A 56,407-nucleotide genomic window follows, 5' to 3' on the forward strand; every position below is an offset into this window, starting at 1 on the left:
GACTGACGCGGGGTTGCGCGCAGGAGACCGAACCGGATTAGGGGATTGTCAGTCGAAGTAAGGACCCAGAAGACAGAGAGATACGGGGAGCCCATGCCAGACCATGTCTCCTTGCCAATCGGGACTGTTAGACCCAAAGCCCAGCACACCGCTAGCGGCCTAAGTGGCTATCACCAGCTCTCACCCCTGCCCGCGCCTGCCGAGAAATCCAGGGCCCTACCGCGATGGGTTATCGATACCGGGAAATCCAGGACACGGACCGCACCAACGGCTGCTTTCGATCTCGACGTACTGTCGCTCAGCGAGCTGAAGAAAATGCAGAATGACGTCGCCAAAGCGATTGCCACATTCGAGGATCGGCACAAGGTGGAAGCCCGCGCCAAGGTGGAAGCTTTCGCCCGGGAACTCGGCTACTCCCTAGCCTACGGCGACCCCGAACAGCGCACCGACTCCAGCGGTCGCCGCCATGGCGAGTGCACCCCAGAGCGTGACCCTTGCAGCACCTCGAATAACACCAGCACCGCCAGCAGAAGCGCCTAATCCACCAAGAACCGCGAGGCCGAGGATCGTCGACACGGCGACCAAGAAAACGATCCGTGCATCCGGGACGACCAGTGCGACGATCAAGGGCAGCACCGCACCCACGGCGAAGGTCAGCGCCGACACCAAGGCGGCCTGGATCGGGCGGGCTGTCACGGTCTCGGAGATGCCAAGCTCGTCGCGGGCATGCGATCCGAGCGCGTCACGTTCGGTCAGTTGCACGGCCACCTTTTCGGCAAGGTCTCGGTCCAGCCCTCGCTCGACATAGATTTGGGTAAGTTCTTCGAGTTCGGCCTCGGGTGTTTCCGCCAGTTCGAGGGTCTCGCGCGCAAGGTCAGCGTTTTCCGCGTCAGTCTGGGAACTGACCGAGACGTATTCGCCTGCCGCCATGGACATCGCGCCGGCCACGAGGCCAGCCAGCCCCGCTATCAGGACCTCCGGCTTTCCCGATCCTGCTGCGGCGACGCCGACCACGAGGCTTGCCGTCGACACCAGCCCGTCGTTCGCGCCGAGAACGGCGGCCCGCAGCCAGCCGATGCGATGCACCATGTGGATTTCGGAATGCGAGAGGCGGCTCATGGCGTGGCTCCTTGCGCGATGTCATCCTGCCCGGAGGAGACAGCCTTTGGTTTCGGAATAGTGGGTTCATGGGGCGCGATGCGCAGCGCGCGGAGGGCGTTCAGGATCACTGCAACGTCGATGACCTCCTGCAGGAGCGCCCCCTGCACCGGAGTGAGATAGCCGAAAGCCGCCGCGATCATGCCCATGACCGAAAGGCCGATCCCGGCGACAACGCTTTCGACAGCGATGCGGCGCGCGCCGCGCGCGATCTCGATCCCTAGCCCGAGCCGGTCGATACGGTCGACAAGCAGCACGACATCCGCCGCCTCCGCCGATGCTGCGGCCCCGCGTGCGCCCATCGCGACACCCACATCGGCCGCCGCAAGCGCGGGCGCGTCGTTCACGCCGTCGCCCACCATCATGACGGGCCCGTGCTTGCGCTCGCTGAGGACGAGCAGGACCTTCTGGTCCGGCGTCAGCCCGGCCCTCAGACCGTCGAGCCCAAGCCCCTCGGTGACACGCTCGGCCACGTCGGCGCGGTCTCCGGTCGCGAGCAGGATCCGCGCGATCCCCTCGCGGCGCAGGCCTTCCAGCATGGCGCCCGCGCCGTCGCGCAACGGGTCGGACATCACCAGATACCCCGCCAGGTGACCGTCCACTGCCACAGCGACCAGGACCGATCCTGCGCCTTTGGCGGGGTGATCGTCTCCCATTCGCCCAACGCGGGACACAACGAAACCGTCGCCGCCGACGATCACGCTGTGGCCCTCGACATGACCCGCGACCCCTTCACCCGGAAACTCGGCAACCTCGGATGGCACGGGCAACGAGAAGCCCCGCGCCTTCGCGGCCGCAACGATGGCCTGCGCGACAGGGTGCTTGGAGGCCTGATCGAGCGCGGCAGCGAAGCGCAGGATGTCGCCCTCGGCCATGCCGTCATGGCTGTCGATCGAGACGATTTGCGGCCGGCCGTCCGTCAGCGTGCCGGTCTTGTCGAGGATCAGCGTGCGGATGCGCGCCATCGTCTCGAGCGGTCCCGCGCCTTTGATCAGCACCCCGAAATGCGCCGCGCGCGACAGGCCTGCGACCAGCGCGACCGGCACGGCCAGGATCAGGGGACATGGCGTTGCGACGACGAGCACGGCGACGGCCCGGATCGGATCGCCCGTGAACCACCAGGCAGCGAAGGCAATGCTGACCGTGACCGCCAGAAACCCCAGCGACCAACGGTCGGCCAGCCGCGACATCGGCGCCTTGGAGGCCTGCGCCTCTTCCACCAGCCGGACGATCCCGGCATAGGTGCTGTCCTTGGCCTCGTGAGTTGCGATCAGGTCGAAGGCTTCGCCCGCATTGGTCGATCCGCTCATGGCCTCGGCGCCGTAACGGAGCCGGACGGGCAGGGATTCCCCCGTCAGCGCCGAGGTGTCGACGAAGGCCGTCTCTGAGCTCAAGGTGCCATCCACCGGCACCACGTCGCCCTGCCGGATCAGAAGGCGGTCGCCGGGCGCAATTTCGTTCAGCGGCACTTCCTCCAGCCCGCCATTCCGGTGTCTTGTCGCGGTCCGGGGCACACGGGACAGCAGGTCGTGCATTTCACGGCGGGCACGCCCTTCCGCGAAAGCTTCGAGGAAGGTGCCGCCGGAATACATTACGGCGACCACCGCCGCGGCGAGGGTCTCGCCGAAGACGAGCGCCGCCGACATGGAGAGCGCGGCGACAATATCGAGGCCCACTTCGCCGGAACGCAGGCTGCGCAGGATCTCGACCACGAGCGCGGCGAGCGCGGGAACGACGCCCGCGATCCAGACCGCGTTCGCGACGTCGGGTTCGCCGGAAAAGTAGAAGGCAAGTCCCGCAATCAGGCCGGTCGCGGCAATGAGCAGGATAGCGGTCTTGAAGCGGTCGGTCCGTGTCGTTTCCATGCGGCTCATCTCCCCTCGGCTGAGGCGATTGCCGCTGGCTCTTCGGAAAATAGTCGTCCGACTCCCACGCCCCTTACGTTGACAACATCATCGCGCAAGAGGAACAGGGCGTCGAGGCCGCTTTGTTTTGCGAGCGTCGCGCCTTTGACCGGCCCAAGCACCATGAGGGCCGTCGCCCAGGCATCTGCCTCTGCACAGCTGCGGGCCACGACCGTGATGGAGGCCGGCGACGCGATCAGCGGCGCTCCCCGCCTCGGGTCCATCGTGTGCGACAGGCGGCGCCCCTGCACCTCGACCCAGTGACGGTAGTCGCCCGAGGTCGCGACGGCGGCATCCTGAAGCGCGAGGATCGAATGCGGCGTCCGGCGCTCGGCGTCCGGCGCCTCGACCGCGATGGTCCAGGCTTCACCGTCCGGCCTGAGGCCCATTGCACGCATCTCGCCATCGATCCCGACGAGTCCGTCGGATATGCCTTGATTGCGGAGGATTTCGGCCAGTCGATCCACGCCGTAGCCCTTGGCGATGCCATTCAGGTCCAGCGCGATGGGTGCGGCCTTGCGCACGTGTTCGCCGTTGATCTCGAGCACGTCATGCGCCGGGCGGCGCGAGGCGGCCATCGCGGTGCGGATGCCATCCGGCGCGGCGGCCTCCGGTCCGAAGCCCCAGGCCATCACCGCGTCGCCCATGCCGATGTCGAAGGCTCCGCCAGAGGCGCGGCCAATTTCCAGGCCGAGGCGTAGCACCTCGAGCAATCGTGCAGGAACAGCGATCCATTCACCGATCGGTGCCGCGTTGAGCCGCATAAGGTCGCTGTCCGGCTTCCAGGTCGACATCTGTCCGTCCACCTCATCCACGGCCGCCTGCAATGCCGAGCGGACCGGCCCCGGGTCGAAACCGGGGTCCGCGAATAACAGCGCCGACCACCTCGTGCCCATCGTCGGCCCGTTCAGCGCGATGCGCGCCCGCTCAGTAGACATCTTCGACATACCGCCCCTCCGCCTTCAGGACTGCTGGTGTCAGCCCGGCCGGCGCGAGGATCTCGGCCAGCGCCTCGGCCACGCCGGCGGCCATGTCTCGTCCGCCGCAGACCATCACGCGCGCCCCATTGCGGATGAGCTCCGCGACCTGAGTGGCCTCGCTGCGCAGCGCGTCCTGGACGTAATGGGGACGCGCCCCGCGCGAGACGGCCGTGACCAGCCGGCTTACACGCCCTTCGTCCTGCCATCCGGGGAACTCCTCGCCGTAGAAGAAATCGCTGTCGGGATGGCGCATGCCGAAGAACAGGTGGATCGGCCTGCGGCGCGTATTGCCGCGCACAAAGCCCGCTAGCGGCCCGATGCCGGTCCCCGCGCCGATCAGGATCAGGGGCGCCCGGCTTCGGCCCGGACGGAAGCCGGGGTTGGGGCGCAGGAAGGCGCTCACCGTGTCGCCAGGTTCCAGCGCTGTGAGCTGACCCGAGCAGAGCCCGCCGGGATGCTTCTTGACCACGATCTCGATGAAGCCGTCGCGGCGCCCAGAGGCGAGCGAATAGAGCCGCGGGACGGTCCCGCCTTCGGGCAGAATGCCGATCAGGTCACCCGTCTGGAACCGTGCGAACCCGCCCCCGAGCAGCCGTTGCCCGAGCGAGACGCGGGGAAACGCGAAGCGGAGGATGGCGGTCGGGGCCTGCACCTCGGCGCCGTAGTCGCGGCGCGAGACGAGGGTCAGCGTGGTCGTTTGCGGCTGGACCGGCTGGTGCGTCAGTTCGAGTTCGATCCCGAGAGCGTCTCCGAGCGCCCCGCCCCAGCGCGCGAAATCCTGCGGCGATTGCCGGTCGATTGTGTCGAGCGGCAGAAGCTCGGGCCAGCCCTTCGCCTCTGCCGCAGTCGCGACGGACTTGGCGAAGGCGCAATAGGCCGGAAAGCTGCGGTCGCCGAAGCCGAGCACTGCCAGAGGAATGTCCGGCGCGCGGTCGGTCGCGTTCAGCCGGTCGAGAAAGCCCTTCGCCGAGGCCGGCGCCGCGCCGTCGCCATAGGTCGCGGCCAGCAGGATGATCCGCCGGGCGTTGGTGTAGCGCTCAGGGCCGAAGCCCGACATCGGGCCGACATGGACGCTCTGCCCGGCTTTCGTCAGCGCGGCGTGCAGCGTCGCGGCAAAGCCCCAGGTGCTGCCGCCCTCGCTGCCGACAAGCAAGATCGTCTCGGCGCGTCCGGCGGGCTGGTTGCCCCGGATGCGTGGTCGCCCGGGCCGCCCGGCGAGCCAGACCAGCACGCCGGTCGCGCCCATGGCCGGCACGCCGAGCGCCATGAGCCCCAGCACGAGCCCCAGCGTCGCCGCACCCTGTCCGGTGTGCAGCATGTAGATGGTCTCCGAGACGCGCTCCCACCCGGTCAGGTCGGCCCAGGCCAGCAGCGCCCCGTCGCCCTGATCGAGATATCCGGTGCCCCGGTCGGTCTTGAGCGTGAATACGTCTGTTGCGTCGCCGGGATAGGGAAAGCTCAGCTCGCGCAACTCGGCGACCGGCGTTCGCCGAAGCGTGGGCATCCGGCCCGGAGCGAAGCCGGTCTCCCCACTGACCTCGGCAGGGGCGACCGGCAGGACGCCTCCGTCCGGCAGGAGATCGAAGGTAGACGCCGTCATCCAAAGCGCGGTCGTGGAGGACAGGACGAGGCCGACAACGGCGATGCGTGCGATCTCGGCGTGCAGCCGCCCGGCAAGCGGTCCGCGCAAGGGTGAAAACCAGCGTCGCCAGCCGCCCACCCGCCGCGCGACCAGCGTCGCGCCGGAGAGCGAGAGGATCAGCATCGCGGCCGCCCCTGCGGCCATGGCGATGCGGCCGCCGTCCCCGAGGAACAGCGAGCGGTGCAGGTTGGTGAGCCAGCGTTCGGCCTGGTTCGGGTCGGCCGAGGCTACGCCCTCACCCGTCGCCGGGTTGATTACGGCGGCACCCGGCGCGCCCTGATCGAACCAGTAGGCAGTGATCCGACCGGAGGGCGACCGGCGGATCTGCTCGACGCCCGGATAGACGGCCTGGATGCGGTCCGCGAGAGCGGCTACGGTCAGTCCGGCTTCCGCCTGCGGCGCGGCGATGCGCTCGGCCGCAGGGAAGACCGACAGTGCCGCGCCGCTCAGGCCCAGGATGGTGACGAGCGCAAGGGCCAGAAGACCCGGCCAGCGATGGAGTGCACGGATCATGGCCCCACCCTTCACATGTCGTAGGCGAAGCTGGCGATGTACCGGCGCCCGCGCACCGGCGTGCCCGCGCCGTCGGTCGTGAGCGGTACGGCCACCTCGTTCGGACTGTCGCGCATGTCCTCGACGGCCGCGTCGATGTGGAGCGTGTAGCCCGCATCAAAGAGCGCGTCGGCGAGGTCGAGCGTGATCTCGAGCGTGCGGCCCGCGCCGACGCTGGCGCCGGTGATTCCGTTCACCTGCGCGGTGTCGCCGCCGGTGGCGCGGTACCAATCGCTGAGGTGCTCGTAGTACTTGGACTTGCCGCCAGCCATCCAGAGACTGCCGACATAGGCGCCCGAGGTGTCGGTGACGTAGAGCGCGAGATAGGCCCCGTCGCCGCCGTAATTGTTGAGGGTCGTGGTGAGCGTCACCGGCCGCGCCATGGCGAGGCCGGGGAGCGTCAGCGCGGTGGTGAGCGCGAGCGTTGCGAGAAGCGATTTCATCGGGTTGATCCTTGTTCGGAGAGGAGCTTGAGAGCGGTTCAGTTCACCTGAACCTGCGGCGGGGTGCCGTTCCCGAAGAGGCCGTTCTGCGGAGGGGCGACCGTGCCGGCGGGCGCGGGATTGCGGGCGCCGCCACGGTCGTCGTCCTCATCCTCGTAATCCATCTCGACGATCTGCAACGTCGCCGGATCGAGCTTCACCTCGATCTCCCGGCCATCCTGATCTCGGCCCTCGATCTCGTAGCAGCCATCGTCGATCTCGAAGTCGCGCACGGTCCAGCCGTTTTGCTCAGCCAGCTGCATCACGGCCTCGCGCGGCTGCCACTGGTCACGGGGCACGCGGCACTCGTCGTCGTCGGCCAGGGCGGCGCCAGCGGGCAACAGGGCGATCAGGGCGAAGGCGGTCAGGGTCTTCTTCATGGCAGGGTCTCCTTGTCATCTGCTGAGGACAATCTGGAGACAGGACCTGAGGCCTTCCTGACGCGTCGGCGATTCCCGCTTCAGCTTGCCGTCAGGAAAATGGCCCCGCCGATGAGGGCGGGGCCAAAAAGGTGCGAGCGCAGGCCACAGGGCTGACATGGCGATGCGCCCTGCCCCGCGGTTAAGCGAATTCGAACTGCTCGAAACGGACACGGCGAGGCGTTTGGCCTTGCGCCTTCAAGCCCTTCAGGACCCCGTCCTTCAGGCCGGTTGGGCCACAGAACCACAGATCGGCTTGCCGGACTGCGAAAGGGGTGGCGCTGATCAGCCGCTCAGCCGTGAGCCTGCCATCGCGCGCCGTGACGAACACCTCGAAACTGAACCTCGGGTTGCGGGCAACCGCAGCGCGCAGCGTCTCTACGCCAATCGCTTCATCTTGTGTCGGAACGCAGTAGATGAGGTGAATGTCGCGACTCTCCGCCTCTGTCAGGCTTTCCGCCCAGGCGAGGAACGGCGTGATACCGATGCCGCCGGCAAGCCATATTTGGCGCGCACCGCCCTTGCGGAAATTGAACCGTCCATATGGCCCTTCGACCTGCACACGCGTTCCGGTCCGCAAGATGGCGGGCAGGCTTCGTGTCCAGCCACCCAAGCCCCGGATGGAGAACGTCAGGGTGCCGTCAGGGCGCGGGGCGCTGGCGATCGTGAAGGGGTGCGGCTCGGACAGTCCCGCCTCTGGCGCGCGGAAGAAGGCGAATTGCCCCGGCCGCCACCGCATGGCCCGCCCCTCGGGGCGGAGGGTCAAGGTGGTCGTGTCACCGGTCTGCCTGATCTGGCTGACGGTGAAGTCTCTACGCCGTAGGTGCGGAGCGAGCAACTCGGTGAAGATCCAGGCGACCACTCCGGCGATGCCGAAAGCATTCAGCACCAACATGAATGTCGGGTCTACCCCAGCAGGCATGTCGACAAAAAACTGGTGAAACACCACGATTGCAAAAAGGGCTCCCATGAAACGATGGCTGAACCGCCAGAGCTGATAGGGAATCTCGAGCCCGATGAAGGGCAATCTCCGGAACCAGCTGACAGCGACTAGGGCGAGAAGTGCGTTGAAGGCAAGTTCGCCCGCCTCTTCACCTAGGTCCCCAAGGGAGGTTTCACGCACCAAACGCTCGAAATCCGGCTCTATCTGCTGGTGCAGTATCATCAGGACCATCGCGGAAATGCCGAGCCATTTGTGGACCCGGTACATTCGATCGAGACCGCCGAACAATGGTTCCACCAGTGGCGGCCGTGCGGCGAGGATCAAGGTCTGTGCCATCGCGACAACTGCCGCGGCCCCGACGGCAATACCAAATGCTGCATCCGCACCATAAGGCGCATAGGTGTTCATCCCGAACAGAGCCGCCAGCAGGCATGGCAGCGCCACCAGCACCGGGCCCGTCAGGGCCAGAGGAGAGTTGAGGGAAAGCCGAGGGAGTGTGGGAAGGCCCGGCGCAGAGACATTACCATCACGATGCGCCGTATCAGTCATCGTCGCGTCTCTCGTGATCGCGGTCGCGACGATCATCATCGTCGTCCTCAAACTCGAACTCGATTACTTCCAACGTCGCCGGGTGGACCGTCACCTCGATCGCACGCCCTTGGGCATCCCGGCCGTCAATTTCGTAGCAGCCATCGTCGATCTTGATGCGGCGCACCGCCCAGCCATTTTCCTCGGCAAGACGGGCAACCGCGTCGCGCGGCTGCCAATCAGCCATCGGAACGAAGCAGTCGTCGTCAGCCAGCGCCGCGCCGGCCGGGAAGACCGCGAGAAAGCCGATAATTGTCAATGTCTTCTTCATGGGGCACACTCCTAGTGGCTCGCCTCTTGATGCACTTCATGCGCTGCGAAACTGACGACAGCCTGAACGGGCGCGACCCACAGGCTTCAGCTTCGTGTCAGCCAGACGGATCATGCAGGGACATCAGACAAGAACGGGTACGACCATGCGCATATTGCTGATCGAAGACGACACGACCCTCGGCGCTGCCGTGCGCGACCAGATCGCAGCCGATGGCCAGTCAGTGGATTGGGTTACGCGGTTGGATGCGGCAAGCGATGCCATGGCTGCTACGTCCTACGACTTAATCCTGCTCGACCTGATGCTGCCGGACGGGCGTGGCATCGGGTTCCTCAAGGTTTTGCGCACGCGGGGCGACGTGACGCCGGTCATCATTCTTACCGCACTCGACCAAGTGTCGGACCGCATCGAAGGCCTCAACGCGGGCGCAGACGACTACCTTGTGAAGCCTTTCGACCTGTCGGAACTGTCGGCGCGGATCGGATCGGTCGCGCGGCGCTACAGCGGCAACCCCAACCCGATCCTGACCCACGGACCGCTCGACATCGACCTTGCTGCGCGCAGCGTCCATCGGGATGGCAGACATGTGCCGCTGACGGCGCGGGAATGGGCGCTCTTCGAAGCCTTCCTCGCGCGCCCCGGGCAGCTCCTGTCCAAGGCGCAGTTGGAGGAGAAGCTCTACGCCTTCGACGCCGAGGTCGAGAGCAACACCATCGAGGTCCATGTCAGCCGCCTGCGGAAGAAACTGGGGAGCGCAATCATCGAAACCGAGCGCGGCATGGGCTACCGCCTGGGCAGGCCATGAGGTGGCCCGCAAGCCTTCAGGCGCGGCTCGGCCTATCCGTGGGGCTGGTGCTGACGGTGCTGTGGCTGCTGGCTGCGACGGTGACGGCCGTGATCGTCCGGGCCGAAATGGACGAGGTCTTCGACAGCGCGCTCCGTGAGACAGCGGAGCGGATCCTGCCGCTGGCAGTAACCGACATCGTCGGGCGGGAAGATCAGGGTGTGACCCAGCGGCTCGCCCCGATCCGTGCGCACGACGAGTTCTTCACCTATCTCGTGCGCGATGCCGAAGGCCGCATCCTGCTGCAATCGCATGCGGCGGACCCCACCGTGTTCCCCTCCTATGACGGGCCCGGGTTTCGCCAGACCGCGACGCACCGTCTCTACAGCGACGCGGCGCTTCAGGACACGATCCGCATCACAGTGGCCGAGCCGCTGGCCCACCGCATGTCGGTGGCTCGCGAAATCCAGATGGGTCTCGGCCTGCCCTTGCTGATCGTGCTTCCAGTGGCCTTGATCGCGATCATCCTGGCAGTTCGCTTCAGCCTTGATCCTCTGCGCCGGTTCCGCGCGCGGCTGGAAGCACGTGGCGCTCGCGACCTTTCGCAGGTTCCTCACGAGGGGCTTCCAACTGAAATCGGCCCGTTGGCTGATACGCTGAACAGCCTGCTGGCCAGATTACGTGAGGCGTTCGAGGCCGAGCGAAGCTTCGCCGCGAACGCCGCTCACGAGTTGCGCACACCACTCGCGGGAGCGATCGCGCAGGCGCAGAGGCTCAGGTCGGAAACCAAGGACCGAGCGGCTGCACAACGTGCGACCGACATCGAGGAGACGCTGAAAAGGCTGACGCGACGCACAGAACGCATGATGCAACTCGCGCGGGCAGAAGGCGGGCGATTGAGGATGGACAAAAGCTCGGATCTGAGGGGCGTTGCGAGAATTGTGGTGGACGATATTGGCCGCACGGGCACGCCAGATCGTATCAGGCTAAATCTTCCCGACATGGCTGTCATGTCAGATCTTGATCCCGACGCCTTCGCCATTCTGTGCCGGAACCTCGTGGAAAACGCTCTTCGTCATGGGGGACAGACTACCCCGGTCGACGTCACGCTGACCGCATCTGGCCAGTTCACCGTGGCAAATGACGGCCCTGTCGTGCCAGGCGAAACACTCGACCGGCTGACAGCGCGTTTCGAGCGGGCCTCTGCCACCTCCGACGGCAGCGGCCTGGGTCTTGCCATCGTCGCCGCAATCGCAGAGCGGATCAGCAGCCGCCTTGTCCTTCAATCGCCGCGGCCGGGCCGGACCACAGGTTTTCAAGTATCGCTCAGGTTGCCGATAGACGACAGCGAGTGACAGCGACATCCACTTTGGTTCCCAAAGGGTCAAATGCAGCCTTGGGATCAAGATCATCAGGGCCTGGCCTGGCGCGTCGGTTACCGTGCTATGCAGCGTCACGCTCGGAAAGGCAGCGCACAGCGCCAGCAGCCTGTTCGGAATGGACCCCGCGCTGATGAACGTCATGTAACCAGCGCTCACCATGAGGGTGACCGCTGTTTCCAGCATATAGGGATGGTCGACGAAAAGGCTTCCCGAACATGGTAGAAGCAGACTGTCGGAAGCGATTGTTAGCCGACTGACTATCCCCGGTCACGGGGGCATTACTAGGCCCAGGTGCACACCTGTGCCACGCCTGGGCCCTCGGGAAGTGAGGCCGAAGCTTCACCCGAACGGGTCGTATTCCGAGACGATCACGACCTCGTCGCCGTCGATTTCATCGGCGGGGACGGCACCATAGGTTCCATCACCTGCCTGGAAGACGACGATCGAGACCATGAGCGTGGCGGCGAGGGAAGCGGCGAAGGCGTGAGCATCTTTGCGGGACATCTGTTTGGCTCCTGTCTTGGAGGCGGAGGACCATCCCCCGCGCGACAGGACCCCGCAGGCCCGAAGACTGGCTGACATCACCGGGTGCGTTCGGCTCGTCCGAATCCACCCGGCGGCACGGGTTCGCCCGTAGTCCGACCCCTCGCGGGTTGATCTCGAAGACAGGATTCGGGGCAAGGAAGGGAATGGCGAGCGGGGGATGGTGCGACCGCTGACTGGAGCCGTATGTTCCACTGGTGCTTTCGCTGCCAGCCTCCCGGGCAGGCTCTTGGATGACGATCCCTTTCCGTATTGGAATGGATCCTATGGTGCCCCGCGATCTCGCGGGACAGGGGCGTCATGGATGAGAGGCCCGCTCTTGGGCGGGCCCCTTGGGTTCTACATAGGCTCAGGCGGCAAGCTCCGCGTCCCCTGCCCTACCGGCGTCTTCTTCGCCGACAATCTCCAGCCGCGCGTTGCGATAGCCTTCTCTGGCGATCCAGAGTTCGGCAGCCGTGACGGACTCGGCCAGGTGGAGCAGCTCCGTGCAGCCGCCGAAATCCAGCACGACGCGCACCTGTCCGGGCTTCGGCTCCTCAGCCACTTCGAATGTCAACGCACTGTCAGCCGAATGAGTCCGCATGATGGTGACAAGAATGACCCCGTCCGAAGAGAAGTTCCCCTCGTGCAGCGTGAACGACGCCGGCGCCGTCCAGGTCGGATAGGGTCGCGGCGGCTCCTTCTTGACGAGACGGCCGACGCCGTTCGAGCGCTCCCAGGCCGCGAGCTTCTTTGTGAACCGGGCGGGCGGTTTCGTTGTGCTATCGGTGTAGCGAATGAGCGCGCCCAGGGGCGCGGTTTCGAGAATGGTGGTTGGAGACATGATTCCTCATCCTGAATGCGTCATTTTGCATTCATCTTATTGATATTGTTGTATTTTATGTGATTGAGCGCGGGTTTCCCCGCCCTCGGATGGAGCGGATCACTCCGCGGCCATCATCGACGCATCATCACCCGGCAGGTCAGCGGTGAGGAAGGCGGGCAGATCGACATCCTCGGACAACTCGGTGTCGGGAACGTCACCAGACGCCCCCTGCCCTTCTTCACCTTCGAGTGCCGCCAGATCGTGACGGCGAAGCACCTCCGGCAACCAGCCGCTGCCCTTCAGAAGGCGCTCGGCCTCGGTCGCCATCTCGGCCTTCTTCAGGTGATCGAGGAGCTGCGCCGTCCCCTCCCCTTTTGCCTCGCGCACGGCTTCAAGGATCCGGGCCTTGGGCACGCGGTTCAGGTAGGTATCGGCCGTCGGCTCCCAGCCAGCCTCGACCATATCGAGATCGACTGCCTGTGCAAGCAAGTCGGCCTGCGCCATCCGTCGGGTCAGACCACTGGCGGAGATACCGGCACCGTAGGGGTTCACCTTCTCGTGGAGCGCGTTGATCCCGAAGCTAAGGCAATGCGCGAGCAAGGACAGCCGGCTCACCTGATCGAGGGAGGTCAGGTATTCCCAGAGAGCGGCATCGTCGCCAAGCGGAAGGTCGGCCTCCCACTCCGCGTGGCGATCGTCCACCAGCTTGGCAACCACGCTGTCCTTCAGATCGCTGGCCTGCGCCGACATGTAGACGTGACGCACCGATGCCTCGCAGCACCCGCCTGAAGCGCTCGACATCCGGAAAGTGTCGTTGACGAGCTTCAGGAGCAGCAGCGTCAGCGCGATGTCGGGAGAACGCCCGACAGCTTCGCGCAATGCCAAGGTGCGGTACGCCGTCAGCTCCATGACCAGCCGCTCGGGCAAGGGCTTCAAGGCACCATCGTCTTCTTCGTCCGACAGACCCGCCCCGAGCGCTTGACCAGCAGAGGTGATCACCGTGCCATGGCCGATACCATCCACGTTGCTCGTCGCCGAAAGCTCAGCGCCCTGCCTGTCTGCCGCCTGTTCACCGCTGTGGACGTCGGCCTCTGTCCGAGGTTCATCCTCCGGCCGCACAAAGCCCCGATAGACGGAAAGCTCGCCAGAGCGATCAAGCGTCACAAAGGCCCCTGCCCGCGCGATCTCCTCCGCGTCGAAGATCAGCGGCCGCGTCTCGAGCTTCTCCATCGCGACTTCGAGTTCGCCAAGGCGGGCGTCGGTCTCTTCAGGGAATTCGTCCTGGCCCTCGTACTCCTCTTCGAACGCCCGGTATTCGGCGAGCAGCTTGGCATGGGCCGCGCCTTCGTCATCCGACATCGGCGCCGGATTACCGTTGAGCCGTCGCAGGCCGTGGCTGTAGCCATAGGGCAGGTCGAGCGAGACCTCGATCCATTTCCAACCTTCGGTCGCGATGGCTTCGGCTTCAGCCTGAAGCTTCTCGCTGACCAGGCGATCGAGCAGGGCAGGGTCTTCCAGCCATCCGCCGTCGTCGCCCTGGAAGAGGTCGTGCAACATGGTGCCGCCCGCCGCCTCGTAGGCCTCGACGCCGACAAAGACGGCGCGCCGGTCAGAGGCCCGCACGGAGGTTTCCGTCAGCATGCGCCGGATCTGATAGGGCTCCTTGTTCCAGGACGACTTGATCGCCTCCCAGACCTGAATCTGACGCTCGTGGTCCGGATTGACCGTGAAGGCCATCAGCTGCTCCAGCGTCATTTCATCCTCGGCATAGAGCTCGAGCAGGGCAGGGGCCACGGCGGCGAGTTTCAGGCGCTGTTTCACCACCTGCGGCGTGACGAAGAAGGCGGCTGCGATCTCTTCATCGCCTTGACCCTTCTCCCGAAGCGCCACGAAGGCGCGGAACTGGTCGAGCGGATGCAGGGCTGCGCGCTGCATGTTCTCAGCGAGCGAGTCGTCTTCGGCGAGGATCGCGGAAGTGGCATCCCGCACGATGCAGGGAATGGGCGTGGTCTTGGCCAAGCGTTTCTGCTTCACCAGGAGAGACAGGGCCTGGAAGCGCCGACCGCCAGCGGGGATTTCGAACTTGCCGGTCTCGGAACCATCATCCGCCAGAACGGGTCGAACGCTCAGGCTCTGCAGCAACCCGCGGCGGGCGATGTCTTCGGCCAGTTCCTCGATGGAGATGCCGGCCTTGATGCGCCGGACGTTGGACTGGCTCAGCACGAGTTTGTCGAAGGGAATGTCCCGGGACGGGGACAGGGTGACTTTCTGGGCAGATTTCGCCATCAGATCTTCTCCGCGACGGGCGCCGGAAGCCACTCTCCCGATCTCACTTCCCGTCACCCCTTTCACAGCCCATCTCTACCTCTCGACATGTCCACCGCGGTGGACATCACGCAGTTGCTGCCCCAGAACGAGAAAGCCTTTCCAACAACAGTGATGGGTTGAAGTCAGTTTCTCTGCGACCGAGCGTGATGCTGTGGAAATACGCTCCAAAGTCTCGGATGCGATTGCTCATCTGGAGAATTATGAAGATGGCGCATGATGCTTTTTGAGAGCCTATCTTCTTAGCAGCCTTTTCGAAGGTGCTTTCGTGGATTCCCATCATTGGAGCGAGCGTTCTCGCGTGGCTTTCGACATCGTGCCAGTTCCTAAGTGAGTTCGTTGCGAACGATGTAGCCTGGTCACAAACGGTTGTGAGCGTTTGCAGGGGAGGTGTTTGGCTGTTGGTCCCGCTTTCTAAATCTTTTTGTTCTTTTTTAGACTTAGAATGGTGGCGGACAGTTTGCCCGTCATTGGCGGGCAGTTTCATTGTTTCTGGTGCGTCCACCGCGGTGGACATCTGTTTGCATTGAGCCTCCAGTTCGCCGAGCAAAGTACGATACTCCGCGATCGAGAGCTTCCTCCGAAGAACTCGGCGTACCTGATGAGTGAGTTCGTTCTCGGGGTCAGCTTCGTCGATCTGAGCAAGTTTGGTTAGGATTTGCTTTCGCAAAAACACGCGATCCCGACGAGCGTTTTCCATCGCTTGGGCTGTCGCAAGTAGTTCGCCGGCACGCGCGAGCAACGGAGCCAGCGACAAGCCATAGCTAATGGACTGACCTTCGGAGGACTTCACTCGGTATCTCTTGCGATTTGGGCTGTCGTGGCGCTTCATGAAACCGAGTTCAACAAAGCGATCGATGTGCCTACGGAGGGTTCGTTCATCGATCCCGCCGACTCGACGGCAGATCTCGTCGTTGGAAGCGAAGACTGTGTCTCCATGCCCAGGCTTGAGAAAGCTCAGCATCGCTTGGAGCGTTTGAACATGTCCTGGACGGAGACCGAACAGGCTGCGAGTATCTCTGAGCGCGCGGAAGACTGCCCAGATGTCGGTTTCAGGTGTTGACGTGGCGGGGGTGCCCTTGCCGACGCCAAAGGTCTGAACGGAAAGCTTTGTGAATGCCATGTTTGTTGAACGACGACCGTTGCGGCCCACAGCTTCCCCGGCTCTTCCCGCTGTTATTGGCGAGAAAAGGCAACAAAAAGACGTCCACCGAATCGGTGACTCTTGACCGGTATGTCGGAGATTGCTACATCACAGGTGCTAATCAGATGATGAGGGCTCTCCGGGGGAAACCTTGGGGGGCTCTTTTCTTTTTGGTCTTCGCCTTTCTCCTCTGCTCGTGTTTTTGGTTATGACCGGGGATCAGCTCCCCGAGCCTCTCTCATTCTGCCATTGTTCAAAAAGCTGTCGCAGCGTGGTTTCCGCGCGCTCTTCGAGCCATTGGCCGAATTCCGGGTTGTCCTTGCGGGTGATCTTGATAGCGATCGACTTGCCATCGACTGAAAGTGTGCCGACAGGGCTACCACTATTGTCCTTTACCACGGTCGTTTGGCCACGGGCGCTTTGGTCGGCTGCGCCACGCGCCTTGCTGGAGCAAGCAACATAGACGGCTTGAAACTTGTCCGAGCTTGGAGTGGTGTCAGGCAGAGAGGCAAGTGTCTCACGCGCAATGTCGACAAGCGGAACCTTCTCTGAAAGTGCAGCAAGATCACCCCATTGGCGTCGACCTACGCCATGAGCCGGGCCGATAAGCCGGACAAGTTCGTCAGGCAGCTGCTCGATGACTACACGATGGTTCGACACACCTTGCCGGGTGAGGCCTAGGGCGTCCTGAATGACGCCAGGCTTGTAACCGGCCTCCTGCATCTCTTTGATAAAAAGAGATTTTTCAATGAAGGACGGATCCAGCCGCAGGTTGTTTTCCTGACCTTGCGCGATCAGAGAAGCATCATCATCGAGCGTTCGAACGATCGCTTTGACGGTTCCACCAACTCTTCGAATGGCTGCAAGTCTGCGACGCCCGTAGATGATGCGGTATCGATCCGGTTGGTCAGAGGGGCGAACCATGATCGGCACTTGCTGACCATGCTTGCGAATGCTTTCGGCGAGATCTTCAATGCTACTATCTTCCAGGATCAGGCGATCCCGGAGGCCATCCATATCGATCCGGTCGGGTTCGATATCTCGGATTGAGTTGGCAGTGATTTCCCGGAGAGAGTCCCGCAATCCGCCAACCGAGCCAGGTAGCTTCGAGGATTTGACCGGGGCAGGGGAGGGGGCTGCCGACTCTTTCTCGTCTTTCGGTGGCTGGTTGAAGATATTTCGAGCCATCAGCGACGCCCCCATGCCATTTGGATTGTCTGCTCCAGCTCATCGGCAACGCTGTTCACGCTGGTCAAAGCCCGATCAATGGTCTTCCGAATGAGCTGGCTCGGGTCTACCTCATAGATGGTTTGCTGAGTCATGCCGGCGTCAGAAATGGCTGTCGACTTCAGCATCGGTTCAGTCATGACTTGGCCCGCAAGGATTGAACGTAGGTACCCGGCCATTTGCGTTTGTGGTCCGTCCGACGGCTCGTAGCGTGTGATCAGGAACTTTACGAAGTCCCAAGTGACATGTCGTCCAATCGCCTCTTCGACGGCTTTGACCGTTTCCGAAGCGAGTTTGAGGAACTGGCTCATCGAAGCGATGTCGAGCATGCCGGGGACGACCGTCACAAGTAAGCCCGTGGACGCTGCCAATGCTGTCAATGTCAGGAAGCCCAACTGCGGAGGGCAATCGATCAGCACGATGTCATAGTCTGAGTCGACTTCCTCTAGCGCCAGAGCAAGACGCTCTGCAAAAATCGGCTGAACCCTGCGCGCAAGGGCATTCGCTGTCTCGGTTTCGTACTCGGACAACATCAAGCCAGCCGGGACCATGTCGAGCTTGTGGAAGTATGTTTTCTGGATGACCTCCGAGAGCGGAACCTGATCATCGTATCTCAATGCGTCGTAGATTGTGCCGCCTTCGGCGAATTCGAGCTCAGGCCGGAAGCCGAAAAATGTCGTCAAACTGGCCTGCGGGTCGAGGTCCAGAACAAGCACGCGGTAGCCACGCAGGGCATACCTGTGTGCCAAATGGATTGTCGCTGTTGTCTTCGAGCTGCCGCCTTTGAAATTCACGACCGAAATGACCTGAAGACGGTCACCGTCTCGGCGGCCAGGTCTGTACGCGTCAGCATTTTTGCCTGTCCGCGCCAAAATGTTGCGGAGGTCGTCAACTTCTTCGGCCGTGTAGAACCTATGACCGCGACCGTCAGTGTGAACTTCTGGGAAGCTGCCATCTTTGTGGCGGTTGCGCAGGTTCGACGTACTAACGCGCAGCAACTCGGCGACCTCGGTCGAGCTGAAGCGGCGCAAGGACTTGCGTTCTTCTGGCTCGAACGCAACTTTCATCTGCCGGTCAAGCGACTCAGCAAGACTGTCTGCGAATGCTCCGATGTCAGAAGAGCCTATGCCTTGCGCGTAGCCCGTATTTCGATCATCCATGTTCTGCCGCCTCTCATGGCCTTTGCTAAGGCTCTTTGTCGTTCTGACGGTTAAAGCCACGTCTGACGCGTTTTGCCGTCAGAATGGAAATGCCACGAACATCTGAGTCCGGCAAGAAGAATCTAGATGTAGTGCAAAAGTTATCCACAGCACCAATTTGGCCGCGCGGGGCCCGCGCTATATAACGCATTGATTCCTAACGATAAAGGCCGCGTCTGGCGAAGCCGATACCCTTCGAGATATTTTCTGCTCGCGCGAACTAACCCCAAGGCTTTGTTGGATATTTACGTGGTTTTCGTCCAGTTGAGGCGATGATTCTGTAAGATTTTGGCCGAGTGACAGGAGTAGTTTGCCGACCATCGCCGCCTACAAAAGGCCGAGACGCTCTGCCCGCTCCAGCAGCATTCTGACTGAGGAAGGCTGCCAGCTGGTGCGACCGCGTGGGGTGCGCTCACGCATGGATTCCAGTCGGTCGCAGATTGCCTGCAAGGTGATCTCGGGGTCAGCACCTTTGATTGCGGCGACAATCGCAGGCAGGCGATCGTCGGTTTCGCGACGACCGGCGCGCCCAAGCACTTCAGCCGGCAGGAATCCGTCCGCCACGTATGCCTTCACGGCGCGGAGCAGGCGGCTTTGCGTCCAGCGCCGATCATGGGGCAGGGGGCCATTGATGATCCGCAGCACGTCTTCCCAAGCCATATCGGGGCGCAGGCGGCGCACATGGGGCACCCAATCCTGCGCGGTCTCGTTGAGGCGCTCCATGTAGCCATCCTGCCGCGCCAGCCGTACCTTGCGCAGCGCTTCAGGGTCCTTGGCGCGAAGACCTGGGTTGCCGCCGACGCGGCCCTTTGAGCGTGCCGAGGCAAGTCCGGCTTTGGTACGCTCGCGGATCAGAGCGCGTTCGAACTCAGCCGCAGCGCCCAGAACCTGCAACGTGAACTTGCCCTGGGGCGAGGCAGTGTCGATCGGGTCCTGGAGCGAGCGGAAGAACGCCCCCTTGCCCTCCAGTCTTTCGATCACCTCAAGCAAGTGCGACAGAGACCGCGCAAGCCGGTCGATCCGCACGACGACCAGCGTGTCGCCCTTGCCAATCCGCTCCAGCACACGTGCAAGCACCGGCCGCGCCCGATTGCCACCTGAGGCGTGCTCTTCAAAGATCTCTGCGCAACCCGCAGATTGAAGGGCCTCGGACTGGGGCAGGGGGGTTTGATCCTCTGTGGATACGCGCGCATAGCCTATCAGGGGCATGGAAAAGAGCCGTTTGCAATTTAAGATATCGCTAATAAACGACCGTTTGTAAACGAATGCAAGTAGGTGCTCTCTCGTCGCGCTCGTCCAAAAACCCTTGGTTTCCTTGCGCTGAACGCGATCTGAGAGGTTTCACCGGCAGTCGCGCGCGCATACTATATAAAGAGCGAAGGCAACCGCCACAAAATCACTTGGGTAATGTGCAAAAGAACAGTATTTTGCACATATGAAGACCCAAGCATCCGCCTTGACTGATGATTTCAATGACCCCCTCATCCCCATCGAGGAGGATGAAGAGGCTCACGAAGAGGATCTCTGGTTTCTGCCGGGACCATTCGAAGAAGAACCAGATGATTTGCCTCCCGGGCCGCGTGCAGAACCGCCGGACTCTGCCGTCATCGAAGACTGGGCAAAGGCAGAAGGCGTTCACGCTGCGCGACTGGCAAGAGTGGCTGGACGCCTGGGTGCTCTGGATGACAGGCTGCTGCGTGGCCCGGAAGGCTGGCGGCATCGCCTCGCTCTTATCGAGGCAGCGGACCTTAGCTGGTTCGCAGGGGATCGGGTGAGTTCTGATCGTCTGGCGCTTTGGATATCGATGCGGCTGTCAGGTGCACAGGATGACCCAAATGCACTGGCAAGAGTTGGATGGGCTGTTCGGCGTCTGACAGGCGGTCCCGGACCGAAGGCTGACTTGGCCGCCTTCCTGGATCGCCGCGATCCCGAGAACATTGAAGGCAGCGCTGAGCGTTTCGAAGATCGCGCGGGCGGATGGTTGGACGTAATGGCTGCAGCAGCCGAGCTCCACCCAATCACGCGGGCTTGCATGGGCTTTCATCTCTGGAACCTGGCCGGCCTCGGACAGCACGGCGGCCAGATGGAAGCCGCCGTCACCTCGTCCCGGATCGCGGCCAGCGATGGAAGTGGCGCCATCTTCGCACCGCTCGCCATGGGCGGGGCAGGGGGGCTGCGTGGTTCGGGCTTGCCGCCCGAACGTTTGGCCCGCTGGCTGGATGGGATGAACAGCGCAATTCTAACGGCGATGCGCCATCTAGATGGTACCCAAACATGGAGTTTTCGGGCGGAAGGAGCCATGTCTCAGCTTTCGGGCAGAACTCCGGCCGCTCTTCGGTCTGTGTTGACAGATTGGACTTTGGTGTCGGCCCCGATGGCGGAGGCCCTAACAGGCGCAAGTCGCGCGGCTGTTCAAAGGAACCTCGCATGGATGGAAGAGCGAGGCCTGATCCGAGAAGTGACGCAACAAGGGCGATTCAGAATGTGGCGGATCAAGGACTAGACCTTTGTGATCAGATCCAGCGACAGGGACCTTCTCGGTTCATTGAGGGAGGAGCGCTTGACGCCAATACTTACGTTCATCGATGCGGCCAAAGGGTCGTGGTTTGAACATCGACCTAAGTGTTTTGGTCAGAATCGCACTGTGTGATCCGGCAACGAGCTAAGGCAGGCTTTCGAAAAGATCCGGTGTGTCCTCGTCGCGCCGCCTGCTCAGACCCTCGCCAAGATGCAGGCAAGGGTGCTTAATTCGTGTCAGGCCTTTGCCACCCTCAAAATGGACCCACCCTCCTCTGGGCATGCCAACGCTTACGATCAGCGCCCCGCATATTGGACAAGTCCGCCTGAACGATGCGCCCCTCTTGCTTTCACGATCGCCCCGAACTGCCCAACCGCCGCGGACGGATACCGTGCGCCCTGACGACAGACGGCGGGTGTGAACGAGTGAACCGAGATGTCCATCGCTGCGCCAAAGCCTTCCCGCGAACAATCGACAACATTGCCGTGCAGGTCTTCCTTCGGACAATAGGCGACCGAGTGCAGGACGAAATCAAGCTGCCCCCAAGAGGAGGCAATGGCCTCGAACAGCGCATCCATGTCCGCGTCGGCTGTGACATCCAGCGGCATGAAGATTTCAGCGTCCAGCGCCTCGGCGACCGGTTGCACAAAGGGTCGCGCCCTTTCATTGAGGTAGGTAACTGCAAGTTCGGCCCCCTCCCGATGGAAAGCGCGCGCGCAGCCGCTGGCGATCGAATGTTCGTTTGCGATCCCGACCACGAGACCGCGTTTTCCGTCAAGCAAGCCCATCTCTGTTCTTCTCTTTGTTGTGCGGCAGGTGTCTATTTCTGATGAACGTAGGTTCCCGGCGCGTCGGCCAGGGCATTGCCCATGGCGGGCGGGGGGACAGGCTTGCCTGACCGTTCTTCAAGCCAGGACACCCATTCCAGCCACCACGAGCCATCCTTCTTCGGTGTTTGTGCGGCCCAGCTTTCGGGATCGACATAGCGGTCATCATGGCGTGTCGTGGCAATCTGATAGCTGCGGTTCTTGTGGCCGGGCTCCGAAACAATGCCGGCATTGTGCCCACCGCTGGTCAGCACGAAAGTCAGATCGGTATCGAGATAGAGATGCATCTTGTAGACCGATGGCCAGGGCGCCACGTGGTCCTTGACCGTGCCGACGGAAAACACCGGAACCCGGATGTCGGTCACCGAAATCGGACGTCCCTCGACGACGAAGCGCCCTTCGGTCAACTCGTTGTTCAGATAGAGCGACCGGAGGTATTCCGAATGCATCCGGAACGGCATCCGCGTGCCGTCCGCGTTCCAAGCCAGAAGGTCGAACATCGCCGGTTCGTCGCCCATCAGGTAGCTGTGAAGGATCCGCGACCAGACCAGATCCACGGAATTGATCATCTGGAAGGCCCCGGACATCTGCGTGGTGTCGAGATATCCCTGATCCCACATCATGTCTTCGAGGAAGGTCAATTGGCTTTCGTTGATGAACAGCTGCAACTCGCCCGGCTCGGTAAAGTCGATCTGCGAGGCGAAATAGCTCAGCGATGCGAACGGATCGCCGCCGTCGCGGCCGATGGCGGCGGCGGCGATGGACAGCAGCGTGCCGCCGAGGCAGTAGCCGACGCCGTGGATTTTCTGATCCGGCACAATGCCCTGCACCGCGCCGATTGCATCCATGACGCCCATCTTGCGGTAGTCGTCGAGCCCCAGATCGCGATCCTCGGCACCCGGATTGCGCCATGAGATCATGAAGACCGTATAGCCCTGGTCGACCAGGAACTTCACCATCGAGTTTTCGGGCGAGAGGTCGAGGATGTAGTATTTCATGATCCACGCCGGTACGATCAGGATGGGTTCCGGTCTGACCTTGTCAGTGGTCGGCGTGTATTGAATGAGCTCAATCAGATGGTTGCGATAGACCACTTTGCCGGGCGTCACGGCAACCTCGTGGCCGGGCCGGTAGGCTTCGGCCCCGGCTGGTGGCTTGTCGTTTTGCAGGCGGTCCAGATCGTCGAGCCAGTTCTGAAAGCCGCGCACCAGGTTCTGCCCGCCGTCCTCCAGGGTCTTTTCCTGCACTTCCGGATTGGTCAGAAAATAGTTCGACGGCGAAAACACATCGAGGAACTGCCGGGTTGCGAATTCCATGACGTTTTCGTGTTGTCTGGTGACGCCGCGTACGCCTGTTGTCGCGTTGTGCCACCATTGCTGATTGAGAAGGAAGGACTGGTAGAACAGGTTGTAAGGCCATTTCTGCCAGGCGTCCCCGCGGAACCTCCGGTCTTGCGGCAATGGCTCGATACAGGGAGCGGTTTCATCGCTGTTGACGGCGCACGTCGCCGCATAGCGTGCAAGCCGCATCCACTTTCGAAACGCCTTCTCCGACAATTCGAACTGCTTTCCGGGAGATGTTGCCAGATGCGCCAACCAGTCCAGATAGGCACCGGCGAGTGCCGCGGGCGACAGACCCATTGTAAATTTGCCCATCCGGGCTTTCAGCGCGCGATCCAAAAACTCAGGCAGATCGGTATCCGGAAATGGCTTATTGCCAGCTTCCTGTTTCGGCGAATCCAGAGGATCAGAGAAACCAAGTATTTTTCCGCCCGACCCGGCCTTGGCGCTAATCTCGTGGGGCATATTGGCGGCTTTGGGTATTGCATGGCCCATCGCTTGGCACCTTCTGTATGGTCCGCGCCGGTTTAGCGATGCCCGTTTAACGATCATTGATTTCGATCAAATCGCCAAAGTTGAATCGGCGTTAGACGCTGGATTGTTCGTTTCAAGGTAGGCACGAAACCCTGCCGACGCATCCGACAGTTTGGCATATCGGTCATGTAAATACTGCAATGCAGCATGTGTTTACGCGGCGTTGCAGCAAGACTAAGTTCAGGAAGCCTTGCTGATTTCACGGGTGCCGAGATGAGGAGAAGACCAATGCAATGGAAACGCTATGGCACAGTTGCTGTCATCCTCAGCGTGCTTTTGGGCGGTGCATACATATTCTGGTTGGACAGCCAAACCGCAGAGCTCCCGGTCGGCATCGTCCGCTCGAACGGGCGGATTGAGGCAGAGCGTATCGATGTGGCGGCCAAGCTTCCGGGGCGTATCGCCGAGGTTCGCGTTTCCGAGGGCCAGTGGGTCGAGGCGGGAGATCTGGTGGCGATTATGGACACCGCCGAGATCGACGCCCAGTTGCGCCAGGCCAAGGCCGCCGTCGCCCAGGCAGAGCAGCAGAAACTGCAAACCGAGGCCCTGCTGAACCAACGCCTGTCCGAACAGGAATTCGCACAGGCGGAATTTGCCCGCGCCGAGCAACTTGCGGCAAAGGGTCATGCGCCACAGGAGCTAGTCGATCAAAGAAAATCCGCCCTGACAACCGCAGATGCCGGAGTGGCCGCCGCCCGAGCAGGCATCGACCTTGCAACTGCCACGATTGCGTCGGCCGAGGCAACAGTTGAGCGACTGCAAAGCATCCGGGCCGATGCAGCTCTGGTGGCTCCGCACGATGGGCGAGTTCAATACACCCTCGCCAAAGCCGGGGAAGTCGTCGGCGCCGGCGGCAGGGTCGTGACGCTGACTGATCTGACCGACATCTACATGACGATCTTTCTTCCCGCGCGCGACGCTGGCCTGCTGGCCATCGGGGCTGAGGCGCGGATTGTCCTTGACCCAATTCCCGACTACGTGATCCCGGCCCAGGCTACTTTTGTCGCCAGCACCGCCCAGTTCACCCCGAAATCGGTGGAAACCGCCGATGAACGCGACCAGTTGATGTTCCGAGTGAAGCTGACTATCCCGGCGGAGTTGTTGGAAGAATACCAGGAACAGGCGAAGGCGGGCGTGGCGGGTGTCGGCTATGTGCGCGTCGACGATACCGTCGATTGGCCCGATGCCCTTCAGGTGAAGTTGCCGCAATGACACCCCCGCCGGTCGCCAGCCTGTCATCTGTGACGCACCGCTATGGCGAAACTTCGGCCCTGTCCGACGTCACGCTGGATATCCCGGCGGGCTGCATGGCGGGGCTGATCGGCCCGGACGGGGTTGGGAAATCCACCTTGCTGGCGTTGATCGCCGGCGTGCGCAAACTGCAAACCGGCGGCGCGACCGTGCTGGGCGGCGACATCACCGCGCGTGACCATCTCAGGGCTTGTAACCATCGCATCGCCTACATGCCGCAGGGTCTGGGCCGGAACCTTTACCCGACGCTTTCGGTCTATGAAAACCTGGATTTTTTCGGCAGACTCTTTGGCCAGTCGGAAGCCGAACGCCGCACCCGCATCACCAATTTGTTGGCTGCCACCGGGCTTGACCCATTCCCGGACCGGCCCGCAGGCAAGCTGTCCGGCGGGATGAAGCAGAAACTCTCGCTCTGCTCGGCCCTGATCCATGATCCAGACCTGGTGATCCTTGACGAACCGACCACCGGCGTCGATCCGCTGTCGCGCCAGCAGTTCTGGGATCTGATCGACCATATCCGCGAAGAACGCCCGGCGATGAGCGTGATCGTGGCCACCGCATATATGGAAGAGGCGGAGCGCTTTGACTGGCTTGCAGCAATGAATGCGGGAGAGGTGATCTCGACGGGATTGCCGACCGAGATCCGAAACGCTGCCGGGCAACCGACACTGGAAAAGGCCTTCATCGCTATGCTGCCCGAGGCGGACCGGCAGGGCCACCGCATAGTCGAAGTACCGCCGCGCCAACCTGTCAGCGGCCCACCTGCCATCGAGGCGAAAGGCCTGACCTGCCACTTCGGCGATTTCACCGCGGTCGATCACGTCGAATTCCAGATCGAGCCGGGTGAGATCTTCGGATTCCTCGGCTCCAACGGCTGCGGCAAGACCACCACCATGAAGATGCTGACCGGACTACAGAAGGCCAGCGAAGGCAAGGCGCTTCTGTTCGGTGAGGCGCTGAATCCGGACGACATGGCGACCCGGCAGCGGGTCGGCTACATGTCGCAGGCCTTTTCGCTCTATGGTGAATTGACCGTCCGCCAGAACCTTGAGCTTCATGCACGGCTCTACCAGTTGCCGATCGAGACCCGCGCAGAGCGGGTCGCACAGATGCTGCATGATTTCGATCTGGCCGAGGACGCGGACAAACGGCCGGACGGCCTGCCGCTGGGCATCCGTCAGCGCCTTCAGCTTGCCGTCGCGGTGATCCACGCGCCGGAGGTTTTGATCTTGGACGAACCTACCTCGGGCGTCGATCCGGTCGCGCGGGACGGGTTTTGGCAGCATCTGATCAAACTGTCGCGCGACGAGGGCGTGACAATTTTCGTCTCGACCCATTTCATGAACGAGGCGGAGCGATGCGATCGCATCTCATTGATGCATGCGGGAAAGGTCTTGGCGATCGGTACGCCTGCGGAACTGGCCCGCAGCAAAGGCACCGATGACCTCGAAGAAGCATTTGTGGGATATCTGCGCGAAGCGGCAGGCGATGCTGGCGGCACCGCATCCCAGAGACCAGCAACCAAGTTGCCGGAAAGGCAGCAAAAACCAGATCGCCTCTTCGACATTGCCCGGCTTTGGGCCTTCGCGCGCCGCGAGTCGATCGAGATTTTGCGTGATCCGATGCGCCTTGCCTTCGCATTTTTGGGCCCGGTCATCCTGATGCTCACTTTCGGCTACGGGATATCATTCGACGTGCAAGACCTGCCCTTTGCGGTTTTCGATCGTGATCAGAGCGCCGAAAGCCGGGAACTGATGGAGAGCTTCTCCGGCTCACCCTACTTCGCTGAAAGGCCGGCAGCGGCCAGTGTGATCGAGCTTGATGCCCGCATGAAAACCTCCGAATTTGTTGTCGCGGTCGAGGTGCCGCCAGGGTTCGGAAAATCCCTGCTGCGCGGTGACCAACCCGAAGTCCGCGTTGCCGTTGACGGTGCCATGCCGTTCCGGGCGGAAACGACGCGCGGTTATCTGCAAGGGCTCGCAGCATCCTACATGTCCGATCAGATCGAGCGGCTTTATGGCCATGCCTTCGATCCGTCCGCAGCCTCTGTTGAAACCCGGTTTCGCTACAATCAAGCGTTCAAGAGCGTCTTCGCGATGATCCCTTCGGTCATCATGCTGATGCTGGTTTTGATCCCGGCGATGATGGCGGCGATGGGGGTCGTGCGGGAAAAGGAAACCGGTTCGATCGCCAATTTCCGCTCGACGCCGGTGACGCGAACCGAGTTCATTCTGGGCAAACAGCTGCCGTATGTCGTGATTGCCATGCTCAGCTTTGCCTCGCTGATCATCGTCTCCTATGGCGTCTTCGGCGTAGTGGTCAAAGGCTCTGTCCTGGCGCTCCTTGTCGGCACATTGCTTTACGTGCTGGCGACAACGGGCTTTGGTGTGCTGGTCTCGACATTTACGCGCACGCAAGTAGCGGCAACCTTTGCCGCCGCCGTTATCTCGATCATTCCGGCCGTCAATTTCTCGGGCCTACTGGTGCCGGTGTCCTCGCTTTCGGGCGGCGGCCGGTTGATCGGGCTGGCCTTCCCATCGTCCTGGTATCAGCAGATCAGCGTCGGCACCTTCACCAAAGGCCTCGGATTGCCGGAGCTCTGGCTCAACCACGCCGCTCTGGCGGGCTTTGTGGCGTTGTTCATCGCGGTGTCAGTCCTTGCCTTGAACAAGCAGGAGGCATGACATGTGGCAATGGCTTACCAATGTCTTTCGGCTTGGCCTCAAGGAACTCAACAGCCTACGCGCCGATCCCGTGCTGATTCTGCTGATCGTCTATGTGTTCAGCTTCGCCGTCTATTCGGTGGCGACCGGCGCCAAGCTTGAGGTCTCGAACGCCTCCGTCGCCTATGTGGACCAGGACCGTTCGGCACTGACGGGGCGCATTTTGGGCGCGATCCTACCACCCGAATTCAATCCGCCACAGGAGATCTCGGCCGACGAGATCGAAAGCGTGATGAACAGCGGCAAGTTCGTGTTTGTCCTTTCCTTTCCGCCCAGTTTCGAGGCTGACGTTCTGAACGGCCTCAAGCCTCAGGTGCAGCTTAACGTCGATGCCACCGCAATGGCGCAGGCCGGTAACGGTTCGGTGTTCCTTCAGCAGATTATCCGCGCCGAAGTCGTCAAGTTCGTTTCCGGCGACGACACCGCAACGACACTGCCGATCGACCTGGTCGTCAGGACAAAGTTCAATCCGAACCTGAATTCCGTCTGGTTTTCATCCGTGATGCAGATCATCAACAACATCACCATCCTGTCCGTGCTTTTGACCGGCGCCGCGCTGATCCGCGAGCGCGAACACGGCACGATCGAACATTTGCTGGTGATGCCGGTCACCCCGTCCGAGATCATGGTCGCCAAGATATGGGCCAATGGCCTTGCGATCGTTGTCGCTGCCATCCTGTCGCTCTGGATCGTCGTGCAGACCGTGCTGGAGGTTCCGATCGCGGGGTCGATCCCGCTCTTCGTATCCGGGGCGGTGCTTTATCTTGCCTCGGTCACGGGGCTCGGTATCCTGCTGGCCACCTTCACCACGTCGATGCCGCAATTCGGTCTGTTGTCGCTCCCGGTTCTCGTGATCATGAATCTCCTGTCCGGCAGCACGACGCCGATGGAGAGCATGCCGGTCTGGCTTCAGAACGTCATGCAGTTGTCACCGTCGACACATTTCGTGGCGTTTTCGCAAGCCATTCTCTATCGCGGAGCGGGACTGGACATCGTTTGGCCCGACATGGCGGTCATGGTCGCGCTCGGCGCCGTCTTCTTCTTCATCGCACTCAAGCGTTTCAGGGTGACCATGGCCACAGTTCACTAAATCCACCTGACTGATCCGGAGAACAAGGTCCGGAACTCCAATGGGCGCTCCGAGCGAAGGCGGATTTCGAAAATTTCAAAACGGCAACCAACCAGAGAAAGGTAAAGCCATGAAAACACTAACACAGATCACGCTGGTAGCTTTGGCACTTGCAGTCGCCGGATGCACCGAACCCGGGCACTACTCTGTCAGTGGTGAAGAATGCGGCCCGAATGATCCGGTTCTTGAACTGGATGCGAATGACTGCGGTGTACCGGGCATATAGGCAGATGTCGCGTGGCCCTTAATTCGGCTCTGCCTCACTTTGTGTGGTCAAACGGTAGCATTCTTGCCCGCAACAATTCTGGGCCGGCCCGACCGTACATGGCGCGTTTGAGGGTTTTCAGGCGGTTGATCTGACCTTCCGCCTGGCCGTTGCTCCAAGGCATCTCAATCGCGTTTTTGACCGCATCGAAGTCCCGGTTCAATGTGCGGGCAAAGCGCACGATCGGCACCAACTCGGTTTCGATTGCGTCGTCGATCCATGCAGGGAGCGGGCCTGCGTCGCGCCCACGCATGATACCGTTGAACCGCATGGCGAGGCTGCGCATCGATACGAAGGCGGGAGAGCGGGTCTTGAGAGCATCGACTTTACGCGCCTGATCCGAGGTGAGCTTGCCGCGCGGTTTGATGCACAGCGCGGCCGCGATGACCGGGGAGATCGCGTGCCCCGTTTCCGGGTCCCGAACCGGCTCCAGGATCTTGTGTTCTACCTTGGGATCGCTCGCTTGCTGTTCGGCTCTGCGCCAACCCGCCAGCAGCCGCTGCAAATGCGACTGGCTCCCCTCGTAACCACGCTCTTGGATCAGACTGAAAAGGGCGCTGCCAGTTCGAATGCCCTCCTTCCAGCTTTGGCTCAGGAACTCTTCAAAATACCATGGCGAACTCGGCTTCAAAGCGGCCCGCCTGCGGTCCGGTGGTGTTTCGAACTGCAGCCATTTCGCGATGCTGCGACGCGGAAACCCTGTTCGCCGCCCGATCTCGCTGCAGGAAAGTCCCTGATTTCGGAGCGCATGGATGGTGGTGAAAATCTCTTCCCGGGACGTCCTGTGCGCAAGGCGGGACTTCAGAAGGCTTCCGGCTGCGGTGATGTTGTCGGCGTCGGACAGCAGCGCCCTGCCGGTGGCACGGCCGTGAAGGTTCATCTGCTCCTCGATGGCCTGCCGCAGGTTATGCACGATATGGAACCGGTCGGCGACCTGCTTTGCCTGCGGTGCCCCTTGCCGGGCAGCCTTGGCGTAGAGACCGCACCGATCTCTGCTGATCACTTCCACCTCGGGGTGTCGCTTTAGCCAGTTGGTGCAGGTGACGACATCTCGATCCTCGAGGATGTCGATGACCACGCGACGCTCCAGATCCACGATGATCGTGCCGTAGGTTTGCGATTTCCGCCAGCTCCAATCGTCGATCCCGATGATTGTCGGCGCCTCGGTGGTGCCTTGAGCACACCTTTTCAGCTGCCTGAGCACCGTGTCATCGCTGACCCCAAGGCCCAAACGATGCAACAACCGCTCCGCAGGCCGTCCGCCTATCGCATGCCCAAGATGGCCGACAATCTCCCCTACACGCGAAGTACGACGTGCAAATGGACGCGCAATCGAGCTGATCTGGTCCGAGAAAGTCCGGCGCGGGCAAGCAGGCGCCAAACATCGCCAACGGCAAACTGCGAGATCAACCGTTACCGCGTCTCCATGCGCGGGATAATCCTGCAGCCACCGACGCCGCCAGCCATGACGTCGGCGTGAATGCAATCCACAGTCTGGGCAAATGCCGTTGGGTGCCAAGACGCCAGATACAATCCACCCGCCGGATTCACTTCGTTCAACGCTTTGAACTGCAACATCGCTGCCCGGCGACCAGTGCTTCTTCGAACTCACAACTATCCCTCCTGAATTTTCCAGTTTCAGGATAGTTGCGCCACACAAAGTGAGGCAGAGCCCGATAAGTTGATAAGGAGCCGGTTCGCGGACTTCATCAGGGCCAGCGGCATAAGGGCCGCGAAAACAGGCCGGACAAATGACCGCTACGCAAAAAGATCACGAACACAAAAGAAAACTCTTGCAAAACAGGGGCTGTCCACAAATGGCAATCCCGGCCAATGTGTTGAGTCTAGGTTGGGTCCTTAGTCGGTCCGACCGAATTTGCGCATCAGTCCTGCGAGCGCGGCCAGCGAAGCGATCAAACTGCCGTAACTGATTACAACGACTTTGAGCCCTAACAATGGCACCAAAAGCCCGGCTATCACGACCGGCAAACCGAATGCCAGGTAGCTGATACAGAATAGCGCTGCGAAAGTTTCTCCTCTGACATCCTCGGGCACCAGCGGAATAATCGAGCGGATGAAGCCATAAAAGCAGGTGCCAAAACCCGCCCCCACAACGGCGAGCGCACTAAGGTAGAGCACTAAGTTTTCGTATTGAATTCCAAACAAGGTGGCGAGGGTTCCCATTGCGAGCGCTGCGGTGCCGAACAAAATGACCTCACGAGCAGAGTAGTTGCGCGCAATAAAACAAGCCAGCGCACCAACCCCAGCCAGCAGTGCGACCACGAACCCTTGGACGATCACATTTTGAATACCAAAAACCTGTGAGATGATGAGCGCGCCAAGCGACAGATACAGCCCCCCTGTGGCCCAGCCCGCGAATAGCGCCGGAGCGCCACGCCAGAAGGTGCCCCTGACTTCGATCGGGAGGCCAACGCGAGGCTTCAGCGCCTGCAACAAGCCTTCATGCCGTGGCGATGTTTCGGGCAAGCCCCATGTGGCCAGCGCCAGCACCAGGCTGGCCACGGCAATCCCGGTGAATATATCAAATTTTGGCTCGGTAAGGTACTCCATCGCGAAGCCGGATATCAAGGCCCCCAGGGCCAGCCCGACGAGGGGGATGACTGAATTACAGATCGCCGCGATGCCCTTGAATTCAGGGGGTTCAAGATCCGTAATCGCAGCCGACAGCGTAGACAACAGAAGGCCGCATGCTACGCCCTGTACTACTCGAGCCAATAACAACGCAGACACAGAACCTGACAATTCGAATCCGGCGGCGGAAACAGCGAGAAGCACGAACCCCATCGACAGAACAGGGCGTCGCCCGACATGATCCGAGATTGATCCGGCCACTAACAGTGTCGCAAGAAGGGCAATTGCGTAGATTGCGAATATCTCCGACACGACCAAAGACGAAAAACCAAGTTGCTGCTGCAAGAGCGGATAAAAAGGGGACGGCGCGCTCGCGCTCGCCATCATCAGAGCGCTTCCGGTAAGCACGATTGCGAAACCAGCGCGCTCTCTAGCCTTGGGTGACATCACAATCGTGGTCATTTTGGAATGCAGTCCTTCAGGAGGGTTCGAAGTTTATCGAACCTTTCTCTAGTTTCTTTCTGCGGAAGGTTCAAGTATATTCGAACCATGAGTATCTTACCCGACACTGCCAGCCCCGATCTTGCGCACCCGCAGGAACAGGAGCTGCAACTGACGCAGGTCTTGTTCGCACTCAGCGATCCGGGCCGGTTGGACATCGTGCGTCAGCTCCGCGACGGCCCGGTCGAAATGGCAAACTGCAATTTAATGGACCCGGAAGTGGCGAAATCCACCAAGTCGCACCTGTTCAAAGTGTTGCGCGAAGCAGGTGTGATCCGGAATATCCCCAAGGGGCGAGGTCGCCTGCTTTCACTGCGAAGAGATGCGCTTGACCGTCGCTTTCCTGGTTTGCTGGAAGCAGTGCTGAACGCAAACTAAGGGCGTGCCGCATCGATTTGCGTATGCATTGCTTGTTTTTCTGGGCTGGATGTCAAAGCTGCTAACTGGTGTGCATGCTGGCTAGCGCCTTTCCCGCTCCGTTTCACAGCGCCGCTCACAGCCCTGTGATTAGAAAAAGCTACGCCACCCATAGACGACCGGTCTAATGAGACTATATCTGGGATCATGGAACAGAAAAACGACACCCGCTCACAGATATTGACCACAGGACGCCGCCTGACAGCCAAGCAGGGCTACACAGGTGTCGGCCTGAGTGCGCTCTTGAAAGAGGCCGGCGTTCCGAAGGGGTCGTTCTATCACTATTTCGCCTCCAAGGAAGCTTATGGCTGTGCGCTGCTGAATGATTTTATGACGGAGTATGGCACACGCCTGAACGCGTCGCTTGCGCATCCGGACATGGATGCACGGTCTCGGTTTCTGACCTATTTCGAAGAGTGGCGGAAAAAACAGATCAGCCCCAACCTCGAAGACCGGTGCTTGGTCGTCAAACTGTCCGCAGAGGTTGCTGACCTCTCGGAGAACATGAGCAATATCTTGCAGAAAAGTGTGTCCGAAATCGTCGCGCGCCTGACGGAGACCCTTGAACAGGGAACGGACGATGGCACGATCGCCGCGCTTGAAGACCCCCGCTCCACGGCAGAAATGATCTACCACATGTGGCTTGGAGCCAGCCTCGTCGCGAGCCTCTCGCACAGTGAAGCCCCGCTCAATTCCGCTATGAATGCCACAAAGGTGCTCGTTCCAGGACCATAACCCCAAAAATTTTGACACATCGATAGACGACCAGTCTATTCGCGAAAGGAAGCTCATGAAAATCTTCTACAAAACCACCGCAACGGCAACAGGGGGCCGCTCGGGAACCGCCGCCCTCAACGATGGCAGCTTTTCAGTCCAGATGGTTCGCCCGGACAGTGGCGAGGCGGGGGTGAACCCCGAGCAGTTGTTCGCGCTTGGCTATGCGGCCTGTTTTGATAGCGCGATGGAAATGACCGCAAAACAACTCAAGCTTGATGCCAAAGCGGCATCAACGTCGGTTGAGGTGGGCATCGGCCAACGCGCCGAGGGCGGATACGGACTTGATCTCGACATTACCGCACATCTGCCGGGCATGACCCGCGAGGATGGTGAAAGACTTGTCGAAGCGACGCACCAGGTCTGCCCATACTCCAACGCCACACGCGGAAACGTTGACGTGCGCCTGCACATTGAAACTGAAGGAAACTGAGCCCATGAACAATTTTGACTTTCGCAATCCGACACATATCATATTTGGCAAGGGCCGTATTGCGGATCTAAAGGATCAGGTTCCGGCTGAGGCAAAGGTGCTGATCCTCTATGGTGGAGGCAGCGCGGAGAAAACAGGCGTCCTTGGTCAGGTGCGTGCGGCACTTGCGGGCCGGACCTTGGTCGAATTTGGCGGCATTGAGCCCAATCCGCGCTTCGCCACTGCGCTGAAAGCTGTCGAGGTGATTGGCCAAGAAGGGATCACCTTCCTGTTGGCTGTCGGCGGTGGTTCCGTTATTGACGCCACCAAATTTATCGCGGCGGCGGCCAAATATGATGGCGACGCCTGGGACATCCTGACATCTCGCGGGTCGGTCATCACGCAAGCGCTGCCCTTTGGCACCGTGTTGACCTTGCCCGCCACCGGTTCGGAGATGAACTCTGGCGCTGTGATCACCAATCCCGAGAAGGGCGCTAAGCTTCCGTTTGGTAGCCCACATTGCTACCCGGTTTTCTCGGTGCTGGACCCCGAGGTCACTTACACGCTGCCGCCCCGTCAAATCGCGAACGGCGTGGCCGACGCGTTTGTTCACATCATCGAACAATATCTGACCTATCCATCCGCCGCGCGCGTTCAGGACGGTTTTGCCGAAACCCTGCTACGCACCCTGATCGAGCTTGGGCCCAAAGCCCTTGAAACGCCGGAGGACTATGACGTTCGCGCCAACCTGATGTGGACAGCAACGCTGGCCCTGAATGGCCTGATCGGCGCAGGTGTCCCGCAGGACTGGGCAAGCCATATGATCGGACATGAGATTACCGCGCTCAATGACACCGACCACGCCCGCACACTGGCTGTCGTGTTGCCGTCACTGATGAACGACCAACGTGGCCCCAAACGCGAGAAACTGCTGCAATATGCTGCCAATGTTTGGGACATCCGCGAGGGATCTGATGATGCGCGGATTGATGCCGTGATCGAGGCAACACGCGGGTTCTTTGAACAGATGGGCATCAAAACCCGACTCGGCGATTACGCAATTGCTGCACCTGAAATTGATCTTATCGTCGCCGCCTTGAAGGATCACGGCATGACCGCCCTTGGCGAACAAAATGCCATCACCCCCGAAGATGCCCGCCGCATTCTTGAAACAGCCTTGTAGGAGATGATGACCATGGCACAGACTGAAACAGTAAACCGCCAGCTTGTGTTGGCGGAACGCCCCAAAGGCGAACCGACCAAGGACACGCTTCGCTTGGTCGAAGGGGACGTCCCCTCCCCCGGTGCTGGGCAGATGCTTCTGCGCACCGAATATCTGTCGCTGGACCCTTATATGCGGGGGCGCATGAGCGATGCGCCATCTTACGCCGCGCCGGTGGAAATTGATGGCGTGATGGAGGGCGGCACAGTGGCTCAGGTCGTCACCTCAAAGGTTGATGGCTTTGCGCCGGGCGACTGGGTGCTCAGCTTCAATGGCTGGCAGGATTACGCGCTGTCGGATGGCACGCGGATCACGAATCTGGGCACCTCGCCTGCACACCCGTCTTGGGCGCTCGGTATCATGGGTATGCCCGGATTTACCGCTTGGGCGGGTCTGACGCAAATTGGCGCGCCAAAGCCGGGCGAAACCATCGCCGTGGCGGCCGCAACCGGCCCTGTCGGGGCCACTGTGGGCCAGATCGGCAAGATCCTTGGCTGCCGCGTGGTCGGCATCGCGGGCGGGCCAGAGAAATGCGCCTATGCGGTCAATGAGTTGGGTTTTGATGCCTGTATCGATCACAAGGCAGATGACTTTGCCGAACAGCTTGCAAAGGCCAGTCCCGATGGCATCGATGTCTATTTCGAAAATGTCGGCGGCAAGGTCCTCGACGGGGTCATCCCGCTGTTGAATCCAAACTCACGGGTGCCGGTCTGCGGATTGATCTCTCAGTATAATGCGACTGACTTGCCCAAAGGACCGGACCGGATGAATTGGCTTATGGGTCAAATCCTGCGCAAGAAGATCAAGGTGCAGGGCTTCATCATCTTTGACGACTTCGGCCACCTCTACCCGGATTTTGCCAAAGACATGGGGGCGTGGATCGAAAGCGGCCAAATCAAGTACCGCGAAGAGATCATCGACGGTTTGGAAAATGCGCTCGAAGCCTTCATTGGCCTGCTGAATGGCGAAAACTTTGGCAAGCGCGTGATCCGCGTCGGCCAGAAAAAATAGGAAAATAACATGAAAATTCTGATGGTACTGACATCCCACGACACACTCGGGGACACAGGCAAGAAAACCGGCTTCTGGCTGGAGGAGTTTGCGGCCCCCTATTACGTCTTCAAGGACGCCGGAGCAGACATTATACTGGCCTCGCCCAAAGGGGGACAGCCGCCGATTGATCCGTCCAGCGACAGCGCTGACGCACAGACCGACGACACCCGTCGGTTCAAAGACGATCCAGAGACGCAAAAGCATCTTGCGACGACGCTGAAGCTTTCGGATGTAACCGAAGACGGGTTCGACGCCATCTTCTATCCGGGCGGCCACGGCCCTTTGTGGGATCTGGCCGAAAGCGCGGACAGCAAACGCCTGATCGAGGCCTTCGCCGCCGCCGACTTGCCTGTCGGCGCAGTTTGCCACGCCCCCGCCGTGTTCCGCCACACCCAAGGCGCGGACGGCAAACCGCTGGTGTCTGGCCGCCGGGTGACGGGTTTTACCAACACCGAAGAAGAGGCCGTCGGCCTTACCGATGTTGTGCCGTTCTTGGTGGAAGACATGCTGAAAGCCAATGGTGGCCAGTATGAAAAAGGGGCGGATTGGGCCAGCTTCGTGCTGTGTGACGGAAAACTCGTCACCGGCCAGAACCCCGCCTCATCCGCCACCGCCGCGCAAGAGATCCTCGGGCTGCTGAAGTAGGAGAAAAACGATGGTCGACCTGATCCTGCACCACTATGAAGCCTCTCCCTATTCCGAAAAAATCAGAACTTTGATGGGCTTCAAGGGGCTGTCATGGTCATCGGTCATCGTGCCTCCTATTGCGCCAAAGGCTGATCTGCTGGCCTTGACGGGTGGCTACAGGCGGGCCCCAGTGCTTCAGATCGGGGCGGATATCTACTGTGATTCCGCCCTGATCGCCGCCGAGCTTGACCAGCGGTTTCCGGCGCGCGCCCTTGCCCCGAACACTGTGGGCACAGCAACCCCGTTGCTCGACAATTGGGCGGACCGCATTTTGTTCTGGCAAGTGGTTCGTTACAGCATGGGTCTGTGCGCTGATGCCGTTCCCCCAGCCCTGATCCATGACCGCGAGGCGTTTTGGGATCACAAGATTGATCTGGACGGCCTGAAAGTGGATGTCGGCTATCATCGCGGCCAAATTACAACAGGGCTTGGTTGGCTTGAGAACCTGCTGGGTAGCGCCGATTTCTTTGCCGGGGACACGCCCGCGCTGACTGATCTGGCACTCTATCATGTGGTTTGGTTTTTTGCCAAAGCTGACACAGCCGCCAGCGGCAGCGGTCTATCGCTGTTCCCGGCATTGTCGGCATGGATGGCGCGCATTGCGGAGTTCGGTCACGGCACACGAACCGAATTGGCGCCTGCTGAAGCGATCAACATCGCGCTTTCGGCGCCCCCCGCCCCCCTTCCAGAAACGGGAGCTGCACATCCCGCGATAGGCGCGCCGGTACAGGTTCTGGTCGATGAATTCGGCACGGAAGTCATCGACGGTACGCTGGCCCATATCGACGACACCCGCATCATTCTGCATCGGGACACGCCACAGGTGGGAACGGTTGCCGTGCATTTCCCGCGACACGGCTATCCGCTTCGTACAACTCTAATCCAAGGGAAAGACACATGAAAATACTAAGTCTGTGTGGTCGATTTAACGCCATACTGGTGACCGCTGCGGCCTTGCTTGCCGCATCATTCATTGCTCTCCCAATCCAGGCCGAAATCTCAGCCCAAGCCAATATTGAGATTGAGGCCACCTCGGATATGTTTGGCTGCATTTATGATTTCCCCAAAGTGCGCAACACCTTCCTGTTCCATTCCGACCCAGAAAAGCTCAAGGAAGCCATCCGTATTTTTACCGACCGCGTGCCTGATATCGAATACCCGGTCGGCACGGTGATGCAGCTTGTCCCGTTTGAAGCGATGATCAAACACTCGAGCGCAGACTACCCGGACAGCAATGGCTGGGAATTTCTTGCCCTCGACGTGACGGCGGAGAGCACGACGATTACCAGCCGGGGCGATCACGCGGTCAACTTTGAGGGGCGTGAGTGCCTGAGCTGCCACGCTGCTGGCTTTGAGTACGATTTCGTTTGCGAGAAAGAGCACGGCTGCGAGCCACTGTCTATCGACGACGAAGAGATTGCTGCTTTTCAGGCCGCTGATCCTCGTTGCACACAACCCTAATTCAAGGAGAAAACACATGAAAACGCGTAATCTGGGTGGCGGACTGGGATCCGTATCAGCCATTGGGCTTGGCTGCATGGGCATGTCCGAATTCTACGGCCCGACCAACCGCGATCAATCCTATGAAACGCTGGACCGTGCGCTTGAATTGGGTGTCACGTTCTACGATACCGCCGATACCTACGGTATCGGCGCGAATGAAACCTTGTTGTCGGATTTCGTCCGGCAAAACCGGGACAACGTCACGCTGGCGACCAAGTTCGCAATCATCCGATCCGACGATCCGGCCGTACGACACATCGACAGCAGCCCGGCCTACATGAAACAGGCGGTCGAGGCGTCGCTGAAACGTCTGGGGATTGATCAGATCGACCTCTATTACGCGCATCGCCTTGATGGGGTGACCCCGATCGAGGACACGGTCGGAGCGATGGCCGATCTTATCAAAGAAGGTAAGATCAGGGGGATCGGGTTAAGCGAAATCTCCGCACAAACTTTGCGTCGGGCAAATGCGGTGCACCCGGTTGCGGCGGTTCAGACAGAGTATTCGCTGTGGTCGCGAGACCCAGAGGCAGAGATGCTGGCCACGTGCGCCGAATTGGGTACGGCTTTTGTACCCTACAGCCCGCTTGGGCGCGGCTTTCTGACCGGCAAGGTCACCACACTAAGCGACCTGGCTGATGATGATTTCCGGCACACCCAGCCGCGCTTTGCCGATGGAAATCTGGATCAGAATCTGAACTTGCTGGAGCAATACCGTGCCATCGCCGACAGCGCCGGATGCTCGCCTGCGCAACTGGCGCTCGCATGGGTCTTGGCCCAAGGCGATCATATTGTTCCGATCCCGGGCACCAAACGGCGCACCTATCTTGAAGACAATATTGGGGCCGCCGATGTCACACTAACCGAGGACATTCTCACCCGCCTCGACACCTTGTTCCCACGCGGCGCTGCCGCTGGCGACCGTTACACGGAACAAGGGATGCAGATGACCAATCTGTAGATCGGAAACCCTGCATTGCAAGCTCGATTGGCGGCGCAGCGCCTTTAACCTAAGCCCTGCGCCGCCGCCACAAATTCGCCCCCAAAACGACCGGATCAGGCGTTGGCCACATCCGACACGCCCAAAGCAACCGGCCCACCCCTTTGTCCCAAATTCACTCTCCTGCCAGTGTCGCGTAGCCCTTAATTGCGAGACGGAAAATTAAACAAAATCAATGGCCAAGCGTTGCCCTTAAATGTGATATTTTGCCTTTAAATCCGAGATTTTTGCCGCTAAAGGTGAGACGGGGCTCACAGGGCTGGTCGATCAGTGGCGAAGCAATACGATAGTGAAGAAGCTGAGGTTATCGGCGCAGAGGATCAGCGTCGAGCAATGGTCCTGCGCCCATTGGTTCAGGTCTATCTCTCTGGGACCGGCAGCTTGGAAAGCGGGATCCGTGATGCAGTCTGGGAACTCGGGGTAAGCCGTGCGACGGTCTGGCGGTGGATCCGGCGGCTTGCCGAAGGGGGCGGTCGGACCAGTGCGATTGTTCCTCGGAAACGTGGCCGACCGTCAGGAACCGTGATGGTGTCTGACGAGGTTGAAGCGATCATCGAAGATCACCTCACGCGATACTACTTGCGGCGAGAGCGTTCCAGCTTGGCGCGGGTTGTGAGCGAAATCCGCAATGCTTGCGGTGAGCGAGGGTTTCAGCGGCCCACGCGTCGGACAGTTCAGCGGCGACTTGATGCAATTGATGCGCGCGAAGTCATCAAAGCGCGCGAGGGTGCGAAGGCTGCGCGGCAGCGCTTCGCGCCGGTGACGGGAAAGAACAAGGCAGAACTGCCGCTGGACGTCGTGCAGATCGATCACACGCCGGCAGATATTATCCTCGTCGACAGTTTCGAGCGCAAACCGATCGGCCGACCTTGGGTGACATTGGCAATCGATGTGGCCAGCCGCATGGTGACGGGCTACCATGTGAGCTTCGAGGCACCGTCTCGTTTGTCAGTGGCCTTGTGCCTTACGCGGGCCGTTGCTCCCAAGGCAGAACTGCTGACCGACCTTGATTGCGCCGTTCCGTGGCCTGCGCAGGGCAAGCCGCACAGCATTCACGTCGACAATGGTCGCGATTTCCGGTCGCAGGCCTTTCAGTCGGCATGTGCTGAATGGGGGATCAATCTGGTCTACCGACCGCCGGGAAGTCCGCACTTTGGTGGGCATGTCGAGCGGCTGATCGGGACCATGATGGGTGCGGTGCATCTCCTGCCGGGAACAACGCAGTCGTCGGTCGCGGCCAAGGGCGGCTATGATGCGGAAGCCATGGCGGCGATGACCTTAGGCGAGTTCGATCGATGGTTTGCCTTGGAAATCTGCCGCTACAACAACAGCATTCATTCGAGCCTCGGCTGCACGCCTGTCGCCAAATGGGAAGCGCTTGCCGGGGAATTGTCCGGCGACATCCCCTTTGACATGGAGGCATTTCGGGTGAGTTTCCTGCCAAGTGAGCAGCGGCAGGTTCGGCGGGACGGTATCCATCTGTTCGACCTGCGCTACTGGTCAGACGCTCTGGCTGGCTATATCGGTCGCCGGGACGGAAAGGTGGTTGTCCGCTACGATCCCCGCGACCTCTCGGCCGTCTGGGTCGAACTGGATGGCGGCAGATGCGTCGAGGCCCGGTACCGAAATCTGGAAATTCCACCAGTGTCGCTCTGGGAATACCGCGAAGCCATGCAAAAAGCACGGGCCATGGGAAAGGTGGGCACGAATGAGTTGGTGCTCGCCGAACTGATCCGGCAGCAACGCCAGATCGAAGGCGAAAGCCGACTTCTGACCAAAGCAGAACGCCGTTCCCGTGAAAGGAAATCCGCACTGAACGGCGCGGCTGTCGATGATCAAGCATCCGAGGGGCTGCGACCGGTCGACACGAGTGATACATCGCGCCCCATGTTCAAGGTGGAGCGCTGGTGAATTGAGGGCAGAAACAGAAGAAGACGGACGCATCGCCCTCATTCAATCGGACATCTGGATCGGCTTTCCGCGCGCGGAACAAGTGCTGGCCCGGTTACAGGGGCTCATTGAAATGCCAAGGCAAACCCGCATGCCTGGCCTTCTGGTGCACGGAGCCTCAGGCATCGGCAAGACGATGATCGCTCGCAACCTGTCGCGCCGCTACGCGCCGGAATACGATCCGGAGTCTGGCATTACCCACACTCCGTTGCTTCTGCTGCAGGCGCCGCCCGCCCCGGACGAGCGGCGTTTCTATCTCCACATCCTTGCGGCCCTCGGCGCCCCTTCGTCGACGCTGAGCCTGAAGGCCCAGAGTGTTGCATCGTTGGAAGTCCGGGTCGTGGGCCTTCTGCGCGACCTCGGGCTGCGGATGATCATGATCGACGAAGTTCACAACCTTCTGGCGGGCACACACCGGGAACAGCGCAGGTTCCTCAATGTTCTAAGGTACCTCAGCAACGAACTGGAAGCATCACTGGTCTGCTTCGGTGTCAGTGAAGCAGTCGATGCCATTCGAGGTGATGTCCAACTGGCCCGGCGGCTCGATGAACATCACCTGCCGAACTGGCGCGATGATGCCGAGTTCTCGGACATGATCCAGACCTTGATCGCAGCGATGCCGCTTGCGAAAAAGTCCAACCTGAAAGTCCGGTCGCTCAAGCAGATATTGGCACTGACCGGCGGCGTGACTTCGCGCATCTTTGCCTTGGTCAAGGACCTGTCCATCGACGCGATCGTCACCGGCGAGGAGTGCATCACCGATGAATCCATCGCCAAATGGACACCGGTCTGGTCACGCCACGCGAACGCCCAACGACGGCTCGAGAAGTCGGGGGTGTGACGTGTCGCCCACTACCGAAGACGGTTGCGCCGTTACCGGATGAGTTGCTTTCGGGTTGGTTGTCGCGACTGGCTGCTTCCAATCACTGTGAGGTTTCGGAACTTCTGACACATCTTGAAATCGACGCGCGGCACGTTGCGGCCCTCGACTATGATATCGATGTAGTGGCTGTGGATAGGATTTCCATTGCGGGGCGCATAGATCCTGTGTGCGTGCCATCCATGACCTTTGCGGCGATATCGGAAGCAGATATGCGGTTGATCGCGCAGGTGCCGTTCCAGGCTTGTCCGGCCTGCGCTGTTTGCGGCCTTTCGCTCAAACACTGGCGAATGGCATGGGCGTTCGATTGCCAACTTTGCGGTACTCGGCTTCTTCCGCTGCACGTCGGACAGAAGGGCGAAGCAGTTTCAAAGAGGCTTGTTGATCGAGCCCGGAAAGGGGCAGGGGTATTGGAACGCGCCGCTGTGTCCGGTGGTGCGCGTCAACTTCGCCGAACCTTGCGGGCGGTCACTTTCGCAATGGGGTTGCAAGCCCTTCGCGGAGATCCGGCCTTCGCGCTACAAAGCCCCAGACCGAACGTAAGGCTCTTCTGCCTCGCCGCCATTGCTGCCGCCCAATCACGTCCTCTGGCAAAGGCCGCATTGTTCAGCATGGGCGTCGACGACTATGCGCGGGTTGCCTTGCTCCGCACCTACGACAAGGAGCACCGCCTACTTGCAACCATCGACAAGATAGCACAGCAAATGCGGAAACGTACCAACCTGCCAGACCTTGCGTCTCGCATTTAACGGCAAGAAATGTCGGCAAACGCGCCGCGTCTCGGATTTAACGGCAACGCGACAATGGGCGTGATCCGCGTCGCATGAGCAGAGGAGCAAGCAGATTGAAATCGATTGAGATTGGATGTCGGCCAAACCGGCGCAAGGTTCTTGCTGCCGTCCTCGGTAGCGGCTTAGCCACGGTGTTGCCAAGGCTTGTGCAGGCTGCAGTCGATGGTGATCCAGCGGCTCTGGCCTTTGATGGTGATACCATCCTGCTGGCAGATCGAGGGTTGTTCGTCAGTGACGATGCCGGCCAGACTTGGACCGCGGCAGAGACACTGGGGAACGTGCTGTCGCTGGCGACCCATCGCGACCGGCCCGGCCGTGTGGTTGCGGGGTTGGCCGAGGGCGGTGTCAGCATTTCCGAAGACGGGGGCGCTTCGTGGCGTATCTTTGAAGCTAGGCTGCCTGACGGAGAAATCACTGCCGTTGCTATCGCCTCGCGGAACCCGGACATGATCTATGCCTCGCTTCGCGGCGACGGGTTGTGGAAGAGCGAAGACGCCGGTGCAACCTGGTCGCTCGCCATGGACCGCCCCTGGCTCGACGACGCAGAGCGGGAACTTCTTTCTCTGGCTTCGGTCGAGCTTGAGACCGGCATGGGCGGGATCTGGATCTATGCGGGCACCGAGGTTGGCCTAACGCGGGTGCCCGATTGCTTTTGTCGCTGGCAGGACGTGCAGCCAGGCAATGCGATGGACGCATTGGTTGCGGGTGAAGCCCCACCGTCCGAAGCGCCATTGCCAGGAGGTGAACCGATCCTGTCGCTGGCCAGTGCCCCCTCGGCGCCGGAAGTGATGTATGCCGCGCTGCGTTCGGGCCTCTGGGCATCGCAGGACGGCGGAGTCATCTGGCAAAAGCGGGCGAGCAAAGCTGCGACCGCTGTTGCGGTTCATCCAAGAGACGAGACCTACATCGCTGCCCTGTTGGGCGGCATCTTGAAAATCAGCCGTGACGGCGGCGCAACCTGGATCGAAACAGGAGAACGATGATGGAGAAAATGATGCAGAGAAGAAACGCGCTTGGTCTGATTGGCAGCGGCATTGTCGGAATGGTGGGCCTGACCACATCGGCCTGGGCGCAAGCGACCGGCGATGTGGCGCCCGGTCTGGCGGGCAGCGAAAGGCAGATCACCATCTGGCGCGATCCGGGCTGCGGCTGCTGTGATGCCTATGGGGATTATCTCGAAGAACACGGCTTTACCGTAACGCGTGTGGATGACCGCGACTTCGACAAACGCTCGGTCGAAGTCGGTGTGCCCGCCCAGGGCATCGGCTGCCACTTGGCCGAGATCGACGGCTACTATGTCAGCGGTCTCGTCCCCGTCGACATCATCGAGCGGCTGCTGGAAACCCGTCCGGCGATAACGGGTATCACCTTGCCGGGAATGCCCGCGAACGCACCGGGCATGGCTGCGGTCAAGTCAGGCACGCTCAGGACCTACGCCTTTGGCCCGGAAGGAATCTCAATCTATGCCGATGAATAAGGGGCCGAAAGATCGATCGGCGAAGTGTACGGTCAGGCGGTCAGTGCACCTCGCTGCCCTAGTGTCCGCGCTCGCGACCACCGGCGTTGTGGTGCTGGCCCAATCGGAACCGGTTGACCCGCGTGTCGAGGGACTGACGTTTTTGGGAGAGCCCGTGCTTGCATCCCAGGTCATGGCAGGGCAACAGCTTTATGCGGACAACTGCGCCAGTTGCCATGGTGCCAGCCTCGAGGGTCAGCCCGATTGGCGTCGCCGTCTTGACACAGGAAGAATGCCGGCCCCGCCGCATGATGACTCAGGCCACACTTGGCACCATTCAGACCGCATGCTTTTTCAGATCACTAAAGGCGGGGTCGGGGCCGTCGTGCCGGGATACGAGAGCGACATGCCGGCCTTCGGAGAGGATCTGACAGACGCAGAGATCGCGGCTATCCTCGTCTACATCAAGAGCACCTGGCCTGAGCGACAACGTGAGTTCCAAGCCGAAGTTTCGGCCAATGACACGGGCGGGTGAAGATCGACAGGGTGTCAGGATAGTATCTTTCGACCAAAACCGATCCACCGGGGGACCAATTCGGCAAATCTGTCCTACTCCGCCCCCTGACTCCCGCTTTACCACGCTAATTCGGACCTGACCTGGTTGGCCGTTAACCCGCCCGCAAGGCAAGCATGTGCTACCAGGGTCGCGTGCATGCGTTCACGAAAATTTGCCCTTGAACCTCTAGCCACTAGAAGTCCTATCTATTCAAGGAGAACATATACCGTTCTTGCCATCAATCGTCGGCGGGAACCGAAAGGGTACGAAATGCTGACAAGACGACACTTCATTCAAACGACAACAGCGCTCTTTTCGGCGACTGTGGCCAACCCTGTGTTTGCCGATAGCTGGCCCACCGAAGCGCAGAAGGCTGAATGGGACGCGCAAGTCAGCCCGCCCGGCTTCGATCCGGCCACGTCAAACCCTTGGGGACTACACCCACGTTTCTTGCCTCAGCGTGTGGACGCGAAGGACGGCCTCGTGCCAGGAGACATCCATGTCGATGCGGTTGCGCGATATCTCTACCACATTGAGGAGGGTGGAACCGCGATGCGCTACGGCGTGGCGATCGCGCGGGGCAACCTCTACGAGCCAGGTGTTTATAACATCAAGCGCAAGGTCAGGTGGCCGCACTGGACGCCGACACAGAACATGATCGAGCGGGATCCTGAAAACGCAAGATGGGCCGACGGGATGGAACCCGGCCCTCAAAACGCCTTGGGATCGCGGGCGCTCTATCTCTATGTCGGAGATCGCGACACCTATCTTCGGATACACGGCACACCCTATCCGAGAAGCATCGGCGGTCGCGCGAGTTCGGGTTGCGTGCGGATGGTTATGGCACACATCAACGAGCTCTATCCGAACGTCGAGATTGGATCGACAGCACATCTTTATTCGGCTGAGGACAGTGTTACCGCGAGAAGTTGAATGAGGTAATTAGCTTTGAGCGAAATGATGTGACGTGCGGGTCGTCGTCACGCTTCCCGCGCGACGCAGATCGGATTGCCGTTCACCGTGCGCAGCGGCAACAAGGTCGTTTCAACGGGGCCGCTGTGTTCGTACCAGTAGCACCCGTCTTCCGGCACCAAGCGCGCGGTTGCAACATCCTGATCCGGGGCAGCCATTGCAATCACAGCTTCGGGAACGTTGCCCGGCTGGTCTGCCGAGTCGCCCGATCCAGTCGGCTGGATTGCGCACCCGGCCGTAAGCGACAGCGCCACTGCAAACATTATTTTTTGCTTCAGCATCAAAACCCGCATCAAGCTTCCTTTCGTGTCTGTTTTTTCTTTGCATCGGCTTTTCATGCCTCAAGGCGTGATGGAGCCGGTCGCCGCATCCTCTAGCAATAAAACAAACTGAAATACCACCGTATTTTGCTCTTGAAGCTCTAGCTACTGTAGGGGCTATGTCATGGTAAAGCACCCGAATCCAGAGGTCCATTCATGCCGCCCGACACCCATCGTCACGACCACGATCACGCCGAAGATGCCCAGACAAGCGGCGGCAGCTGCTGCGGGAGCGCCGGAACGTGCGGCGACATCGTTCCGGCGACCCCCGCGCCAGCGGGCGGGCGCAGTTTTCAGGTGTCCGGCCTCGATTGCGCCGAGGAGGTAGCAATCCTGAACAAGGTGGTCGGCCCGAAGATCGGCGGGGCCGAGCATCTCGCGTTCGACGTGATCAATGGGCGGATGACTATTCTCGACAGCGCCAAGAGTTTATCGGACGGCGAAATTGCAGAACTGGTCGCAAGCACCGGCATGACCGCCAAGCCTTGGGATGCCGAGAACGCGTCGGTCGACCAGGCGGCCCATCTTGCAAGACAGCGGCTGTTTACGGCGCTCAGTGGAGGCTTCTGGGCCGCGGGATTTCTGTGGCACATCATCGAGACCGGCATGGGCGGGGCGCTCGGCCTCTTCGCGGGTCACGGCGAAGCGCCGATGCCACTGGTCGAGGCAGGGCTGTTCGCGGTTGCGATCCTGTTCGGTGTCTGGCTCGTGGCACCCAAGGCATGGTCGTCCGCTCGGCGGCTGTCGCCCGACATGAACCTGCTCATGGTGGTCGCCGTGGCCGGTGCCATCGGGCTTGGCGAATTTTTCGAGGCGGCGACAGTCGCGTTCTTCTTTTCGCTCTCGCTCTACCTCGAAAGCTGGAGCGTCGGGCGTGCGAGGAATGCGGTTTCAGCTCTGCTCGACCTCGCGCCGCCGACGGCAAGAGTTCTTCATGATGACGGCTCGGAAGCGGACGTTCCGGCTTCTGCGGTTGCTATCAACGCACGTTTCATCGTGCGCGGCGGAGACCGCATCCCATTGGATGGTGAGGTTGTCGATGGGGCAGGGGCCGTCGATCAGGCGCCGATCACCGGAGAGAGTGCGCTGGTCCCAAAGGAACGGGGCGACGAAGTCTATGCCGGTACGATCAACGGCGAAGGCACACTGACGGTGCGCGCCACGAAGGCCGCCTCGGACACCGTGTTGGCCAAGATTATCCGCATGGTCGGCGACGCCCATGCCCGCCGCGCGCCGGTGGAGCAGTGGGTGGCGAAATTCGCCCGCATCTATACGCCTATCGTCATGGCTCTCGCCATTGCAATTGCCCTGCTGCCGCCGCTCATTTTCGGGGGGGCCTGGGATTATTGGTTCTACAATGCACTCGTGCTGCTGGTGATCGCTTGCCCATGCGCTCTGGTCATCTCGACACCGGTCTCCATCGTCGCTGCACTCACCGCCTCAGCGCGGGCCGGGGTGCTGATCAAGGGCGGTGCATATGTTGAGGCACCGGGCAAGACCACTGCACTGGCCATGGACAAGACCGGCACGATCACCATGGGCGAGCCCGAGGTGGCGGCGGTGCATCCGCTGGGCAAAGCATCGGCGCAAGATCTGATGACCCTCGCCGCTGGGCTGGAGGCACGTTCCTCGCATCCCTTGGCGCGCGCCATTCTTGCGCGGGCAGAAGCCGACGGCATCAAGGTATCCGCCGCGGAAGATACCCGAACCGTTCCGGGCAGGGGACTTGAAGGACGCACAGACGGCCGGTCGATCTGGCTGGGGTCGGACCGGTTTGCCGAGGAGAAGGGTTTCGGCGACGCCATTCCGAAGGATTTGCGCGACCGCATCGAAGGGGCTGGCAGCACCCTTGTTGCCGTGGGCGACGACACCGGTGTCACCGGCATCTTGGAATTGCGCGACCGTATCCGCCCGGATGCCAAAGGCATCGTGGCGCAGCTTCACGCGCAGGGTGTGAAGACCATCGTCATGCTGACCGGTGATAACGAGCGGACAGCGCGCGCTGTTGCAGCCGAGGTCGGCATCGACGAGGTCCGTGCCGAGCTTCTGCCCGAAGACAAGGTGACTGCCATCGAAGAACTGGTCGAAACGCATGACATGGTGGCCATGATCGGCGACGGGGTCAACGACGCCCCGGCCATGGCGCGCGCGCATTACGCCATCGCAATGGGTGCCGTTGGTTCGGACGCGGCAATCGAGACGGCGGATATAGCCCTGATGACCGACGATCTCGGCAAGGTGCCTTGGCTGATCGGTCATTCGCGCCGGACAATGTCGATCATTCATCAGAACATCGGTATTTCCTTGGCGACCAAGGGCGTTTTCGTTGTCGCTACCGCGTTCGGACTGGCATCGATGTGGGGCGCGATTGCAGCCGACGTAGGAGTGTCATTGCTGGTGGTGGCCAATGCCCTGCGCCTGCTGAACAGCCAAGAGGCCAAGGCGCCGCCGTCCGGCGGTGAGCAGGTTGGCCCACAGATGGCAAAGGCCGCGCTTGCCCACGGACATTGATCACGCAGCATTTGCAAGGTAACGTAATGTCCATAACAGACCTCACGAAAGAGGCATCGAGCAGTGAAAACCATCCGATTTCCCCGCCGCGCCGTCCTGTTGGGCGGGCTGGTAGCGTTTCTGTCCGGGTGTGCCAGCAAGTTCCGCAGCTATGACGGACCCGAAGTCACCCGTGTTCGGCTTTACAAGGGACAGCGCTTGCTTGTTCTCGACGGAGCCGATCGCGTCTTGCAAACCTATCCGGTCGGGCTGGGTTTCGCTCCTGAGGGTCACAAACAATTCGAGGGGGATGGCCGGACTCCGGAAGGAGTTTACACAATCGACAGGCGAAACCCCAACAGCACCTACCATCTTTCGATTGGCATCTCTTATCCGAACGAGGCCGACATCGCCTTTGCCGAAGCGCAGGGCCTTTCCCCCGGCGGCGACATCTTCATCCATGGTGGCCCACGCCCCGGCATCGACCCGACAAATGTCCGCGACTGGACAGCTGGCTGCATCGCGGTCACGGATCGGGAGATCGAGGACATCTATGCAATGGTGAAGGACGGGACACCTATCCACATCTTTGCATGACGGTCTTTCTCATGCGGCGGTAGTGAGCCGTCGCATTGGCGCCATTGCCCAGCTCCACGAAGCCAAGATGAGCGCCAACAGCATCCAGTCCCCGAAGCTCGCGTAGAGTGTCGGCGGTCGCGCGGAGGGCAGGCTAGCGTCGATGATGCCCGTTTCGCCGGTATCGAGCCGCGCAACGATCTCTCCGCTCGCGTCGATGACCGCAGAGATGCCCGTATTCGCGGCTCGGATGACTGGAAGGCCTTCCTCTACGGCGCGCATACGTGCGGAAGCCAGATGCTGCTCGGGTCCGATGCTGGTGCCAAACCAGGCATCGTTTGTCGCGTTGAAAATCCAGTCCGGCCGGAACAGGTCGTCGACCACATGCCCTGGGAAGATGATCTCATAGCAGATCGCCACGGCGACCAGCGGCACACCCGGAAGCGCAAGCGTTCTCGGGCCCGGTCCGGGCGTAAAATCGCCCAGACCCGCCGTGAGCCGCTCGATGGGCAACCAGCCGCGGAATGGCACATATTCGCCGAAGGGCACGAGATGGTGTTTCGCGTATCCGGTCAGGATCTCGCCGGTCTCGTCAAATGCCTGGACCGTGTTGAAATATCGGGTGCCATCCTCGCTCGGTACACGGTCCGGCACACCGGTAAGCAGCACTCTGCCGTCTGGTAGCGCTGCGGCAATGCGGGCCCGTGCCTCCGTATCCTCATCGAGGAAACCCGGAAAGGCGGTTTCCGGCCAGAGAAGCACGTCGAAATCGCCGGGCCGGGTTGAAAGCTCAAGATAGCGCGCGAAGGTCGCCTCGCGGTTCTCGGGAGCCCATTTCTCCTCTTGTGGAATGTTGCCCTGGACGATGCGCAGGTCGACACCGGGTGGCTGTTGTGCATCCGACTGGAGGCGCAGCGTGCCGACAGCCCACATCGTCGCGATTCCGGCCAGCGCCATGAGCGAGATGGTCAATCGTTGCCGCCCGGACGCCATAGCAGCCGCGCCAGGGAGTACCGCGACGAACACGGTGAGAAAGCTTAGCCCATAGCTTCCGACCCAGGCGGCGGTCTGGCGAAGGGCGGCGTAGTCTACAAGTGCGTAACCGGCCAGGTTCCAGGGAAACCCTGTCAGAACGTGACCACGCAACCACTCGGCCACGGTCCAGGAGGTCGCGAACAGGAGGCAGGCCAAGAGACTGCCCATGGCTCCGCGCCGCGCGATTTCGGCAAAAAGCGCAGCGGCAATGGCTGGGAAAATCGCGAGACCTGCGGACAATCCCGCGACCGCCGGAATCGCCATCGTCCCAAACCGCTCGGCCTCGACGTAGAAACTTTCCGCGATCCACCAAATCCCGAAACCGAACTGGCCGAGACCAAACGCCCAGCCGACGAGGAAAGCGCGCCCGAAGGAGAGATCGCGAAGCCCGACAAACAACGCGGAATAGGCAACGGGAACGAGCAGGAGAATCGAAAGAGGCGGGAAAGTCAGAACGGTCATCGCCCCGGCGGCGAAACCAAGCGTCATCCGCGAAAGCAAACGGTGGCGCAGAGCGATGCGGTTCAGAATTTCCGGCTTCACGACTTGATCGAACGCCGCGCGCTGATCCATGGCGCGGCGAGCAAGAGCCCCACGCCACTGACGACAAATACATCGGCCAAGTTGAAGGCAGGCCAATGTGTTGTGCCAATGTAGAAATCGAGAAAGTCTGTTACAGCCCGATACCGCACACGATCGATGACATTGCCCAGGGCTCCGCCAATGATCGCACCGTAGGCAAGCGTTTCCACCGCATTGTCGGCGCGAAACAGCATAACCCCCAGCCAAACACAGATGGCAAGAGCGAAAGCGATGAGGCTCCACCACGGCGCGCCGCCCAACATCCCGAAAGTCACGCCGTCATTACGATAAAAGACGAGGTTGAATCCCGGAAACACGGGAATTCCGGCGCTTAAAGTGACGGCATTCGCAACGACAATGGCTTTGGTGATCTGATCGATCGCGAACGCAGCAAGTGCTGCGAAGACGCCGATCATCGGAGATACCTTGTTTAGTGACATTGCCTCATCCCAACCAGACATCAAGGAACAGCATCAGAACGAGCCCGACTGCGAGACCGAGCGTCGCCCTGTTCTGATGGCCGCTGCGATGGGTTTCGGGGATGATTTCGTGGCTAATGACGTAGAGCATTGCGCCCGCGGCAAAGGCCAGACCCCATGGAAGCAGCGGTTCCGACAGTGTGATGATGCCGGCCCCGAGCAAACCGCCAATCGGCTCGATCATGCCCGTCAGCGCCGCGATGCCCCAGGCGCGCAGCTTCGGATATCCCTCGCCCAGCAGAGATACAGCGACGGCCAATCCTTCGGGCGCATTCTGAAGCCCGATGCCGATGGCGAGCGGCAGACCGCCCTCCATACCTCCGGATCCGAAGCCGACCCCAACCGCAAGGCCTTCGGGGAAGTTGTGGATCGTGATTGCGATGATGAACAGCCAGACCCGCCGCAAAGACGCCGCTTCGGGCCCTTCGCGTCCCGTCTTGAAGTGCTCGTGCGGCAGCTTTTCGTTCATCAGGGCGACAGCCCCCATGCCCAGAAGAATCGAAACGCATACGATGGCCGCAGGCATCGCGCCGTTTTCGAACATCGGCTCCGCCGCATCCAATGCCGGGATGATCAGCGAAAAGAAAGAAGCGGCGAGCATCACACCGGCAGCGAAGCCGAGCGACAGATCGCGTGTGGCCCGAGACGGGATGCGCCCGAACAGCACGGGAACTGCTCCGACTGCTGTGAGCGATCCGGCGGCAAGACTTCCGAGAAAGCCGAGCATTATCGGAGACAGATTTTCCATGGGCGGGCCAGATTATCCTTCGGCGTAGCTCGAAAAGACTTCCGTCGACCCGTCCTTGCGGATGAGGAAGACATCATAGGCCTCGCGGTCGTCTTCTGGCCCCATGCCGGGCGAGCCATAGGGCATCCCCGGAACAGCGAGGCCGACGGCGTCCGGGCGCTCCTCGAGAAGGCGGCGGATGTCAGCGGCCGGTACATGGCCCTCGATCACGTAGCCGTCAATGAGCGCGGTGTGGCAGGAGACCATGCGCTGCGGCACGCCGTTGTCTAGCTTGAAGCGCACGAGAAGCCCGCCGAACATGTCCTGGCCGGTCGGCACAAACCCGTTCTCTTCGAGATGTTTCATCCACGAGAGGCAGCAGCCGCATCCGTTGGTCTTGCGGACGTCGATCGCCGTTGCCTCTGCGAGGGCCTGGGCCGCTGGGAACAGGGCGAGCGTGATGGCAAGAACTTGTGTCATGCGTTTCATGGGTCAGAGCCTTTCGGTTGTCGTTTTGGCAATCTCGCTGCCGAGGTTTTCATTCAGAAGCGCCCGCGCCTCGGCCAGACGCGAGAGCGCGGCGGTATCATCCGCATCGCTCTCGGCCGCTTCGGCGAGCCGGTCGTCAGAGAGGGGGTCAGTCGGGCGCCCATCCACGAGCACCTCATAGTGCAGGTTCGGACCTGTCGCCGTGCCAGTCGCGCCGACGCGGCCGATCACGTCTCCCGCCGCAACGCGTTGGCCTTGTGCCAAGTCTTCCGGCACGGCGCTCAGATGCGCGTAGCGCGTCATGGTGTCGGAGCCGTGCAAGATTTCGACCACGCGACCATATCCGCCGCGCCAGCCGATGAAATTGACCCGCCCCGGTGCCGTCGCTTGAACCGGTGTCCCACGTGCCGCTGCAAAATCGACGCCGGTGTGCATCCGGACGTTGCCAAAGACCGGATGCGTGCGGCGTCCGAACACCGAGCTGAGGCGCGCACCCTCTACCGGCTGTGCGAAGACGCGCAGCACCTCGCCATCGACGTAGATCGTCGCCTGACCGCTGCCGTCGTCCGGCCATACGATCTCGTAAAGCGAACCGCCGATCTCCAGTGCGGCGAAGGCGAGTTCGGGCTGTCCGATCCTGTCCTCTCCGACCCGCGCCTCACGCCAGAGAAGCCTTAGTGTTTCGCCACCGGCCATCTCGCGGCGGAAATCCACGGTCCCACCCAGCATCTGCGCAAGGTCCACGGAAAAACGGGCGGGTATGCCGGCTTCGTCGAGTGCCGCGAAGATCGAGCTGTCGATCATGGCTTCGCCGGCAAGGGTTACGATTTCCGGATCCGGAGCCACGACCTGCGTGGACATCTGCTCGCCGAAAACCACCTCGATCCGAACCCCGTCCTCGACGGCGAGTGAGACGGTGCGGGGGCTGCCGTCCACGGTCGAAGCGACAGTGACCGAGTGCCCCGGCCGCAGCCGTCGCAGATCGTATTCCGCACCAAGCGCGAGGGCAACTTCGGCTCTGTCAGGTGCCGCAAGACCGGCCTCTGACAGCAAGAAATCGAGCGTTTCGCCCGGAGCAATGTCGCGCGACCACGTCGACAGGGGTGGCTCGATCGCTTGCACCGGCCTGTCGGCAAACGCGGCCTGCAGAAGGGGCAGCGGGCTGAGGTCGGGTGCATCGTCTGCCCATGCCGCCGCGGGCAGCGTCACGGGGATGTCAACGTTCTGGGGGGCTTCAGGACCTTGGGGCATCCAGCTACCTGCCTGGGCAAGTTCCGGCGGCACGGGTTCTTTCGACATGGAATCAGAGATGGCGATAGCCGCTCCCGAAACCGTCCCCGCAATTGCGACACAAGCCGCCAAAGTTCTGAGCCTCATGTCGCCCCCTCCATTTCTTCTTCCAGCGCGCGGCGGATCTTCGGCACCGCGAATTCTTTGGGCTCGTGATAGTCGATCATGGTGACGAATCGCCCAGAGGCTGCGAACAGGAAGACGCTCGCGGTGTGGTTCATCGTGTAATCGCCGCTCTCCGCCGGTACTCGCTCGTAGGTGGCGCGGAAGCCGTCCGCGACGCGCGCTATCTGCTCTTCCGGTCCCGTCCAGCCGCGGATCGCCGGATGGAAGTAGCCGACATATTCGGCCATCGTTTCGACAGTGTCGCGCTCGGGATCGACCGTGATGAAAACCACGTTCATCTCGTCGGCCTCGTCTCCCAGATCGTCGAGCCATCCCGAAATGTCAGAAAGCGTGGTCGGGCAGACATCGGGACAGTAGGTGAAGCCGAAGAACGCCATCGTCGGGCGACCGATCAGGGTTTCCGGCCCGACCGCGTTGCCCTCATGATCCGTCAGACGGAAATCCATCTCGGTCAGGGCCACAGGCCGCTGCCCGACAGGTTCGGGTCCACCGGGTCCATCGACCTGCCACCAACCGACGAAGAGCATCAGGGCGACCGCCCCGACACCAGCCGCGCCGTACCCCAGGACCGCCCGTCGCCGCATCAGTCCTCTGGCCCCCGCGCGGCGATTCCGAGGATCGGCACCTTGACCGTCACTTCGCCTCCGTCGTCGAAAAGCAGGGTCAGCGGAAAGGTGTCCCCTTCCGTCATCGGTTCTTGTAGCCGCATCAGCATTGCGTGCAGGCCCCCCGGTTCGAGCGCGACGCTCTCGCCCGGGGCGATCGCGATCTCCCCCGCCGGGCTCATGGAGCTCACACCTTCGGCATTGGTCTTCGTCTCGTGGATTTCGGGCATCATCGCGAGCGGTGTTGTAAGGCCGATCAGCGTCACCGGCTCGTCGCCAGTGTTGCGGATCGTCATGTAAGCGGCCCCGGGACGGTTCATCCCGATGGAGGCGCGGGACCACGCGTTCTCGACGACAACATCCTCGGGTCCGGCCAGCGCGGGCACCGAGAGCCCTCCAAGGGTCAAAAGCGCGGCCAGTGTGCCAGTCAAAATATACTTTTTCATCGTTCTGATCCTGCCCTTTCCATTCAGCTTTGCGCGGCAGCGACTTCGGCGGCCACCAGACGACGCAACTCTGCCTCCCCGAATGGATCGAGCGGCTTGCCGTTCACAAAGAATGTGGGCGTCTGGCGAATTCCCACGGCCTCGACGTCAGCACGATCCTGGTTAAGGATCGCCACGACACCGGGTGCCAGCATTTGCGTGCGCGCGGCTTCGGCATCGAGTCCGGCCGTGGCGGCGATCTGAAGGATCAGGCCAGGCGCCGGGGCACCGTGCGACGCCCATCTCGGCTGTTCCCGCAGAACGGCCTCGAGCACCGGCACGTAAACGTCCTGCATGCGCGCCGCTTCGAGCACGCGGATGGCTTCCTCGGATGCCGCGCCGTGGAAGGGCGTGTAGCGGATCACGACGCGGACAGCTTCCCCATGCTCGGCCATGATGTCCTTCACGATGGGATGAAAGGCGCGACAGGCCTCGCAGGCCGGATCGAAGAATTCGACGATCGTGACGGGCGCATCCGCAGGCCCGAGGATGGGCGAGTAGGGGCGGATCATCGCCTCCGCAAGTTCCGGAGCAACGGGCTCCGCTTCGGCCACTGGGCCGGGGCGGATTGCAAACCAGGTGGCTCCGCCGAAACCGGCGGCGCCGAGGGCAAGAACGGACAGGATCAGGCCGCGTCGATTCATGTTCGTGTGTCCTTCAATGAAAGGGCCGACAGCGCCCCGATCAGCGCGAAGGCGGCGAGCGCCATCAGCGGGATAGGGATGCCGAAGACCAGTTGGTTGTCATCGGTGCAAGAGGGGCCGGTGGCCGTGCAGGGCTGGACGCGTTCGGGAACAAGACCGACGTACAGCCCCATGTGCCAGAGGGCGATTGCGCCGCCGCCAAGCGCCAATGCGATGCCGTAGCGCCCCACGCGGCCGTCCCGCCACCAAAGGCCGAGCCCGAGGACAATGGCCAAGGGGAACATGAAGGCGCGCTGGAACCAGCACAGCACACAGGGCGTCTGCCCCAGCACCTCGCCGACAAAAAGCACGGCAAGCGAGGCGACGAGCGCGATGATCCACGCCAGCCCGAGGGCTGTTTCTCCGGACATACGGTTCATGTCGGTCAGAACCTCTCTTCCAGATCGGCGAGTATCTCTTCGGCGGAGGTGCCGTAGGGCCACGAGTCGGCGAAGCCCGCGTCGGGATCGAAGAGGAACAAATGCGACGTGTGGCCCATCGTGTAACCATCCGGCGCCGCAGCCTCTTCGACGCGTTCAAAGAAGATCGGAAACGTCTCGGATGTGGCGGCGATCTGTTCCGGCGTGCCGGTCAGACCGATGATGCCCGCATCGAACAGCGGGACGTATTCGGCGAGTGCGGCGGGCGTGTCCCGTTCGGGGTCGATGGTGATGAAAATCGGCTGGACCTTGGCGGCATCGTCGCCCAGACCGTCCATCACCGCCGCGACCTCGGATAGGGTCGTCGGGCAGACGTCGGGGCAGTTGGTAAAGCCGAAAAAAACCAGCATCCAGCGCCCCGCAAAGTCCTCCTCGGTTC

The 56,407-nt window shown here is 61.3% G+C and carries 54 protein-coding genes and 1 pseudogene (1 of these 55 cut by a window edge); 25 read left to right on the forward strand and 30 right to left on the reverse strand.

Going from position 1 to position 56,407, the window contains the following annotated elements:
- Positions 1–417 precede the first annotated feature (417 nt).
- The 8 genes from O3306_RS15840 to O3306_RS15875 all read right to left on the reverse strand — a co-directional run bounded on the left by O3306_RS15840 (position 418) and on the right by O3306_RS15875 (position 8,939).
- Entirely contained in the window at positions 418–1,119 is a 702-nt protein-coding gene (locus tag O3306_RS15840; protein WP_054540788.1) for a VIT1/CCC1 transporter family protein, read from the reverse strand.
- Positions 1,116–3,023, reverse strand: coding sequence for a heavy metal translocating P-type ATPase (locus tag O3306_RS15845; RefSeq protein WP_054540837.1), 1,908 nt, complete (start codon positions 3,021–3,023; stop codon positions 1,116–1,118). The genes O3306_RS15840 and O3306_RS15845 overlap by 4 nt, the downstream gene beginning before the upstream one ends.
- A 5-nt stretch (positions 3,024–3,028) precedes the next feature.
- Positions 3,029–4,009, reverse strand: coding sequence for an FAD:protein FMN transferase (locus O3306_RS15850; RefSeq protein ID WP_007803253.1), 981 nt, complete (start codon positions 4,007–4,009; stop codon positions 3,029–3,031).
- On the reverse strand, positions 3,990–6,197 hold the full coding sequence (locus tag O3306_RS15855; protein ID WP_054540789.1) for a PepSY domain-containing protein: 2,208 nt from the start codon (positions 6,195–6,197) through the stop codon (positions 3,990–3,992). Before O3306_RS15855 ends, O3306_RS15850 begins: the two co-directional genes overlap by 20 nt.
- An 11-nt stretch (positions 6,198–6,208) precedes the next feature.
- Entirely contained in the window at positions 6,209–6,679 is a 471-nt protein-coding gene (locus tag O3306_RS15860) for a DUF2271 domain-containing protein (protein WP_054540790.1), read from the reverse strand.
- 38 nt (positions 6,680–6,717) lie between these two features.
- The gene (locus O3306_RS15865; protein WP_038070264.1) at positions 6,718–7,098 is read right to left on the reverse strand and encodes a PepSY domain-containing protein; all 381 of its coding nucleotides are present in this window, start codon (positions 7,096–7,098) and stop codon (positions 6,718–6,720) included.
- A gap of 181 nt (positions 7,099–7,279) precedes the next feature.
- The gene (locus O3306_RS15870) at positions 7,280–8,665 is read right to left on the reverse strand and encodes a ferredoxin reductase family protein (protein WP_074855014.1); all 1,386 of its coding nucleotides are present in this window, start codon (positions 8,663–8,665) and stop codon (positions 7,280–7,282) included.
- Entirely contained in the window at positions 8,622–8,939 is a 318-nt protein-coding gene (locus O3306_RS15875) for a PepSY domain-containing protein (protein WP_038068680.1), read from the reverse strand. The genes O3306_RS15870 and O3306_RS15875 overlap by 44 nt, the downstream gene beginning before the upstream one ends.
- Before the next feature lie 145 nt (positions 8,940–9,084).
- Between O3306_RS15875 and O3306_RS15880 the strand changes: the two genes are divergently transcribed.
- Together O3306_RS15880 and O3306_RS15885 are read left to right on the forward strand one after the other, a co-directional pair.
- Entirely contained in the window at positions 9,085–9,744 is a 660-nt protein-coding gene (locus tag O3306_RS15880; RefSeq protein WP_038068681.1) for a response regulator transcription factor, read from the forward strand.
- On the forward strand, positions 9,741–11,078 hold the full coding sequence (locus O3306_RS15885) for an ATP-binding protein (RefSeq protein ID WP_054540795.1): 1,338 nt from the start codon (positions 9,741–9,743) through the stop codon (positions 11,076–11,078). Before O3306_RS15880 ends, O3306_RS15885 begins: the two co-directional genes overlap by 4 nt.
- A 366-nt stretch (positions 11,079–11,444) precedes the next feature.
- Here O3306_RS15885 and O3306_RS15890 read toward each other — a convergent pair whose 3' ends face one another.
- From O3306_RS15890 to O3306_RS15920, 7 genes are all read right to left on the reverse strand, one after another.
- Positions 11,445–11,609, reverse strand: coding sequence for a hypothetical protein (locus tag O3306_RS15890; protein ID WP_009574204.1), 165 nt, complete (start codon positions 11,607–11,609; stop codon positions 11,445–11,447).
- Between the two features lie 388 nt (positions 11,610–11,997).
- Positions 11,998–12,471: a hypothetical protein gene (locus O3306_RS15895; protein WP_038068687.1), complete on the reverse strand. Its 474-nt coding sequence runs from the start codon at positions 12,469–12,471 to the stop codon at positions 11,998–12,000.
- A 99-nt stretch (positions 12,472–12,570) separates the two neighbouring features.
- A complete protein-coding gene (locus tag O3306_RS15900; protein ID WP_038068689.1) occupies positions 12,571–14,739 on the reverse strand; it encodes a ParB/RepB/Spo0J family partition protein in 2,169 nt (722 codons plus the stop codon).
- Between the two features lie 106 nt (positions 14,740–14,845).
- Positions 14,846–15,901: a plasmid replication protein RepC gene (gene repC / locus O3306_RS15905; protein WP_038068692.1), complete on the reverse strand. Its 1,056-nt coding sequence runs from the start codon at positions 15,899–15,901 to the stop codon at positions 14,846–14,848.
- 240 nt (positions 15,902–16,141) lie between these two features.
- On the reverse strand, positions 16,142–17,125 hold the full coding sequence (repB, locus tag O3306_RS15910) for a plasmid partitioning protein RepB (protein WP_038068694.1): 984 nt from the start codon (positions 17,123–17,125) through the stop codon (positions 16,142–16,144).
- On the reverse strand, positions 17,110–18,309 hold the full coding sequence (repA, locus tag O3306_RS15915) for a plasmid partitioning protein RepA (RefSeq protein ID WP_028288490.1): 1,200 nt from the start codon (positions 18,307–18,309) through the stop codon (positions 17,110–17,112). Before repA ends, repB begins: the two co-directional genes overlap by 16 nt.
- 366 nt (positions 18,310–18,675) lie before the next feature.
- Positions 18,676–19,557 (reverse strand): recombinase family protein, encoded by an 882-nt coding sequence (locus tag O3306_RS15920; protein WP_008335982.1) that lies wholly within the window; start codon positions 19,555–19,557, stop codon positions 18,676–18,678.
- Positions 19,558–19,783: 226 nt separating this feature from the next.
- Between O3306_RS15920 and O3306_RS15925 the strand changes: the two genes are divergently transcribed.
- Complete coding sequence (locus O3306_RS15925; protein WP_272009119.1) at positions 19,784–20,851, forward strand: hypothetical protein; 1,068 nt, start codon at positions 19,784–19,786, stop codon at positions 20,849–20,851.
- A 434-nt stretch (positions 20,852–21,285) separates the two neighbouring features.
- Here the strand turns inward: O3306_RS15925 and O3306_RS15930 are convergent.
- Both O3306_RS15930 and O3306_RS15935 read right to left on the reverse strand, forming a co-directional pair.
- Positions 21,286–21,648 (reverse strand): annotated as a pseudogene (locus O3306_RS15930) (SDR family oxidoreductase); the annotation flags it as partial.
- A 38-nt stretch (positions 21,649–21,686) separates the two neighbouring features.
- The gene (locus O3306_RS15935; protein ID WP_211096435.1) at positions 21,687–23,528 is read right to left on the reverse strand and encodes a PHA/PHB synthase family protein; all 1,842 of its coding nucleotides are present in this window, start codon (positions 23,526–23,528) and stop codon (positions 21,687–21,689) included.
- 267 nt (positions 23,529–23,795) lie between these two features.
- Between O3306_RS15935 and O3306_RS15940 the strand changes: the two genes are divergently transcribed.
- From O3306_RS15940 to O3306_RS15955, 4 genes are all read left to right on the forward strand, one after another.
- A complete protein-coding gene (locus tag O3306_RS15940) occupies positions 23,796–24,779 on the forward strand; it encodes an HlyD family secretion protein (protein WP_245918141.1) in 984 nt (327 codons plus the stop codon).
- Positions 24,776–27,502: a ribosome-associated ATPase/putative transporter RbbA gene (rbbA, locus tag O3306_RS15945; protein ID WP_105234942.1), complete on the forward strand. Its 2,727-nt coding sequence runs from the start codon at positions 24,776–24,778 to the stop codon at positions 27,500–27,502. The genes O3306_RS15940 and rbbA overlap by 4 nt, the downstream gene beginning before the upstream one ends.
- 1 nt (position 27,503) lies before the next feature.
- A complete protein-coding gene (locus O3306_RS15950; protein ID WP_272009122.1) occupies positions 27,504–28,631 on the forward strand; it encodes an ABC transporter permease in 1,128 nt (375 codons plus the stop codon).
- A gap of 109 nt (positions 28,632–28,740) precedes the next feature.
- Entirely contained in the window at positions 28,741–28,896 is a 156-nt protein-coding gene (locus O3306_RS15955) for a hypothetical protein (RefSeq protein WP_272009123.1), read from the forward strand.
- 34 nt (positions 28,897–28,930) lie between these two features.
- Here O3306_RS15955 and O3306_RS15960 read toward each other — a convergent pair whose 3' ends face one another.
- Both O3306_RS15960 and O3306_RS15965 read right to left on the reverse strand, forming a co-directional pair.
- A complete protein-coding gene (locus O3306_RS15960) occupies positions 28,931–30,547 on the reverse strand; it encodes an ISL3 family transposase (protein WP_442970011.1) in 1,617 nt (538 codons plus the stop codon).
- Positions 30,548–30,792: 245 nt separating this feature from the next.
- On the reverse strand, positions 30,793–31,989 hold the full coding sequence (locus tag O3306_RS15965; protein WP_009573559.1) for an MFS transporter: 1,197 nt from the start codon (positions 31,987–31,989) through the stop codon (positions 30,793–30,795).
- Between the two features lie 87 nt (positions 31,990–32,076).
- On the opposite strand from O3306_RS15965, the gene O3306_RS15970 reads away from it, so the two are divergent.
- From O3306_RS15970 to O3306_RS16045, 16 genes are all read left to right on the forward strand, one after another.
- Complete coding sequence (locus O3306_RS15970) at positions 32,077–32,406, forward strand: ArsR/SmtB family transcription factor (protein WP_009573560.1); 330 nt, start codon at positions 32,077–32,079, stop codon at positions 32,404–32,406.
- A gap of 186 nt (positions 32,407–32,592) precedes the next feature.
- A complete protein-coding gene (locus O3306_RS15975; RefSeq protein WP_207077645.1) occupies positions 32,593–33,180 on the forward strand; it encodes a TetR/AcrR family transcriptional regulator in 588 nt (195 codons plus the stop codon).
- Positions 33,181–33,235: 55 nt separating this feature from the next.
- A complete protein-coding gene (locus O3306_RS15980) occupies positions 33,236–33,652 on the forward strand; it encodes an organic hydroperoxide resistance protein (protein ID WP_272009250.1) in 417 nt (138 codons plus the stop codon).
- A 4-nt stretch (positions 33,653–33,656) separates the two neighbouring features.
- Positions 33,657–34,814 (forward strand): iron-containing alcohol dehydrogenase, encoded by a 1,158-nt coding sequence (locus O3306_RS15985; RefSeq protein WP_272009127.1) that lies wholly within the window; start codon positions 33,657–33,659, stop codon positions 34,812–34,814.
- A 12-nt stretch (positions 34,815–34,826) separates the two neighbouring features.
- Complete coding sequence (locus O3306_RS15990) at positions 34,827–35,864, forward strand: NADP-dependent oxidoreductase (RefSeq protein WP_058241279.1); 1,038 nt, start codon at positions 34,827–34,829, stop codon at positions 35,862–35,864.
- A 9-nt stretch (positions 35,865–35,873) separates the two neighbouring features.
- Entirely contained in the window at positions 35,874–36,551 is a 678-nt protein-coding gene (locus O3306_RS15995; protein WP_095588253.1) for a type 1 glutamine amidotransferase domain-containing protein, read from the forward strand.
- 10 nt (positions 36,552–36,561) lie between these two features.
- Positions 36,562–37,494 carry a glutathione S-transferase family protein gene (locus tag O3306_RS16000; RefSeq protein ID WP_272009135.1) on the forward strand — a complete coding sequence of 311 codons (933 nt, stop codon included), beginning with the start codon at positions 36,562–36,564 and terminating at the stop codon, positions 37,492–37,494.
- A complete protein-coding gene (locus O3306_RS16005) occupies positions 37,491–38,054 on the forward strand; it encodes a hypothetical protein (RefSeq protein ID WP_050525844.1) in 564 nt (187 codons plus the stop codon). Before O3306_RS16000 ends, O3306_RS16005 begins: the two co-directional genes overlap by 4 nt.
- A 16-nt stretch (positions 38,055–38,070) precedes the next feature.
- The gene (locus tag O3306_RS16010) at positions 38,071–39,057 is read left to right on the forward strand and encodes an aldo/keto reductase (protein ID WP_272009141.1); all 987 of its coding nucleotides are present in this window, start codon (positions 38,071–38,073) and stop codon (positions 39,055–39,057) included.
- Between the two features lie 564 nt (positions 39,058–39,621).
- A complete protein-coding gene (locus tag O3306_RS16015; protein WP_272009143.1) occupies positions 39,622–41,007 on the forward strand; it encodes a Mu transposase C-terminal domain-containing protein in 1,386 nt (461 codons plus the stop codon).
- Positions 40,967–41,887, forward strand: a complete 921-nt coding sequence (locus tag O3306_RS16020; protein WP_272009146.1) for a TniB family NTP-binding protein — start codon at positions 40,967–40,969, stop codon at positions 41,885–41,887. The genes O3306_RS16015 and O3306_RS16020 overlap by 41 nt, the downstream gene beginning before the upstream one ends.
- The gene (locus O3306_RS16025; protein ID WP_272009149.1) at positions 41,824–42,675 is read left to right on the forward strand and encodes a TniQ family protein; all 852 of its coding nucleotides are present in this window, start codon (positions 41,824–41,826) and stop codon (positions 42,673–42,675) included. Before O3306_RS16020 ends, O3306_RS16025 begins: the two co-directional genes overlap by 64 nt.
- Before the next feature lie 188 nt (positions 42,676–42,863).
- Entirely contained in the window at positions 42,864–43,700 is an 837-nt protein-coding gene (locus O3306_RS16030) for a WD40/YVTN/BNR-like repeat-containing protein (RefSeq protein WP_272009151.1), read from the forward strand.
- Positions 43,700–44,194 (forward strand): DUF411 domain-containing protein, encoded by a 495-nt coding sequence (locus O3306_RS16035; protein ID WP_043772565.1) that lies wholly within the window; start codon positions 43,700–43,702, stop codon positions 44,192–44,194. Before O3306_RS16030 ends, O3306_RS16035 begins: the two co-directional genes overlap by 1 nt.
- Positions 44,187–44,708, forward strand: a complete 522-nt coding sequence (locus O3306_RS16040; protein WP_138919430.1) for a c-type cytochrome — start codon at positions 44,187–44,189, stop codon at positions 44,706–44,708. The genes O3306_RS16035 and O3306_RS16040 overlap by 8 nt, the downstream gene beginning before the upstream one ends.
- A gap of 291 nt (positions 44,709–44,999) precedes the next feature.
- A complete protein-coding gene (locus tag O3306_RS16045; RefSeq protein WP_009503854.1) occupies positions 45,000–45,662 on the forward strand; it encodes a L,D-transpeptidase in 663 nt (220 codons plus the stop codon).
- A gap of 47 nt (positions 45,663–45,709) precedes the next feature.
- Here O3306_RS16045 and O3306_RS16050 read toward each other — a convergent pair whose 3' ends face one another.
- Positions 45,710–45,994, reverse strand: a complete 285-nt coding sequence (locus O3306_RS16050; protein ID WP_043772563.1) for a hypothetical protein — start codon at positions 45,992–45,994, stop codon at positions 45,710–45,712.
- Positions 45,995–46,177: 183 nt separating this feature from the next.
- On the opposite strand from O3306_RS16050, the gene O3306_RS16055 reads away from it, so the two are divergent.
- Together O3306_RS16055 and O3306_RS16060 are read left to right on the forward strand one after the other, a co-directional pair.
- Complete coding sequence (locus tag O3306_RS16055; RefSeq protein ID WP_018001712.1) at positions 46,178–48,532, forward strand: heavy metal translocating P-type ATPase; 2,355 nt, start codon at positions 46,178–46,180, stop codon at positions 48,530–48,532.
- Positions 48,533–48,595: 63 nt separating this feature from the next.
- On the forward strand, positions 48,596–49,108 hold the full coding sequence (locus tag O3306_RS16060; protein ID WP_018001713.1) for a L,D-transpeptidase family protein: 513 nt from the start codon (positions 48,596–48,598) through the stop codon (positions 49,106–49,108).
- Between the two features lie 9 nt (positions 49,109–49,117).
- On the opposite strand, the gene lnt is transcribed toward O3306_RS16060, so the two are convergent.
- The 10 genes in view from lnt to O3306_RS16110 are tightly spaced (at most 28 nt apart) and all read right to left on the reverse strand, a layout consistent with a single transcriptional unit that may run on beyond the window.
- On the reverse strand, positions 49,118–50,695 hold the full coding sequence (lnt, locus tag O3306_RS16065; RefSeq protein WP_018001714.1) for an apolipoprotein N-acyltransferase: 1,578 nt from the start codon (positions 50,693–50,695) through the stop codon (positions 49,118–49,120).
- On the reverse strand, positions 50,662–51,120 hold the full coding sequence (gene lspA, locus O3306_RS16070) for a signal peptidase II (protein WP_018001715.1): 459 nt from the start codon (positions 51,118–51,120) through the stop codon (positions 50,662–50,664). The genes lnt and lspA overlap by 34 nt, the downstream gene beginning before the upstream one ends.
- A gap of 28 nt (positions 51,121–51,148) precedes the next feature.
- Complete coding sequence (locus tag O3306_RS16075) at positions 51,149–51,931, reverse strand: ZIP family metal transporter (protein ID WP_026155630.1); 783 nt, start codon at positions 51,929–51,931, stop codon at positions 51,149–51,151.
- A 12-nt stretch (positions 51,932–51,943) separates the two neighbouring features.
- On the reverse strand, positions 51,944–52,399 hold the full coding sequence (locus tag O3306_RS16080) for a DUF411 domain-containing protein (protein ID WP_018001717.1): 456 nt from the start codon (positions 52,397–52,399) through the stop codon (positions 51,944–51,946).
- A 3-nt stretch (positions 52,400–52,402) separates the two neighbouring features.
- A complete protein-coding gene (locus O3306_RS16085; protein ID WP_026155631.1) occupies positions 52,403–53,776 on the reverse strand; it encodes a M23 family metallopeptidase in 1,374 nt (457 codons plus the stop codon).
- Positions 53,773–54,399, reverse strand: a complete 627-nt coding sequence (locus O3306_RS16090) for an SCO family protein (protein WP_026155632.1) — start codon at positions 54,397–54,399, stop codon at positions 53,773–53,775. Before O3306_RS16090 ends, O3306_RS16085 begins: the two co-directional genes overlap by 4 nt.
- Positions 54,399–54,866 (reverse strand): copper chaperone PCu(A)C, encoded by a 468-nt coding sequence (locus tag O3306_RS16095; protein WP_018001720.1) that lies wholly within the window; start codon positions 54,864–54,866, stop codon positions 54,399–54,401. Before O3306_RS16095 ends, O3306_RS16090 begins: the two co-directional genes overlap by 1 nt.
- A gap of 23 nt (positions 54,867–54,889) precedes the next feature.
- Positions 54,890–55,549 carry a DsbA family protein gene (locus tag O3306_RS16100; protein WP_018001721.1) on the reverse strand — a complete coding sequence of 220 codons (660 nt, stop codon included), beginning with the start codon at positions 55,547–55,549 and terminating at the stop codon, positions 54,890–54,892.
- Positions 55,546–55,968 (reverse strand): disulfide bond formation protein B, encoded by a 423-nt coding sequence (locus O3306_RS16105; RefSeq protein WP_018001722.1) that lies wholly within the window; start codon positions 55,966–55,968, stop codon positions 55,546–55,548. Before O3306_RS16105 ends, O3306_RS16100 begins: the two co-directional genes overlap by 4 nt.
- Before the next feature lie 5 nt (positions 55,969–55,973).
- Positions 55,974–56,407: the 3' portion of an SCO family protein gene (locus tag O3306_RS16110; RefSeq protein WP_272009253.1), read on the reverse strand. Its footprint extends 133 nt past the window's final position; the window shows 434 of its 567 coding nt (coding positions 134–567); its start codon lies beyond the right edge, outside the window; it ends in the stop codon at positions 55,974–55,976.

This window comes from Roseovarius sp. ZX-A-9 (assembly GCF_028369135.1).
Classification (GTDB): Bacteria; Pseudomonadota; Alphaproteobacteria; order Rhodobacterales; family Rhodobacteraceae; genus Roseovarius.

What these genes read in the sequence shown, in the direction of transcription:
- O3306_RS16040 (WP_138919430.1), top strand. Translation starts at nt 44,187, where the DNA reads ATGAATAAGGGGCCGAAAGATCGATCGGCGAAGTGTACGGTCAGGCGG.
- lnt (WP_018001714.1), bottom strand. Translation starts at nt 50,695, where the DNA reads ATGGATCAGCGCGCGGCGTTCGATCAAGTCGTGAAGCCGGAAATTCTG.
- O3306_RS16025 (WP_272009149.1), top strand. Translation starts at nt 41,824, where the DNA reads ATGGACACCGGTCTGGTCACGCCACGCGAACGCCCAACGACGGCTCGA.
- O3306_RS15975 (WP_207077645.1), top strand. Translation starts at nt 32,593, where the DNA reads ATGGAACAGAAAAACGACACCCGCTCACAGATATTGACCACAGGACGC.
- O3306_RS15870 (WP_074855014.1), bottom strand. Translation starts at nt 8,665, where the DNA reads ATGATCGTCGCGACCGCGATCACGAGAGACGCGACGATGACTGATACG.
- O3306_RS15970 (WP_009573560.1), top strand. Translation starts at nt 32,077, where the DNA reads ATGAGTATCTTACCCGACACTGCCAGCCCCGATCTTGCGCACCCGCAG.
- O3306_RS15985 (WP_272009127.1), top strand. Translation starts at nt 33,657, where the DNA reads ATGAACAATTTTGACTTTCGCAATCCGACACATATCATATTTGGCAAG.
- O3306_RS15955 (WP_272009123.1), top strand. Translation starts at nt 28,741, where the DNA reads ATGAAAACACTAACACAGATCACGCTGGTAGCTTTGGCACTTGCAGTC.
- repA (WP_028288490.1), bottom strand. Translation starts at nt 18,309, where the DNA reads ATGGATGATCGAAATACGGGCTACGCGCAAGGCATAGGCTCTTCTGAC.
- O3306_RS15965 (WP_009573559.1), bottom strand. Translation starts at nt 31,989, where the DNA reads ATGACCACGATTGTGATGTCACCCAAGGCTAGAGAGCGCGCTGGTTTC.
- O3306_RS16005 (WP_050525844.1), top strand. Translation starts at nt 37,491, where the DNA reads ATGAAAATACTAAGTCTGTGTGGTCGATTTAACGCCATACTGGTGACC.
- O3306_RS15995 (WP_095588253.1), top strand. Translation starts at nt 35,874, where the DNA reads ATGAAAATTCTGATGGTACTGACATCCCACGACACACTCGGGGACACA.
- rbbA (WP_105234942.1), top strand. Translation starts at nt 24,776, where the DNA reads ATGACACCCCCGCCGGTCGCCAGCCTGTCATCTGTGACGCACCGCTAT.
- O3306_RS15845 (WP_054540837.1), bottom strand. Translation starts at nt 3,023, where the DNA reads ATGGAAACGACACGGACCGACCGCTTCAAGACCGCTATCCTGCTCATT.
- O3306_RS16075 (WP_026155630.1), bottom strand. Translation starts at nt 51,931, where the DNA reads ATGGAAAATCTGTCTCCGATAATGCTCGGCTTTCTCGGAAGTCTTGCC.
- O3306_RS16090 (WP_026155632.1), bottom strand. Translation starts at nt 54,399, where the DNA reads ATGCGGCGACGGGCGGTCCTGGGGTACGGCGCGGCTGGTGTCGGGGCG.
- O3306_RS16080 (WP_018001717.1), bottom strand. Translation starts at nt 52,399, where the DNA reads ATGAAACGCATGACACAAGTTCTTGCCATCACGCTCGCCCTGTTCCCA.
- O3306_RS15920 (WP_008335982.1), bottom strand. Translation starts at nt 19,557, where the DNA reads ATGCCCCTGATAGGCTATGCGCGCGTATCCACAGAGGATCAAACCCCC.
- O3306_RS15840 (WP_054540788.1), bottom strand. Translation starts at nt 1,119, where the DNA reads ATGAGCCGCCTCTCGCATTCCGAAATCCACATGGTGCATCGCATCGGC.
- O3306_RS16045 (WP_009503854.1), top strand. Translation starts at nt 45,000, where the DNA reads ATGCTGACAAGACGACACTTCATTCAAACGACAACAGCGCTCTTTTCG.
- O3306_RS15860 (WP_054540790.1), bottom strand. Translation starts at nt 6,679, where the DNA reads ATGAAATCGCTTCTCGCAACGCTCGCGCTCACCACCGCGCTGACGCTC.
- O3306_RS15880 (WP_038068681.1), top strand. Translation starts at nt 9,085, where the DNA reads ATGCGCATATTGCTGATCGAAGACGACACGACCCTCGGCGCTGCCGTG.
- O3306_RS15990 (WP_058241279.1), top strand. Translation starts at nt 34,827, where the DNA reads ATGGCACAGACTGAAACAGTAAACCGCCAGCTTGTGTTGGCGGAACGC.
- O3306_RS15855 (WP_054540789.1), bottom strand. Translation starts at nt 6,197, where the DNA reads ATGATCCGTGCACTCCATCGCTGGCCGGGTCTTCTGGCCCTTGCGCTC.
- lspA (WP_018001715.1), bottom strand. Translation starts at nt 51,120, where the DNA reads ATGATCGGCGTCTTCGCAGCACTTGCTGCGTTCGCGATCGATCAGATC.
- O3306_RS16010 (WP_272009141.1), top strand. Translation starts at nt 38,071, where the DNA reads ATGAAAACGCGTAATCTGGGTGGCGGACTGGGATCCGTATCAGCCATT.
- O3306_RS15980 (WP_272009250.1), top strand. Translation starts at nt 33,236, where the DNA reads ATGAAAATCTTCTACAAAACCACCGCAACGGCAACAGGGGGCCGCTCG.
- O3306_RS16015 (WP_272009143.1), top strand. Translation starts at nt 39,622, where the DNA reads ATGGTGTCTGACGAGGTTGAAGCGATCATCGAAGATCACCTCACGCGA.
- O3306_RS16035 (WP_043772565.1), top strand. Translation starts at nt 43,700, where the DNA reads ATGGAGAAAATGATGCAGAGAAGAAACGCGCTTGGTCTGATTGGCAGC.
- O3306_RS15950 (WP_272009122.1), top strand. Translation starts at nt 27,504, where the DNA reads ATGTGGCAATGGCTTACCAATGTCTTTCGGCTTGGCCTCAAGGAACTC.
- O3306_RS15865 (WP_038070264.1), bottom strand. Translation starts at nt 7,098, where the DNA reads ATGAAGAAGACCCTGACCGCCTTCGCCCTGATCGCCCTGTTGCCCGCT.
- O3306_RS16085 (WP_026155631.1), bottom strand. Translation starts at nt 53,776, where the DNA reads ATGAGGCTCAGAACTTTGGCGGCTTGTGTCGCAATTGCGGGGACGGTT.
- O3306_RS15885 (WP_054540795.1), top strand. Translation starts at nt 9,741, where the DNA reads ATGAGGTGGCCCGCAAGCCTTCAGGCGCGGCTCGGCCTATCCGTGGGG.
- O3306_RS15900 (WP_038068689.1), bottom strand. Translation starts at nt 14,739, where the DNA reads ATGGCGAAATCTGCCCAGAAAGTCACCCTGTCCCCGTCCCGGGACATT.
- O3306_RS16105 (WP_018001722.1), bottom strand. Translation starts at nt 55,968, where the DNA reads ATGAACCGTATGTCCGGAGAAACAGCCCTCGGGCTGGCGTGGATCATC.
- repC (WP_038068692.1), bottom strand. Translation starts at nt 15,901, where the DNA reads ATGGCATTCACAAAGCTTTCCGTTCAGACCTTTGGCGTCGGCAAGGGC.
- O3306_RS15875 (WP_038068680.1), bottom strand. Translation starts at nt 8,939, where the DNA reads ATGAAGAAGACATTGACAATTATCGGCTTTCTCGCGGTCTTCCCGGCC.
- O3306_RS16095 (WP_018001720.1), bottom strand. Translation starts at nt 54,866, where the DNA reads ATGAAAAAGTATATTTTGACTGGCACACTGGCCGCGCTTTTGACCCTT.
- O3306_RS15925 (WP_272009119.1), top strand. Translation starts at nt 19,784, where the DNA reads ATGAAGACCCAAGCATCCGCCTTGACTGATGATTTCAATGACCCCCTC.
- repB (WP_038068694.1), bottom strand. Translation starts at nt 17,125, where the DNA reads ATGGGGGCGTCGCTGATGGCTCGAAATATCTTCAACCAGCCACCGAAA.
- O3306_RS15935 (WP_211096435.1), bottom strand. Translation starts at nt 23,528, where the DNA reads ATGGGCCATGCAATACCCAAAGCCGCCAATATGCCCCACGAGATTAGC.
- O3306_RS16055 (WP_018001712.1), top strand. Translation starts at nt 46,178, where the DNA reads ATGCCGCCCGACACCCATCGTCACGACCACGATCACGCCGAAGATGCC.
- O3306_RS15895 (WP_038068687.1), bottom strand. Translation starts at nt 12,471, where the DNA reads ATGTCTCCAACCACCATTCTCGAAACCGCGCCCCTGGGCGCGCTCATT.
- O3306_RS16050 (WP_043772563.1), bottom strand. Translation starts at nt 45,994, where the DNA reads ATGCGGGTTTTGATGCTGAAGCAAAAAATAATGTTTGCAGTGGCGCTG.
- O3306_RS15890 (WP_009574204.1), bottom strand. Translation starts at nt 11,609, where the DNA reads ATGTCCCGCAAAGATGCTCACGCCTTCGCCGCTTCCCTCGCCGCCACG.
- O3306_RS16000 (WP_272009135.1), top strand. Translation starts at nt 36,562, where the DNA reads ATGGTCGACCTGATCCTGCACCACTATGAAGCCTCTCCCTATTCCGAA.
- O3306_RS16100 (WP_018001721.1), bottom strand. Translation starts at nt 55,549, where the DNA reads ATGAATCGACGCGGCCTGATCCTGTCCGTTCTTGCCCTCGGCGCCGCC.
- O3306_RS15850 (WP_007803253.1), bottom strand. Translation starts at nt 4,009, where the DNA reads ATGTCGAAGATGTCTACTGAGCGGGCGCGCATCGCGCTGAACGGGCCG.
- O3306_RS15940 (WP_245918141.1), top strand. Translation starts at nt 23,796, where the DNA reads ATGCAATGGAAACGCTATGGCACAGTTGCTGTCATCCTCAGCGTGCTT.